The organism is Streptomyces sp. NPDC020742, assembly GCF_040641675.1.
In the GTDB taxonomy this organism is placed as follows: domain Bacteria; phylum Actinomycetota; class Actinomycetes; order Streptomycetales; family Streptomycetaceae; genus Streptomyces.
Genome location: NZ_JBFAEA010000019.1, coordinates 56,088 through 111,818, shown reverse-complemented (window position 1 = coordinate 111,818; position 55,731 = coordinate 56,088). Strand labels below are relative to the sequence as shown.

The following is a 55,731-nucleotide window of genomic DNA, read 5'->3' as shown; positions in this document are numbered from 1 at the left end:
AGTTCAGGAACCGGCACTGCGACCATGAGAACAATGGCGTGGTCGGCTACCTGCACCCGAAGGTTCCGCAAAAGCAGGACAGCGACTGGTACCTGGTGCGCAACTGAAAGCCAGCAGGATGGAAAACCAGCACACCGCCGAGGTCCGCAGGGGCAGTTCCCTGCGGACCTCGGGCGTTCCGGCGGAATTCCGCACGGACGTGGGCTGGATGTGTCAGGGACCTGTCAGGTGTACCGATAGAACTTGGTGTGGTCCAGTAGGTCCGCCGGCGTGACGTCGTTCCAGGGCTTCATCGTGTCGTGCAGGTCGACGACGTCGGGTGTGTCGCCGGTCGGCAGATAGCCCGATGTGGGGTGCAGCGCCTGCCAGTCAGCCCAGAGCTTGTCGATGAAACAGTGGTGCAGCCAGAAGACCGGGTCGTTGGGTGATGCCCCGGTGGTCATCTGCCCACCGACCCAGACGTGCACCCGGTTGTGCAGATTCGGACCGCGCCAGCCCTCGACGTGGTTGCGGAAGCCGTCGGAGGAGCTGTTCCAGGGGGCGGCGTCGTAGACGCTCATGGCGAGCACCCGGTCGACCTCGGCCCGGGTCGGCAGTTCGCGGACCCCGGTGCCGAGGGAGCGGCGGAGGAACGTCCTGCCGTCCACCCGTACGTTCATCGGCCACTTGCCGCCGCCGAAGGCGAACGGGCCCGATGTCACCCGGCCGTCGCCGCTCCGCCCGTCACCGCCGAGGAAGTCATCGGCCCACAGGGAGCTACGGGGGCTGCGGTCGACGGTCCAGTCCCAGTAGGGCAGCGTGACCGACGGCGTGATGCTCTGCAGGGCCTGTTCGAACTGCAGCAGGAACCTGCGGTGCCAGGGGAGGAACGACGGCGACCGGTGCCCGGTCCGCTCCCCGTCGTCGGTGTCGCCGATGATGAAGGCGTTGTGGGTGCTGATGAACTCGTCGTAGCGGCCGCTGCGCTTGAGTTCCAGCACCGCGTCGACGAAGTTCCGCTTCTCGGTGGCGGTGAGGTTCGCCTGGTTCTTTCGGACTGCCATGTCGAGGACTCCTCGGTGGGGGGACGGGCAGGGACGGGCCTCAGCCGGTGACGACGGGGACCAGGTCGGCGCCCTGGAGTTCGCGAACTGCGGCGCGCGCCAGGGCGCGTGGCGTATTGAACGTCTCGTAGTGGTTCACCAGGCTGATCCAGGTGCCGTCCGCGTTCCGCATCACATGGAGGTCGTCGTTGTCGATGCGGACGACGAAGTCCATGCCCTCGTGCGGGCCGGCCTGAGCGGCGCGGTGCATCGCCCGGCCGTCACGGCCCCGGTGGCCCCGGCTCCGTGCATCCCCTTCGTCCGCCGGCCAGCCCGCTATGTGGCGGCCCTGGTAGATCTCGTCGAACGGCTCCGGCATCGGGTGGCCACCGGTGTGCCCGTCTCCCGCCGGGTGTTCACGGCCGTCGACGGGGCGGGCGGCAGCGGTGCCGGCGAACAGAGCCGGTGCGGTGAGCGCCGCTCCGGCGAGGACAGCGGCGCTGCCGTGCAGCACCTGGCGTCGGGTGGGACGCGACATCTTCCACTCCTTGGGGTCGGTCTCGGCTCCTCCTCCGGAGCAGGGCCTGCGGCGGAGGGGGACGCCGGCGCGCCGACGGTCGGCCCGCGCCGCCACATGCTGGCAGGGACGAGCGGATCATCAAGGTGCCCCGCCACATCGGGCCATGAACGAGACAACGCCTGGGCGGAAGTGCGGATTTCAACGGCGGCGATCGTGTACATGACATGCCGCCAGGCTCCGCGGAAGCGGATATTCCGCGATGGTCGGCGCCGTCCGCCGTAGATCCTTCTGTCCCATGTCGCAAACCGTGACACGTCGCACGGCCGGAACTCGGCGCGAATGCACGGGCTTTGGGGGAGGGGGGTTGCGCTGCGCCGGCTGGCAGACTTGCGCCATGTCCGCCGGCCAAGCCGGCGCCGTTGCTGCCGGGCCGCAGACCACGGCGGCAAGACCAGCCACCCGTCCGTCGCGTGGGGTGGCCCCCACCATGGACCACCGCATCGAGGACCTACCGTTGACCAAGCTGCGGCGCCTGCTGGAGCGGCGCGCCGTTCCCCTGCTGGAGATCCCGGAAATCCCTGGGAACGCGCCGTACTACCGGACGTTCTGGCAGCCCGCTTCCCAGGTCGCCGTCTCCGTCGTCGGCACCTACGGCGAGTACAGCACCCCGGACAAGTTGCGGGTCGGCGATGTTCACGCCCTCCACGCCCGGATGACCGTCGACGAAGTGGAGCGACGGCGTTCGGTCTCGGAGCGGCAGGCGGGGAGCGTGCGAACCCCTTGAATTCCAGGGATAGTTCGGCGTTCACGGCAATGGAGCCGGACAGTCCCGGACCATTTCCGGCCATTGACGGGTGGAACCATCCCGAATGGTCGGGTATGCGGTAGGAAAGGGGCCGTCCGCGGACCTGCCCCCGCCGGCACCGGCGGGGCGGAGGGAGAGCGCCACGGGAATTCCCGGGGCGTCACAGACCGCATGTGGACCGTGTTCAGGCGGTGCGGGAAGGGGAAGCACTCCCGCGTCGCAGTGCTCCGCAGTGTTCCGCAAAGCTCCGCAGTGTTCTGCAGTGTTCCGCAAAGCTCCGCAGTGATCGAATGCCGCATTCCCCGTGGGTGCGTCGACCGAACCGGTCCGCTCCGGCGTTCCCGGGCCCCGTGCGGTGTGCACCGGATCGTTCCCGTGTGGACGGGGTGCCCTTGTTGACGGGCCCCCTTCCCGTGTTCCCGGAAACGGAGACCATGATGCGAAGACCCATCCGTGCCGCGGTGGCGGTGGTCGCGGCCGCGTTCCTCACCCCGCTGCTGGCGGCGGGCCCGGCGCCGGCCTCGTCGGCCCGGTCCACCGACGGCGGCCGCGGGACCACCGACTGCCGGCCCGCCCTCCAGGTCCTGGCGTCCCTGCCCGGCTCCGGAGGCAGCCAGGTCCAGGGGCTCGGGCCGAACGCCCTGGCGGTGGGGGCGTCGCGCGGCCTGCCCGCGTACTGGACCGGCGTACGAGTGCACCGCGTACCGCTGCCCGCCGGGTTCACCGGCGGTGAGGTCGCGGCCGTCAACGCCAAGGGCCTGATGGTGGGGACCCTGCACGGCGCGGGCAGCACGGCCGCCTTCAGCTACCGCGCCGGCGCCCGCACGGTGACCCTGCTGCCGGAAGGAGCCCATGCGGCGGACGTCAACGACCGGGGGCTGATCGTCGGCGACGCGGTCAAAGGCGGCTCGCTCCTCGGCCTCGAATGGGACGGCGCCCGGATCCACCGCTGGCTCGCGCCGCCGGCCGGGTACACGCTCACCTCGGTGACCGCCCTCAACAACGCCGGGCAGATCGCCGGTTCCGGGGAGGGCGCCAAGGACGACGAGTCCTGGTCGGCGGGTCTGGTCTGGTCCGCCCGGAGCGGCGAGGCGGCCGTGCCGCTCCAGCGGTACTGGCCGGCGGGAGTCCCCTACGACGTCTGGTACCCCCGGGACATCGACCGCGCCGGACGGATCGTGGGCACCCACGACTTCACCCGGCTGGACACCCGGACCCCCACCCAGTGGCTCCCGCCGTACACGACCGAGAGCGAACCGGGGCTGCTGGGGAAGCGCACCAGCGGCACCTTCGAGGCCATCAGCCCCACCACCCGGGTGAGTGTGGGCACCGCCCTGGACAGCCACGTGGTCGGGCCGTTCCCGCCGGAGACGGCGCCCCCGGAGCAGGCCCAGATCTGGCCGGGCACCGGCCCGCTACTGGCGCTGCCCCGGCTCGTCCCGAAGGGCGCCTCGCAGGCGTACGCCGTCAGCGACGACCAGCGCGTCGGCGGCTCGGCGGTCGACGCCGGCTCGACGCCCCGTGCGGTCGTGTGGACCTGTGCCCTGCGGCAGGCGTACCGGCCCTGACGCGCGGAGGGGCGGTCGGCGGTGCCGGTCCGGGGTGGGAGCCGGCGGCCGGCATCCGCGGCCGCCCGGAGGCGGGGCAAGGGCGAGGGGTGTGCCGGGCGGGGGTCGAGGGCAGCTAGCCTGGAGGCGGCCGGCCGGCGATCAGCTGCCGGCCGGTGCTGACAGTGGGCTCTCGGAGGGGGAAACGTGCAGGTCGGAGCGGCTGCGTGAGATTTCTGCACACCTCGGACTGGCATCTGGGCCGGTCCTTCCACCGCGTGAACCTGCTCACCGCCCAGCGGGCCTTCCTCGACCACCTGGTCGAGACGGTGCGGGCCCGGGAGGTCGACGCGGTACTGGTCGCCGGCGACGTCTATGACCGGGCGGTACCGCCGCTCGCCGCGGTCGAGCTCTTCGACCACGCACTGCACCGCCTGGCCGCGCTCGGCGTCCCCACCGTCATGATCTCCGGCAACCACGACTCCGCCCGCCGCCTGGGCGTCGGCTCCGGGCTGATGGAGCGGGCCGGCATCCACCTGCGGACCGACCCCGACGGCTGCGGCACGCCCGTACTGCTCACCGACGCGCACGGGCCGGTGGCGTGCTACGGGCTGCCGTATCTGGAGCCCGCCATGGTCCGTGAGGCCCTCGGCGCGCCCCGGGCCGACCACGCCGCGGTGCTCGGCGCGGCGATGGACCGGGTGCGGGCCGATCTGGCGGAGCGGCCCGCGGGGACGCGTTCGGTGGTGCTGGCACACGCCTTCGTCACCGGCGGTGCGATCAGCGACAGCGAGCGGGACATCACCGTCGGCGGGGTCGCCTCGGTTCCCGCGGCCGTCTTCGACGGGGTGGACTACGCCGCCCTCGGCCACCTGCACGGCTGTCAGACCCTCACCGACCGGGTCCGCTACTCCGGATCGCCGCTCGCCTACTCCTTCTCCGAGGCCGCTCACCGCAAGTCGTCCTGGCTCGTCGAACTCGACGCGGACGGCGCGGTGCACGCCGAGCGGGTGGACTGCCCGGTGCCGCGCCCCCTGGCCCGGGTCCGGGGCCCTCTGGAGCGGCTGCTGGACGATCCGGAGCTGGCCCGGCACGAGGACGCCTGGGTGGAGGCCACGCTCACCGACGCGGTCCGGCCGCAGGAGCCGATGGCCCGGCTCTCGGGGCGCTTTCCGCACCTCCTCAGCCTGGTCTTCGACCCCGACGAGGGCCCGGCCCGGGCGTCGGCTTCCTACGCCCAGCGGTTGCGCGGGCGCAGCGACCAGGAGATCGCCGAGGACTTCGTGGCACACGTACGGTCCGGGCGCGCCGCCGATGCGCACGAGCAGGCCGAACTGCGTTCGGCGATCGACGAGGTCCGTACCGACGACCTGGCCGCCGAGGGGGTCCGATGAGGCTGCACCGGCTCACCCTCAGCGCCTTCGGGCCGTTCGGCGGCACCCAGACCGTCGAGTTCGACCGGCTCACCCGGGACGGCCTGTTCCTGCTCCAGGGGCCCACCGGCGCGGGCAAGACCTCGGTCCTGGACGCGGTGTGCTTCGCGCTGTACGGGTCGGTGCCCGGGGCCCGGCAGAGCGGACAGGCGCTGCGCAGCGACCTGGCAGCGCCCGGGACCCGTACCGAGGTCGTCCTCGAACTGACCGTCGCCGGGCGGCGGTTGGAGGTCACCCGATTGCCCGAGCAGCCCCGCCCCAAGAAGCGGGGCAGCGGCACGACGAAGGAGAAGGCGCAGAGCGGCCTGCGCGAGTTCGTACCGGGCGAGGACGGCACGGAGGGCCGCTGGAAGGCGCTCAGCCGGTCGCACCAGGAGATCGGCGAGGAGATCGGGCAGCTCCTCGGCATGAGCAAGGAGCAGTTCTGCCAGGTGGTGCTGCTGCCGCAGGGCGACTTCGCGCGCTTCCTGCGGGCCGACGCCGAGGCCCGGGCACGGCTGCTGGGGCGGCTCTTCGACACCCGCCGGTTCGCCGCGCTGGAGGAGCAGTTGCAGGCGCGCCGCCGAGCCGCCGCCGACCAGGTCGCGGCGGGCGATGAGCGGCTGCTGGGGTGGGCCCACCGGATGGCGCAGGCGGCCGGGGAGAGCACGGACGCCGCCGGCCCGGCCGACCTCGTCGCTCAGCCGGCGGTGGGCCGGGCCGGCCGGGCGGGGCGCGGCGCGGCGGTGGCCGGTGGGCGCGGCCGTACGACGGCAGGGAAGGCGGGCACGGCGACGGTGACCCTCCCGGGCCAGACGGGCGCCACCGGCCAGCGGGGCGCCGCGGCCCTTGCCGGCCCGGCCCGCACCGCCGGCGCGGAGGAACCCGCGGTCCCCGGACCGGGTGAGCCGGGATTCGCCGAGGCAGTGCTGGTGCGCGCCGCCCTCGCCCGGGTGACCGCGCGCGAGCGGCTGGCGGTCGCCGACGCCGCGGTGCACACCGCCGAGGAGGCCGAACGGACCGCGGCCACCGCGCTGGCCGAGACCCGCGAACGGCACCGGCTCCAGCAGCGGTACGCCGATGCCCGTCGCCGGGCCGCCCGGCTGGAGGTCCACCGCGGGGAGCGGGAGCGCACCCGCGACCGGCTGGCCCGGGCCCGCGCCGCCGCCGAGGTGGCGCCCGCGCTCGCCCTGCGCGACGCCGCCCGGCGTGAGCTGGACGACGCACAGCACGCCGAGCGCCGGCACCGCGAGCCGCTGCCGCCCGCGCTCGCCGACGCCGAGGGCGACCAACTCGCCGTACAGGAAAGCCGGTTGCGGGAGGATCTGGGGGCGCTCGCCGCCGCCCGGCGGGCCGAGCAGCGGGCCACGGAGCTCGTCCGGGAGCGCGCCGGACTCGACCGTGAGGCGCGCGCCGACGAACAGACGCTGCTGGACGCCACCGAGTGGCTCGGCACCTGGGAGCGCACCCGCCGCGACCACCAGCAGCGCATCGAGACCGCGCAGGAGGCCGCCGTCCGCGCCGAGCAGCTCGGGGCGCGCACCGCCCCGGCCGAGGAGCGGCTGGCCGCGGCCCGCCGGCGGGACCGGCTCACCGGCGAGGCACAGGCCGCGGACGCCGCGCTGCTCACCGCCCGGCAGGACGCGGTGGACGCCCATGAGCACTGGCTCGACCTCAAGGAAAGGCGGCTGCGCGGGATCGCGGCCGAGCTCGCCGAGGGGCTGCGCGACGGCCGGGCGTGCGCGGTGTGCGGAGCCACCGAGCACCCCGCGCCGGCCCGGGCCGGCGCCGGTCACATCGACCGGGCGGCCGAAGAGGCCGCGCTGGCCGCGCACCGCCGCGCCGACGAGGCCCGTCAGCAGGCGGAGGGCCACTGCCGGTCCGTCCAGGAGTCGCTGGCCGCCGCGCGCGCCGCGGCCGGAGACGCCCCCACCGCCGAACTCGCCGCCCAGGTAGCGAAGTTGAACGCCGAACTCGCCCGCGACCAGGCGGTCGGCGCGGACCTGCACGCCGCGCGCGAGGCGCTGGCCCGCGCCGAGCGTGAGTACGAACGCCGCCGCGCCGAGCAGCAGCAGGCCGAGCGCCGGGCCGCCGCCCGCACCTCGCACCGCGAGGCGCTGGACCGCGAACGGGCCGCGCTGGAGGACGAGTTGACACGGGCCCGGGGCGGGAGCGCGAGCGTGGCCGAGCGGGCCGGGCGGCTGGAGCGGCAGATCGCGCTGCTCGCCGCGGCGGCCGAGGCGTCCCGTACGGCGCGGGTCTGCACCGAGCGGCTCAAGGAGGCCGACGCCCAGGCGTCCGACGCCGCCTACCGGGCCGGCTTCGACACCCCGTCGGCCGCGGCCGACGCGCTGCTGCGGGACGACGAGTGGCGGACGCTCCAGCAGCGCCTGGACGACTGGCAGCGCGAGGCGGCCGCGGTGGAGGCGGAACTGGCCGACCCCGAGGCGCGCGCCGCCGACGCGCTGTCGCCCGCCGCCCCGGACGCCGCCCACACCGCGCACCAGGCCGCGGCGGCGCGGCTGGTGACCGCCTCGACGGCGCAGGCCGCGGCCCGGGAACGCTGCGCCGAACTCGACCGGCTCTCCGCCCGCGCCGAGGCCGACGCCCGCCGGCTGGCGCCGCTGCGCGCCGACCACGACCGGATCGCCCGGCTCGCCGCGCTGGCCGCCGGCACCTCCACCGAGAACGAGCACCGGATGCGGCTGGAGTCGTATGTGCTCGCCGCCCGACTGGAGCAGGTCGCGGCCGCCGCCAGCGCCCGGCTGCAGCGGATGTCGGGCGGCCGCTACACCCTCGTCCACTCCGACCAACGGGCCGGCAACGCCCGCCGTTCCGGCCTCGGGCTGCACGTCATCGACGCCTGGACCGGCCAGGAACGGGACACCGCCAGCCTCTCCGGCGGTGAGACCTTCTTCGCCTCGCTCGCCCTGGCGCTCGGCCTCGCCGATGTCGTCACCGACGAGGCGGGCGGCACCCGGCTGGACACCCTCTTCATCGACGAGGGGTTCGGCAGCCTGGACGAACAGACCCTCGACGAGGTGCTGGACGTCCTGGACTCGCTGCGGGAGCGCGACCGCAGCGTGGGCATCGTCAGCCATGTCCCCGACCTCCGGGCGCGGATCCCCGCCCAGCTGGAGGTCGTCAAGGACCGCTCGGGCTCCACAGTCCGGCACCGCCTGCCGGGGTGAGCGCCGCTGCCCGCACCGGCGGCGGGCTCGGCGTCAACGACGCCCGACGACCCGGCCCGGCTGGTCGCCCGGCTCACCACCGACCAGGCACCGTGGATCACTGACGAGGTCGTCAACTCCCTGGGGAGCCGCCGGCATTGACCCCCACGGCCCGGGACGCGGCGGGGGACGGGACCCCGGCCGGGGCGTCGAACTCGTAGGCGCACAGCCCGTCGCGCTCCCCGGTGAACCGGAAGCCGGCCCGTTGCAGCACCCGCTGTGAGGGGACGTTCTCCGGCTCGGTGAGCGCGCAGACGGTCCGCACCGCCGGGTGGCCGGCCGTCCATCCGACCAGCAGGCGGGCCGCTTCGGTAGCCCAGCCGGCGCCGCGGGCGGACGGCGAGAGGTCGTAGCCGATCTCCACGAAGCCGGTGTCGTCCGGCGGCCCGTGGAAGCCGATGCTGCCCAGTGCCCGGCCGGTGGCCGCTTCGGCCAGGACGAAGACGCCCCAGCCGGGGCGGTAGCTGCCGGCCGCGGCGGCCCGTACGGCGATACCGGCGCCGTCCGAGGTGGTCTCCGACGGCGTGCCGTCGATCCAGTCGAAGCCGGCCGGCTCCCCGTCCGCGACCCGGGCCGCCACGGACGGCAGCAGCGCGCGCAGCGCCACCCGGCCGTCGGCGATCCGCAGCGGGTACCCGGCGCCCGCGGTGACCAGCCCCTCGAACAGCGGACGGGCGTCGAAGCCCGCCGGCAGCCCGCTGACCTGTCCGTCGCCGACCTCCACCACCCGCCAGACACCGTCGTCGCGGCGCGCCAGGTCGGTGGTGACGAAGCGCAGCCCGCACTCCCGTACGGCGGGCGCCACCTGGGTGAGGTCGGGCACCGGGCGCAGCTCCGGGGTGTCGGGGTGCGGGCCGGTCAGCACCGGCTCGCCGTCCACCCACCACACCCGCGCCTCGCCCACCGACCGGTCGAAGTCCTCGAACGCCCGCAGCACCACGCCGCCCGTCAGGAACTCCTCCTGGAGGGCGACGAACCGGCCGACCACCGCGGCCAGCCGCCCGGTGTCGGCGGCGTCCGGGACGAAGGCCGCCTCCGCCCACTCGTGCTTACGGGACTTCACCCAGTCCTTGACGAACAGCGGGCAGGGGCGGCCCGGTGCGGTGAACGGGGCGGCGAGCCGGGCCAGCTCCGCGGGCCCGGGCGGCCGGCCCGGCGCGCAGGGCAGCCAGGCGCTGCGCGGGGTGAGCGCGCGGAAGGCCCCGTACCAGCCGGGGAGTTCATGGGCGGTGCGGTAGGCGGCCGGCGAGGTCAGCAGCCGCCGACCGCGGGCGGCGAGCGCCTCGGCGAGGGCGGCGTAGCGGTCGGCGGGCAGCATCCAGCCGCGGTACCAGACCGGCCCGGAGCCGCGCGGGACCCGTAGCACCGCCCCGGCCGCGTCCCCGGCCAGCAGCGCCTCGTGGTCGAGCACCGCGGTGCCGGCCCCCGCCGACCGCGCCGCGGCGGCCTCGGGAGCGAACGGCGGATCGGTACGCCCGGGGCGCAGCGGGTCGCCGGACAGCAGCAGGAGCGGCCGGTCCGCCGCGAGGTCCCCGTTCATGTCAGCCATGTCAGCGGACCCTACGGACGGCCGCGGCCGGCCACAACACCGTGGTGTCGGGGACGGCCGCGCGCCTCGACGCGTCCAGGCCCAGGGCCCGGCGCTGCCGGGGTCAGAGCGCCGACAACTCGCTCAGTAGGTCGTCCAGGCCCAGCGACCCCTGCGAGAGCGCCGCCATGTGCCAGGCCTTGAGGTCGAAGTCCGCGCCGTGCCGGGCGCGGGCCGCCTCCCGGCCCTGGAGCCAGACGCGTTCACCGAGCTTGTAGCCGATCGCCTGCCCGGCCATGCCCTGGTAGCGGATGATCTCGCTCTCCACGAAGTCGGCCGGCCGGCTGCTGTGCCGGGCGAAGAACTCCTGCGCCAGCTGCGGCGTCCAGCGCTCGCCCGGGTGGAAGGGGGAGTCCGCGGGGATCTCCAGCTCCAGGTGCATGCCGATGTCGATGATGACCCGGATCGCCCGCATCATCTGCGCGTCCAGATAGCCCAGCCGCTGCTCGGCGTTGCTCAGGAAGCCCAGTTCGTCCATCAGACGCTCGGCGTACAGCGCCCAGCCCTCGGCGTTGGCGCTGACCATGCCCACCGTGGTCTGGTACCGCGAGAGCCGGTCGGCGACGTGCACCCACTGCGCCAGCTGGAGGTGGTGGCCCGGCACCCCCTCGTGGTACCAGGTCGAGACCAGGTCGTACGCCGGGAAACGGGTCTCGCCCATGGTCGGCAGCCAGGTGCGGCCGGGGCGGGAGAAGTCCAGCGAGGGCGGGGTGTAGTAGGGGGCGGCGGCGCTCCCGGGCGGGGCGATCCGCGACTCCACCTTCCGCACCGGCTCCGCCAGGTCGAAGTGGGTGCCGTCCAGCGACTCGATGGCCTGGTCCATCAGCGACTGCAGCCACTGCCGGGTCTCCTCGGCCCCCTCGACCGCCTCGCCGTGCTCATCGCACCAGGCCAGCGCCTCCCAGGGGGTCTTCGCACCGGGCAGGACCTCCTCCGCCGCGGCCGCCATCTCGGCCAGCAGCCGGTGGAACTCGGACCAGCCGTACGCATACGCCTCGTCCGGGTCGAGGTCGGCGCCGGTGTAGGAGCGGGCGAGCCGGGCGTAGCGCTCCCGGCCCACCACGTCCGGGGCGCCCTCGACGGCCGGGGCGTAGACGTCCCGGAACCAGTCGCGCAGCTCGACCAGGGCGCCGGTGGCCACCTCCGCCGCCTCGGTCAGCTCGGCGCGCAGCGCCTCCGGGCCCGGGGCGGTGAACTCCCCGAACCAGCTGCGGTCGGTGCCGATCCACTCGTCCAACTGGCCGATGACGGTGGCGACCTGACGCGGGCCGGCGGGCAGAGCGCGCCGCCGGCCGGCGTCCAGCGCGGCGCGGTAGCCCTCCAGAGCGGCCGGTACCGCCCGCAGCCGCTGGGCGATGGCCGCCCAGTCCGCCTCGGTCTCGGTGGGGGTGACGGTGAAGACCTGACGGGTCTGGTGCAGCGGCGAGCTGAGGTTGCTGACCGCGCGCAGGCCCTCGCCCGCCTCGTGCACGGCCAGCTCGGAGGTGAGCCGCTCCCGCAACAGCCGGGCACAGACCTGCTCGGCGGGGCTGTCCGCGCCCGGCCGGGACTCGGCCTCGGCAAGCTTCTCCAGCGTCGTGCGGGCGAGCTGAGCCACCGCCTCCTGGCCCGTCGGCGAGAAGTCCGGGAGCCTGCCGGAGCTTTCGGGGACTCCGAGGAAGGTGCCGGTGATCGGGTCCAGGTCGACGAGGGCGTCGACATAGGCGTCGGCGACCTGGCGGGGCAGCGGACCGCCCCCGGGAGTAGTGGTGTTGGACATGACGGCCATCCTCGTACGGATCACCCCGCCGCGTCACCACCAACAGCCGCTACCTTGCTGTCTTTACGACGTCATTGCCCGGTACCGCGGCCGGCCGGACGCCGGAGCGCCCGGCCGGGGCGGGTCGGTGCGGGCCCTCGCGGTGGGTACCGCGGGCACCGGGGTCAGTTCAGGCCGGCGTCCCAGACGCGTACGCTCTCACGCAGCTCCGGGACCTCCCGGCGGGCCGGAACCCCGGTCGGGCGGGCCGTGATCACCAGCGTGCCCTCCTCGATCTGGTAGTCGAGCGGCAGCCCGAGGCCGCGCATCGCCGCCACCATGCCCGGATTGGAGGCCTGGGTGATCGCATAGACGCTCTCGCAGCGGGTCTCGGCCGCCATCGCCACCAGCCGGCGCAGCAGTTCGGCGCCGATGCCGCGCTGCTGCCAGGCGTCCTCGACCAGCAGCGCCACCTCGGTCTCGTCGCCGTCCCACAGCAGGTGGCCGAGCGCCACCAGCCGGCCGGAGGCGGTCTCCACCGCCAGGGTGCGGCCGAAGCGCGGGCTGAGCAGGTGCGCGAGGTAGCGGTCCGCGTCCCCGACCGGGCCGTGGTAGCGCAGCGCCAGGGTCTTCGGCGAGCAGCGGTCGTGCATCTCGCGGGCCGCGGCCAGGTCGGAGGGGTCGGCCCGGCGCACGGTGATCTCGTTGCCTTCCGGCAGCGTCAGCACATCGCGTCGCGGCGGCACCCGCTGGCCGAGCCGGGAGTCCAGCTCGACCAGGGCACGCACCCGTGCGAACTCGGTGGGGGTGAAGGGCAACTGCGGCCTTTCGATGGTCAGGGAACCCCCGGAGGGGTCGCGGAACTTCATGAGGTGATCCTCCAGTACGCCCTCGGCAGGCACCTTCTCGGCCAGTGGCTGCCCGGTCAGCGAGCGGGCGGGCACCGAGCGGATCGTGCAGCGGCCCAGCAACTGACGTAGGGCCAGCGGGAGTTCGGCCGAATCCAGCGCCGTACGGGTGGCCAGGCCGAGCATCCGGGTCGGCGCGTCGACCAGGTCGTGCGCGTCGGCCCGCTCCAGCCAGCTGTGCCGGCCGCCCGCAGCGGCCACCGTGCGGGTGAGCTCCGCGGATGCCAGCGGGGCCGGCGCGCGCAGCAGGAACTCATCGACGGTGCCGTCCGACAGCGGATGGGTCTGCAGGCTGAGGATGTCCACCCGACGGGCGGCCAGCGCCGTGCACAGCTCGGCCAGGCTGCCCGGCTCGTCACGGACCGTGGTCCGCATCCGCCACAGCGTCGTCTCCTGGCCGCCGGCCGCGGGGGACCGGTCGGCGAGGGACGGCGCCGTGGCGCCGGTATCGGTCGGCGGTGGGGGGCTCCCGTGGCGTCGTGACCACCAGACGTGGAACACCGCCGTGGCCAGCAGGGCGGCCGCCGCGGCGCACAGCAGCGCCGGGCCGGACGGACCGTGGGCGACGGTGTTGGCGACCGCGTCGGCCACCGCCACGGCGGTGAACAGCGCGGCCAGCTCGACGACGTCCCGGCGCCAGTGGTGGCGGCGGGCGGAGCGCGCGGAGGAGGCTTCAGTCATGCACCCAGCCTTGCCGACAGGTATTGCCTGATCGCCAACACATTGTGTCCGACGGGTAAAAGACGCAATCGGCGCATTGGCCTCTACTGTCCTACCCGTCCCGGTTGGAGCACCTTGCTGAACAGCACCCGTCCTCCTTCCTGGCGCAGCCGCACCGTCAGCTCCCCGCTCCCCCCGTCGATGTCGATCTCGCCGAAGTTCTGCGGCGTCTGCGCGGGAGAGGTGTTGGCGCGGTCCGGTGCCTGGACGAACGCCTGCTCGGGCCCGAAGGTTCCGTCGAGTGGTACGGCCTGGAAGCCGCCGGCGTTCAGCGGCCCCGACACGAACTCCCAGAACGGCTCGAAGTCGGTGAAGGCGGCCCGCTCCGGTGCGTAGTGCTGCGCCGAGGTGTAGTGGACGTCCGCGGTCAGCCATACGGTGCCGGTGATCCGCGCGTGCTTGATGTGCCGCAGCAGCTCCGCGATCTGCAGTTCGCGGCCCAGCGGTGCCCCGGGATCGCCCTGCGCCACCGCCTCGAAGTTGGTCTTGCCGTCCGGGACGACCAGCCCCAGCGGCATGTCGGAGGCGATCACCTTCCACACCGCGCGCGAGCGGGACAGCTCCCGCTTGAGCCAGCGCAGCTGCTCGGCGCCGAGGATGCCCTGCCGGTCGTCGGTCTGCCGGCCGGGGGAGTTGGCGTTGCGGTAGCGCCGCATGTCCAGGACGAACACATCGAGCAGCGGGCCGTGCCGCACCACGCGGTAGACCCGCCGGTCCGCGTCCGGCCGCAGCGTCCGGATCGGGAAGTACTCGCTGAAGGCGCGCAGCGAGCGGGCGGAGAGCACGTTCGCGTCCTTCTCGGTGTAGCGGGCGTCGTCGAGCAGCTGGCCCGGGTACCAGTTGTTGTGCACCTCGTGGTCGTCCCACTGGGTGATCGTGGGCACCTGGGCGTTGAACCGCCGCAGGTTCGCATCCAGCAGGTTGTAGCGGAATGCGCCGCGGAACTCCGCCAGCGTCTCGGCGACCTTCGCCTTCTCCTCGGTGGTGACGTTCCGCCAGATTCGGCCGTCCGGCAGCGTCACCCGGTCGGTGATCGGGCCGTCCGCGTAGATGTTGTCGCCGCTGCACAGGAAGAAGTCGGGGTTCCGGCTCCGCATGTCCTGGTAGATGCGGTAGCCGCCGCGCTCGGGGTTGATGCCCCAGCCCTGGCCGGCGAGGTCACCGGACCAGTGGAAGCGCACGTCCGCGCCCCGCCCCTCGGGCGCGGTGCGGAAGGTCCCGGTGACCGGCTCGCCGGCGCGCCGAGGGTCGTCGGGGTCGGCCAGCAGCACCCGGTAGTGGATCTGCTCGCCGGCCGGCAGGCCGTGCAGCGCGGTGACGCCGGTGAAGTCGGTGCCCGCCCCGAGCACCGGGCCGCGCCAGGTCTGCGTGGTCTTCGCCTCGCGGAACGACTCGGTCGCCGAGGTCTGCACCACCATCCGGGCCGGCCGGTCGGACCGCACCCACACCAGGCCCGAGGACGTGGTCACATCGCCGACCTGGACACCCCAGCCGGCGCCCGGCCGGCCGCTGCGGGCCTGCGCCGGCGCGGCGCCGGAGAACAGGGGCAAGGTCAGCGCCGCGGAACCCGCCGCCGCGCCTTGCAGCAACGACCGCCGTCCGAAGCCGCCGCCGGTTTCCTGCGCCATCTCAAACCTCCATGCCTCGACCGCGTCAGGTGATGACCTGTTCGTACCGGTGTCCGGTGCCGCGGGGTGGAACGGACGGTGAACACCGGCCTGTTGGGCCACCCAGACCCGGACCCGGGCCCGGGATCGACGGCCGTGCGGCCCCGCTGCCGGGCCCGGGCCATGGTCGCAAGACCGCCGGCCGATCGCCAGGACGCCACCGGGACGTTGACGGTCCCGCTACGCGCCGTCCTTAGGGCGGGCCGGTGGCTGTCGCCGTGACGCGCCTCGCACCGCACCGTTTCCGCTGGACAACGCGGGAGCGGCCGGGTGGGATGACCGGATGCCGGAGGAAACCGTGACCGACGTCTTCGAGGACCACCGCCCCGTCCTGTTCGGGGTGGCCTACCGCATGCTCGGCCGGGTGGCCGACGCCGAGGACGTGGTGCAGGACGCCTGGCTGCGCTGGTCGGGCGCGGACCGCACACAGGTCCGCGAGCCGCGCGCCTTCCTGGTCCGGATCACCTCCCGCCTGGCCCTCGACCGGCTGCGGCAGGTCCAGGCGCGGCGCGAGTCCTATGTGGGGCCCTGGCTGCCCGAGCCCCTACCGACCGACCTGGCCGGCCCGGTGCCGGATGGCGCGGAGCGGACGGTGTTCACCGAGTCCGTCACGCTCGCCGTCCTCGTCGTCATGGAGTCGCTCTCCCCACTGGAGCGCGCGGTGTTCGTGCTGCGCGAGGCCTTCGGCTATCCGTACGCGGAGATCGCCGGGACCCTGGAGCGCAGCGAGGCCGCGGTGCGCCAGTTGGCGGGCCGGGCGCGCCGGCACGTCGCCGAGCGCACCCCGCGCTACGAGGTCGACCCGGAGCGGCAGCGCGCGCTGACCGCGCGGTTCCTGGCCGCGGCGGCCGGCGACGACCTGCCGGGGCTGCTCGACCTGCTGGCGGCGGACGCCCGGCTGGTGGGCGACAGCGGGGGCAAGGCCAAGGCACCGCTGCGGGTCATCGAGTCCGCCGACAAGGTCGCCCGCTTCCTCGCCGGCGTCGCCAGGTCCGCACCGGCCGGCCTGGAGTTCACCGTGCGGGAGATCAACGGCGGGGTCGCGGCACTGGTGCACCTGGCCGGCGTCCCGGACTCCGTCATCCAGCTCGGCGTCCGGGACGGCCGGATCCAGACCGTCTACATCGTGCGCAACCCCGACAAGCTCGGGGCGCTGGCGACCAGGTGAGCGGCGGCCCGCAGGCCGGGCCGAGGACTGGACAGCACCGGCGGGCCACCCCGCAGACGCTGGGCGGCGCCGGCCATCGAGGCCTGCGCCAGGACCAGCACATCGGCGTCCCGCACGTCCCGCGCGGCGGCGGCGACCGCCGTCAGGTAGCCGTCGTGGTCGCCGGCCTCGAACCGCTCCCACGCGCCGGGCACCAGCACCGTCCGCACCTCGACCGTGCGGCCGGCCCGTGCGGCCTCCTCCGCGAGCAGTGCCTCGGTGGGCGCCAGGGTGCTCTCCAGTGCGGCGAGCACCGCGATGCGCGGCCCGGTGGCGACCGCTGCCGCGGCCATCGGCCGGTCGACCCGCAGCACCGGCAGCCCGAGCGCGGCACCGGCCGACTCCGCGGGCGGGCCGATCGTGGAGCAGGTGCACAGCGCCGCCCGGGCTCCGGCACGGGCGGCGGCGGCCAGTTCCGCCGTGATGTCCGGTAGCGCCGCATCGGGGCCCTGCGTGCGTGCCCGGTCCAGGAGTTCGGAGCGCACGAGGTGATGGAGCGTCAGATCCGGCGCCTCCTCGTCGCGCAGGGCGTCGAAGACCGGCACATGAACGGGTGAGGTGTGCAGCAGGGCGAGCATGGCGGCGAGGGTAGCTGATCGTTCCCGGGATTGGTCTTGACCAAGGGTGGGGGCGGCCATATCGTCGGGATACTGCAACAACCTTTCATAAAGAAGCGCTCAAAAACGGGCGCGCGTACGGGGTCCACCGACGGGCCCGGTGCGCGGTCCCGGGTCCAGGGGGCCTGTCCCGCAAGGGGGAGGGCCAGTGCGGAGGACAGGGTGGGGACCACGCAACTCGACACGGTGCCGGAGCCGAAGTACTGGCACCTCAAGACCGTGCTCAGCGATGCGCTGGACTCGGAGTTCGCGGTCGGCGAGATTCTGCCCAACGAGCGTGAGCTGGCGGCCCGCTTCGGCGTCGCCCGCGCCACGCTGCGGCAGGCCCTCGAACAGCTGGAGCTGGAGGGCAGACTCCAGCGCCGCCGCGGCGTGGGCACCACCGTCGCACCGCCGCGCGTCGGTGTCGCCGTCGACCCCGCCCGGCGCACGTGGCCCGGCGGCTCCGCCGACGACTGGCAGCCGGACGACGCCGACGAGAGCGACACCGTGCCCGCCCCGGTGGGCCGCCTGCTGGAGACCGCCCCCGGAGAGCGGATGCACATCGTGCGCCGCAGCCGGGTCACGCACGGTCAGCCCGTCGCCGCCGAGCTGCTGTACGTACCGGCGGCCGTGGTCCCCCGCTGCGCCGCCGCGGCCCCGCTCGGTGCGGCCGGCCGTGCCCGCGCCGTCCTGAGCGCGCTGCAGGAGCTGCCGCTGGACGGGCAGGACCACACGGTCGAGCTGGGCTCGGCCCGCGCGCAGGACGCCAAGCAGCTGGACCGGTTGCCCGGCGCCCCGGTGCTGGTGGTGACCACCCGCTACCTCTCCGGAGGACGCCCGGCCGCGGTGGCGGTCTCGACGTACCGTGCGGACACCTGCCGGCTGACCTTCGGGGAGGGCGAAGCGGTCTCGGTGGCCGCGGGCTGACCCGGCGTCAAGGACGGGCGCCGACCTGAAGGGGTGGCGAGCCGGCCGAAGCACAGGGCGGGCGCCGGCAGAAGGAACAGGGCACCGGCAGAAGGAATAAGGAACAGGGCACCGGCTTCGGCAGCCGGACGGCGCCCGTCGTCCCCGGTCACCTCCGGGATGTCACCGTGCCCTCCACGGCGAAGAGTTCGCCCTCCACGTGGTCCAGGGCCAACCGCAGCGCGCCGGTGGCCACCGCCGCCTCGCCCAGCTGGGAGAGCACCACCTGCGGCGGACGCAGGCAGTAGCGCGCCAACTCCTCGCGCAGCGGCGTGAGGACGCCGGCCAGCCCCGCCGCCCAGCCGCCGATCACCACCAGCTCCGGGTCGAGCGCCAGCACTAGGGCCGCCACATCGTGCACCAGCCGCTCCAGGAAGCGCTGCACCGCCTCCTGGGCCCGCGCATCGCCGTCCCGCGCCGCATCGAAGACCGCGACGACCTGCTCCTCGTCCAGCGGTTGCAGCGGCCGGCCGGTCGTCGACAGCAGCTTCTCGGGCCGCGCCTCACGGCCCAGCAGGTGCAGGGCGCCGATCTCCCCGGCGGCCCCGCCGAAGCCGCGGTGCAGCCGTCCGCCGATCAGCGACCCCGCCCCCGGGCTCAGTCCGGCGAGCACGAACACGATGTCGTCGGAGCCGGCCGCCGCGCCCTGCCAGTGCTCGGCCACCGCCGCGGCGTTGGCGTCGTTCTCCACCAGCACCGGGCAGCGAAACGACCGCCGCAGCCGCGCCCCGAGCGGCAGCCCCGTCCACCCGGGCAGCGCGGTGCCCAGCCGCACCGTGCCGTCCGCCTCCACGATGCCGGGGGTGGCCACCCCGACGGCCCGCAGTGAACCGCGCGGCACGCCCGTACGGCGCAACAGCTCGGCCACCGCGGCGCGGACCCGGTCCAGCCGCTCATCGGCGGACGCGCCCTCGTCCACCGGGCGCTGCACGCCGTCCCGCACCCGCCCGCTCAGGTCCGACAGCACCACCGCGACCCGGTGCGGGCCGATCTCGACGCCCAGCAGATGGCCCGCCTCGGCGCGGAACCGGAAGCGGCGGGCGGGCCGGCCCTGGCGGCGGCCGCCACCGTCCCCGGCGGGCGCCTCGACCACCAGACCGGTCCCGATGAGCCCCTCGACCACGCCCTCGACGGTCGGCCGGGACAGGCCCGTCACCTGGACGAGGTGGGTGAGCGTGGGGGAGTCCGCGGCGCGCAGCGCCTGCAGCACCACCGCGGAGTTGATCCGCCGCAGCAGGGAGGGGTCCCCTCCGGTCAGCCGCCCCAACGTCCTTCTCCCTAGCACTCCGTGTGCCGCGGATCGTAGCCGGTCACGGGGTGTGCGGCGAGCCCCCGCCGGGTTCCGCCGCGGTCTGGCCGGGCGCCACGAACCCGGCCTCGTACGCCGTGATCACCGCCTGGGTGCGGTCCCTGGCGCCCAGCTTCGCTAGCACCGCGCTGACGTGCGTCTTCACGGTCTCGGCGCCCAGGACCAGCTCCCGGGCGATCTCCGCGTTGGACAGCCCCCGCGCCATCAGCCGCAGCACCTGCCGCTCCCGCCCGGTGAGCGCGGCCCGCTCGAAGTCCGCACGGGCGCGGTCGTTGCGGCGGCCGGCCGCCATGGTGCGCAGCGCCGCCGGCAGCAGCAGCGAACCGCCCTCGGCCACCAGCCGTACCGCATGCACGATCTCGGCCGGGCGGGCGCGTTTGAGCAGGAAGCCGTCCGCGCCGGCGCGCAGCGCCTCGTAGACGTAGTCGTCGTCCTCGAAGGTGGTGACGACCAGGATCCGCGGCGGTGCGGGCACCGAACGCAGCACCGCGCGGGTCGCCTCGATGCCGTCCAGCAGCGGCATCCGGACATCCATGGCGATCACATCCGGCCGCAGCTGCCGCACCAGCGGCACCACGGACGCGCCGTCCGCCGCCTCGCCGGTCACCTCGATGTCGGGCTGGGCCTCCAGGATGGCCCGTAACCCGGCGCGGACCAGCGGTTCGTCGTCGACGAGCAGTACGGATATCGGCACGGGATCACCCTAAGCGGCGCAGCGGGAGTCGGACGCGCACCCGCCACTCGCCGTCGTCGCCGGGGCCGGTCTCGGCCTCGCCGCCCAGCAGCGCGGCCCGTTCGCGGATCCCGCGCAGCCCACGCCCCTGGTCGCCGCCCGCGGGCACCGCGGAGCCGCCGGGCAGGGGGTTGCGCACCTCCAGCTCCAACGTGTCCGCGCCGGCGGCGATCCGCACCGACACCGGCACCGGGCCGGCGTGCCGCAGCACATTGGTCAGCGCCTCCTGCACCATCCGGTACCCCTCCCGGGACACCGGCCCCGGCAGCGTCTCCAACGGACCGCCGAATTCTGCGTGGACCGCCGAACCGGCGGCCCGCGCCGACTCCAGCAGGCGCTCCGCCTCGGTCAGCGCCGGGCGGTCGGCGGGGCGCGGCGCGTCCTGGCGCAGCAGCCGCAGCGCCCGCTCCAGGTCCTCCAGCGCCTGCCGCCCGGTCTCCTCGATCGCGGCCAGTGCCCGGTCGGTGAACTCGGCCGACCCGGCGGCGCGCGCCGCCCCAGCCTGCACCACCGAGACGGTCAGCGCATGGCCGATCGAGTCGTGCAGCTCCTGCGCGAGCCGGTTGTGCTCCAGCAGGCGCTCGGTGCGGGCCTCCAGTGACGCCAGCCGTTCCGCCGCCGAGGGCCCCAGCAGCAGCGGCGCCGCGGCGGCCATCAGGGAGCCCGCCCCCACCACGACGGCGAACAGCACCACCAGGGGCAGCGGCACCAGCAGGCCGTACCACCAGTGGGGCGCCTCGATCGCCGGCAGGCCCGTGAAAGCGGAGCGCTGGCCGGCCGCCGCCCGTGCGAACGCCACTGCCAGGGTCGGGAGTTGCACGGTCAGCGCGCTCACCGCGACCCCGGCCTCCAGTCGCAGCAGCAGCCAGCCCGCCGTACGCCCCCGGTCGCGCCAGGAACGCGACGGGGCCGTGGAGATGCCGGCCGTCGCCCGCCCCTCGGGATCCTGCGGGCCCGGGACCAGCAGCAGCCGCGCCTGGACGCCCTCCACCCGCCGCATCGCCGGAACCAGCGCGGCCAGCATCAGCACCGGCACCGGCAGGGTCGCGTACCACAGCCAGACCCCGGCACCCGCGTGGCGCGCCTCGTACCGCAGGTATCCGGTCAGCACTCCGGCCACTGTGGCGATCAGCAGATGCACCCAGCGGGTGTAGGTGACGGCCCGGGTGAGCGGCCGGAGCATGGCCGGCAGTGAGGAGGACACCCGGTCATCGTGCCAGCGGCCACCGAGTCCTCACCTCCCCCTGCCGGGGGAGGAGTTACCCGGTGGCGGGGGAAGTCGGCACCCGGCCCTGCCCCCCAGCCTGGAGGCATGACCGCCATCGAAGTGCAGCAGCTGACGAAGGTCTACGGAACGACGCGGGCCGTGGACGACCTCACCTTCCGCGTCGCACCCGGCCGGGTCACCGGCTTCCTCGGCCCCAACGGCGCGGGCAAGTCCACCACCCTGCGGATGGTCCTCGGCCTGGACCGCCCCACCGCGGGGACCGCCACCGTCGGCGGCCGCCCCTTCCACAGCCTGGACGAGCCGCTGCGGCACGTCGGGGCGCTGCTGGACGCCGGCGCCGCCCACGGGGCCCGCCGCGCCCGCGACCACCTGCTCGCCCTCGCCCACAGCAACCGGATCCCGCCGCGGCGGGTGGCGGAGGTCCTGGAGGAGACCGGGCTGACCTCCGTGGCGGGCAAGCGGGCCCGGACCTTCTCGCTGGGGATGCGGCAGCGGCTGGGCATCGCGGCGGCGCTGCTCGGCGACCCGGCCGTGCTGATGCTGGACGAGCCCACCAACGGACTCGACCCGGAGGGCATCGTCTGGATCCGTACGCTCCTCAAGCGCCTGGCCGACGAGGGCCGTACCGTCCTGGTCTCCAGCCACCTGATGGCCGAGACCGCGCTCACCGCCGACCACCTGATCGTGCTGGGGCGCGGCCGGCTGCTCGCCGACACCTCCACGGCCGGCTTCCTCCGCGCGCACACCCAGCGCAGGGTGCGGGTGCGCACCACCGAGGGGCCGCGGCTCTGCGCGGCGCTCCAACGGGCCGGATGGCAGGCCGCCCCGGACGGCACCGGGGGCTGGCACGTGGCGGGCGCCGAGCCGTCCGCCATCGGCGAGCTCGCCGCCGGTCTGGGCATCCCGATCCTCGAACTCGTCGACGAAGAGGCCTCGTTGGAGGACGCCTACCTGCGGCTGACCGCCGAGGCCGCCCAGTTCACCACCACCGCACAGCCCCAGGAGGTCTGACCCATGCCGTTCACCGCCGTACTGCGCTCCGAGTGGACCAAGCTCCGCACGCTGCGCTCGCTGACCGGGAGCCTGGTCGCCGTCCTGGTGCTGACCATCGGGGTCGGCTGCGCGGTCTCCGCCGGTTACGACGGCTCGGACCCGCACTTCGACCCGGTGTTCAACGCCTACTACGGGCTCAACCTCGGCCAGTTCGGCGCCCTGGTCTGCGGGGCCCTGACGGTCGCCGGCGAGTGGTCCAGCGGCTCCATCCGGGTCTCACTGGCCGCGGTGCCGCGCCGGGGGCTGCTGTACGCGGGCAAGCTCCTCACCGTGGGCGGACTGACCCTGGTCATCGGGCTCCTCGCCGGCGGCGCCACCGTCGCCGCGGGGCAGGCGCTCCTCGGTGACGCGGGGGTGCCCCTGGACGCACCGGGCGTGCTGCGCTCCGCGGTCGGCTGCGGGGTGTACTGCGGGCTGCTCGGGGTGTTCTCCGCCGGTGTCGCCGCGCTGCTGCGCAGCCCCGTCGGCACCCTGAGCCTGCTGGTCCCGCTCTTCCTCACGCTCGGCCCGCTGTTCGGGTCGCTGGAGGCCACCAAGTCGGTGGGCCAGTTCCTGCCCGACCGGGCTGGGCAACAGATCCTGCACCTGGTGCCCGTGGGGGCGCTGGGGCCCTGGATCGGCCTCGCGGTGCTGGCGGGGTGGGCGGCGCTGGCGGCGGCGGCCGGCCTGGCGGCGCTGCTCCGCAGGGACGCCTGAGCCCTGGGAACCGGACGGCGGCCGCCTCCGGCACCCGCCTCCGGCACCCGCCTCCGGCACCCGCCTCCGGCACCCGCCTCCGGCACCCGCCTCCGGCACCCGAGGGAGCCTCAGATGTCAGACCCGGCCGCTTTACTGAAGGCATGACGCTTGACGAGCAGCTGACCACTGTGGACGCGCTGCGCCGGCGGGACTTCCCGGCGCAGCGGACCCGCTCCGCCCGTACGGAGAGCGGCCCGGGCTTCCACATAGCCGCGCTGCGCGTCAGCGGGGAGCTATGGGACGCGGACCCCGCCGAGGTGGCGGAGGCCGAGGAGGAGCTCGGTGCCGCACTGACGGCGCTGGTGGGGGCGCTGTCCTTACGATGGGGCGAACCCGAAGTCCTCGACCTCAGCGGCGTCTTGGAACGCAGCGCCAGGGGACTGCCGGTCCGGCCACCACTGGACGCGCTCTGCGGCTACGTCCCGCGGATGTACGCCTGGCGGTCGGCGGACCGCTGGATCGCGGTGGGCGTGGGCCAGGGGGACCCCGTGCTGCCGCTCCAACTGCTGGTGGCGGTGGGGGAGGGGGAGGCAACCGGGGCGTCGGGGGCACCGGGCCGGGGCCGGTAGGCCCTGTCGGCAATGTCCCGCAGTGTGCCTTGAGGAGGCTGGCCGGGCAAGCGAAGTTCTCGGCCGTCCCACGGCGGGCCGACGTCGATGCTGCGCCTGAGCGCGGATGCGTCTCCCCCCGGCACCGTCCATCGCGCGTCCGTCAGATCTCCACGTACCACGAATCAAGATCATCTCATGCTCAAGATCCACTTTCGATACGCGCCCTAGAGTCCTCCTCGCCGGCTGCGGGTGGCTCCTCGGCGGGGAACAGGATTGGGCTGATCAGGTAGCGGGTGCGCTCCGGCGAGGGCTCATTGGTGATCCGGCGCACCAGGGCGTCGCGCATCTCGCCGATCAGTGCGGTGAGTTCGTCCCGGCTGAGCCACATCGCGTGCTGGCGGTAGCCCACCAGGTCGGCGGCGGGTGCGGCTCCGGGGCGGTCGAGGTAGGCGTTGAACTCGGCCAGCAGGGTTGCCATGGCCACCGCGAACACCTGCCGGTGGTCCTCAACGGGAACCGAAGCAGCGGCGTCGGAGTCGATCACGGCCCGCTCGCGCCGCAGCCGGTAGCGGCGCTCGACGGCTCCCCGTACCCGCTGCTCACCTTCGATCTCCAGCAGGCCGCCGTCGGCCAGCAGGCTCACATGCCGGTACACGGTGGCCTTCGATACGTCGGGCAGCAGCGCGCACAGCTGCGAGGTGGTCAGTGTCCGGTCACCGGACAGGGCGTGCACGATGCGCAGCCGTACGGGGTGGAGGAGCAAGTCGACCGTGTCCATGGGCGTACGATCTCATGAGTGATACCGTTCTCAAACTTGAGAATATTCCTGGGGCGCAGGCCCACGGCAGCGGCATCGCATAGGAGCAGCCCATGACCCGCACACCACCACCTCTGGGACGTCTGCACGACATCGGCGGCGGTCGTCACCTGATGCTGCACCGCTCCGGCACCGGCGGTCCGCCCGCCGTGTTCCTGGCGGGGGCAGGAATGATGAGCCTGGACTACCTGAACATCCACAGCCGGGTCGCCGAGCTGACCACGAGCGTCCTCTACGACCGCGGAGGTAACGGTTGGAGCCACCCTGCCGAGCTGCCCCGCACCGCGGACGAAGTCACCGATGAACTGCGCGGACTGCTTGCCGCCGCCGACGTTCCCGGCCCCCGCCTGCTGATCGGCCATTCGCTGGGCGGGGCCTACGCGCGCCACTACGCCAGGCGCTTTCCTGACGAGGTGGCCGGCCTGCTCCTGCTCGACCCCTTCCATGAGGACCTGGTGATACGCGGTCCCCGGCAGGCACGGGAAAGGCTCGCCGAGATGCTGGACCAGATGCGGAGCCAAGAGTCGGCCGAGCCCACGCCGGAACAGCTTGAGCGATCCCGAGCCCAGCTGGTCCAACACTTCGCCGCCTGGCCGGAGCCGGTGCGCGAGCCCTTGGCCGCACGCCACCTCGCCACGTGGCGAGCCGCCTCGCGCGAGAACCAGAACCTCTACGACGAGGTCGCCGCCGAATTCCGGCACGCCCCGGCCACCCCCGACGTGCCGCTGATCGTGCTCACGGCCCTGGGGCACGACGCCACCCAAGCGCACCTGTGGCCGGCGGAGCTGCTGCGCGAGATCAGCGAGGTCAAGCGCGCCCTGCACGCCGAGGTGGCCGCCGAGTCCTCGCGCGGCGAGCAGCGGGTTCTCGATGACGCGGGGCACGGGTGGCTGCACGAGGAGCGGGCGGACGCGGTGATCGAGGCCGTCAACGATCTGATGTCAAGGGTGAGTTGACGACTGCACCGGCTGCCTGCCGGGCACCCGGCGGTCGACCGTGTACACCGCCGCCGGCCAGATCGAAGGGACCAGGCCCCAATCGAACAGGCCAGGCCTCAGGGGGTGAAGGCGGGCGCGAGGGCGGCCTCGGTGAGGCGGTGCGGGGTGCCGGTGCCGTCGGCGGGCACGGTCCACAGGTCGGCGCCGTAGTCGCCCGGCAGGGCGTAGACCAGCGTGTGCCGGTCGCGCCAGACGGCCTGGTCGTCGATGTTGCGGTGCTCACCGGTCGCGGTCTCGTGCAGGGTGCGCAGATCGAGGACGTACAGCCGCCAGGGGGCGTCCGGATCGGCGCCGGCGACCCGCTTCTTGTACGCGATCCGGGTGCCGTCGGGGGAGAGCGAGGGGCATTCGACGTTGCGGTGCAGCGCCCGCAGGGTCCGGGCGGTGCGGTCACCGCGCACGAGGTAGGTCCGGCCGCCGGTCGCGGCGGTGGCGTAGAAGTGCCGGTCGTCGGCGAAGGTCACGCCCCAGATGTTGAGGTCCGCGGCGTGCACGCGGCGGCCGTCGACGGTCAGCGCCCAGGTCTCCAGGTTGGCGTCCAGGCGCCAGGAGCGGGTGTCCAGGACGGAGGTGCGGGTGGAGAAGGCGGTGCCGGCGTAGGAGTCACCGCTGACGAACACGGTCCAGGCGACGGTGCGCCCGCTGGGCGAGACCCGGGCGCGGGTGGGGGTGCCGGCCAGGTCGTAGCGGCGCACCGGGTGCAGCCGGCGGTCCAGGATGACGGCCCGGTAGGTGTCGCGGAGTTCGCCGTGCACGGATTGGAGGCAGACGCCGGTGCCGGCGGCGGCGAAGAAGCGCAGACAGCGGACGCCGGAGGCGGTGCGCGGTCCGGAGAGCCGCCCGGCCGGGACGGCGGTGATCTCGTCGCGGTGCGGGCCCCAGGCCATATTGCGGAAGAACGCGCGTTTCGGGGCGTCCAGTCGTACGGTCCCGGGCGTCACCGCCGGGCCGCCGGCCTGGGCCTGGTCCTTGCGGGCGGCACGCCCGGCGGCGTGCAGGGTGGCGCCGACCGCGACCCCGCCCAGGAGGAGCACGGCGACGAGCAGCAGCACGAGACGGGAGGTGCGGTTCACCGTGCGGTCTCCGGAGAGGTGGCGCCGCCCGCCGGGACGCGGCCCAGCAGCCGGGCGCTCAGGGCGGCGGCGAGGGCGAGTCCGGCGCCCGCCAGGCCCAGTGCCCAGCGGTCGCCCCACGCGGTCCAGGCCGCGCCGAAGGCGAGCGAGCATCCGAAGCGGGCCGCCGCCTGGCCGGTCTGGACGACTGCCAACCCGCTGCCGCGCAACTCCGCGGGCACGGCATCGGCGGTCGCCGCGGCCAGCACCCCGTCCGTCGAGGCGTAGAAGCCGCCGTGCAGGGCGAGCACCAGGCAGGCCAGCGCGGGGGAGGCGCCCAGCGGGGCGAGCAGCAGCCCGTACGCGCAGAGCAGGGCGAGGTGGCCGAGCAGGAACAGCCGGCGGCGGCCGACCCGGTCGGCGAGCACGCCCAGCGGCACGGCCAGCAGCAGGAAGGCCGCGGCGGTGCCCAGCGGCAGCAGCGGGAACCACGCCTCGGACAGGTCGAGCCGGCGCTGGAGGGTGAGGTAGAGGAAGGAGTCGCTGACGGTGGTCAGGCCCAGCAGCACGGCGCAGCAGGTCAGGCGGCGCACCGCGGGCCGGCGCAGCAGGGTCCGTAGCGCGGTGTGCGACCCGGCGTCGGGCGGGGCAGCGTCCTGGGACCGGCGGCCGGGGACGAACAGCAGCAGCACGACCACGCCGAGCACGGCCACACAGCCGCTGACGGTGAACACCGCGTCGTAGCCGTCGGCCGCGACCCGCAGCACGAGGAAGGCGACCAGCGGGCCGAGCAGCGCACCGGCGGTGTCCATGGCCCGGTGCACCCCGAACGCCCGCCCCTGGGTGGCCGGTTCACTGGAGAGCGAGATCAGCGCGTCGCGCGGTGCGGTGCGCAGCCCCTTACCGGTGCGGTCGACGGCGAGCACCGCTCCGATCAGCGGGAGGGTGTGCACCACCAGCAGCAGCGGCTTGCACAGCGCGGACAGTCCGTAGCCGATCGCCGCCACCGTCTTGTGGCCACCGCCCCGGCCGCGGTCCGACGCGCGCCCGCCGATCAGCCGTACCAGTGCGCTCACCCCGTTGTACACGCCGTCCAGCAGCCCGAACCCGAGCGGTGACAGGCCGAGTTCGGCGACGAGGTAGAGCGGCAGCACCGCGGTGACCATCTCCGAGGAGACGTCCGTGATCAGGCTGACGGTGCCCAGGGCGAGGACGGTGGCCGGTACGCCGGCCCGGACCGGCCGGCCCGGGCGGGTGCCCGGACCGGCGGCCGCGGGGGCGCCGCGGCTCTCTGCGAGATACACGTCAGCTCGCCCAGACGCCGCTGATGTCCTTCGCGTCGGCTGCCTTGCCCGCGTGCGAGGTGCCGTACATGTCCTCCAGGGTGCGCAGCACGTCGTAGTGGTTGTAGGTGGTGGCCGAGGTGGAGCCGGGCTGTACCGGCTGGCCGTAGAGCACGGTGGGGATGCGGTTGCCGCTGAGCCGGTTGTCCTCGTCGAAGGTGACCAGCAGCAGGCTGTTGTGGGTCTTGGCCCAGTCGGCGTAGCTCTTGAGGTTGTTCTTCAGCCAGGTGTCGCCGGTCGAGACCGAGCAGTCGTGCATGTCGCTGCACAGGTTCGGCACGACGAAGGAGACGGTGGGCAGCTTGGTGAAGTCCGTGGGGAACGCGCTGAAGGTGTGCGCCGTGTTGGTGGGCACGTTGCTGAAGCCGAACCACGGGTTGTGCTTCTGCGCGTAGTTCCCGCTCTTGCAGGTGGTGGAGCCCTCGGCCGGCAGCGACTCGTTGTAGCTCGCCCAGGTCTTGCCGGCCGCGGTCACCTCGGAGGCGAGGTTGGCGGCGCTGCTGAAGCCCGGGGTGACGCAGCTGTCGTCGGTGATGCCCTGGGTGTCGCCGGAGAACATCGCGTAGTAGTTGGGCTGGCTGGGGTGGGTCTCGGCGTACGAGGCGGTGAGGCTGGCGCCGCCGGACGCCAGGGAGTTGAGGTACGGGGCGCTGGAGCTGCCCATCACCTGGCTGTAGCCGTGGTTCTCGAAGACCACCACGACCACATGGTCGGGCGTGGGCACGGCGCCCGCGACGGTCTCGGCGCCGAAGCCGTTGCCGGCCCAGACGCCCAGGCCGGTCACGGCGAGGCCGAACGCCCCGGCGAGTGCGCTCAGTTGGTGGCGGCGCGAGCGACGCTCGCGGTGGGAGGAGGGGGCGGCGTCGGCCGGCCGCGACGCGGCGGGCTCGGAAGCGGAGGAGGACGGAGTAGGCACGGGGGCCTCCGTACGTGAGGGGGTGGGGGGTGCGCGGGCGGCGACAGCGTAGAGCCGCTGCGGTGACATGTACACGCCTTCAAAGTGACGCGTCGCCGAACGGCTGCTGAGCGTACGGCGCCGATCGCCGACCGCTGACCGGTGATCGCTGACCGCTGGCCGGCGTCCGCCGACCGTCGGCTGGCGATCACCGACCGCCGACCGCCGGCTGGCGATTAGTGACTGCCGACTCCCGACTCTCGACTGCCGACCGCTGGTCGCTGCCCGACGCCTGTCGATCGCCGATGACTGGTCGCCGACCGTCGCCCCGTAGCCCGCTGCCTGACCCGTGCACGGAACCCGGCTCACCTCCATCCCACCTCACCGGCCGCCCACCCGCATACGGAGCGCGGAGGGGCGTGCCGCGGCTCCCAGGGATCCAGCGCCCCGGACTGGTGCACTACCGGGTAGTGCACCCCGCCGCCTTCGCCCCCGCCGCCGCTCCGGACCCTGCCGACCACACCGACCCTCAATGCGCCGATGCTCCGTCGGCGGGCCAGGGCGGGCGTGCCCCTTCGCCCGCCCTGGCCCACCGGCTGGGCAGCGTCACCGGGACGCCTACCGCTTTCGCCGGCTGAACGGGCTCGCCGATCCCGGCGTCCCGGGCCTCCTGCACCAGTCGCCCGCCGAGCGTGTCGACCCGGGTCATGGTCCCGTCGATCCGCCGCTCCGTGGAGCCCAGACGGCTCAGCTGCGCACGCCACTCCCGTGGTCAGGGCAGCAGGACGGCCTTGCCGTGGTTGCGGTGGGCCTCGAGGTCGGCGTGGGCCTTCGCGGCGTCGCCGAGCGGGTAGGCCCGCCAGACGGGGACGTCGAGCTTGCCGGCGGCGATCAGGTCGGCCAGCTGCGGCAGGGCCTCGGGGAAGCGGTCGGCGGGGTCCATGCCGGTGAACCGCACACCGTGCTCGGCGAGGGACGGAGCGGCGATGGTGATGACCTTGCCCGGATCGCCGACCAGGGCGACCGAGTCGGCGAGCACGCCCGCGCCGGAGGCGTCGAAGATGAAGTCCACACCGCCCGGGGCGGCCCTCCCGACGCGCTCCACCCAGCCCTCGCCGTACCGGACGGCAGCGGCGCCCAGGCCGCTGACACGTGCGGTGTCGGACTCGGCGACCGTGCCGACCACGGTGAGGCCGCGGGCGACTGCCAGCTGCACCGCGACGGCGCCGACACGGCCGCCCGCACCACGGATCAGCAGAGTCTGCCCCGGCTGCACCCCGAGGTGCTCGATCGCCCGGTAGGCGGCCTCGCCGACCGTCACCATCGCGGCGGCGGTCTCGAACGACAGCTCCTGCTGCTTGGTGAACGGCCGGTCCAACAGCGCGTACTCGCTGTAGCCGCCGACCGACGCGACGCCGAAGACCTCATCGCTCTCCAGCTGGCCGTAGCGTTTCTGCCAGGAGTCGTACGACTCGCCACCGACCTGCTGCCACGTCACCGGACTTCCTCCAGCACCGCCGCCCGGTCTCACCGGCCGGCGGCGTCAGGCGCGTTCCCGTTCGTTCGTCTCCTCGATGGCTGCGGCCCGGGTGCGACGGCGGCCGAGCAAGGCGCATCCCACAGTCACCAGGCCGATGGCTATGACCTTGGAGGCCCCGTAGTAGCCGGACGCCGGCTCCTCCGGGGTGCCGGGCAGCCGGAGGAAGACCCATGCCGCCGCGAGGCCCCCGAAGACGATCAGCGCGACAGCCCCCCACGTCCCGAGGTCCGCCCACCAGGGCGCCGAGACGTAACCCCGCTCGTCGGTCCCCTCAACGTCCTTGTCGGCCATGGTCTGTTCTCCTAGGCATGTGGTGGCAGGCGCGGAGGAAGACGCAGGTCTGGCGCGGAAGGTTCACTGGGCCAAACGTTTCCTGCTGGAGCTGACATCCTGTCAGCCAGCGAAATTCCCCCAGCCAGTGAAATTCCCCTCGCCTTCCCCCTCACAGAGCCACGGCCACCCGCGGGTTCGTCACACACCAGCGTTTCGTCACACCAGCGTTCAGATTCCGCGGACCACGCTGGTTTCCGGATCGCCCCCGCCCGCAGCTGCGCCGGGGCGTTTCCGAGGGCACACCGCGGTACCCGTTCGGCCCGTCAGGTTGCCCTGACGTCTCTGGTGCGCGCACCGCCCGCCCTGTATCCAGGCGGGAGTCACTTTCCGCCGTCAGATGAGGAACTCGTGCACGATCACAGGACGAGGACGTCCGGCGCCGATACGGGCCGAGCGCCTGGCCGGCAGGCCGCCGCCGGACCACGGGCGGTTCCGCGGAGCCTCGCGGACCTGCAGGCGGTTGCCGGGAACGACGCCGTGGTGCAGATGCTGCGCCAGGCCGGACACCTGTCCGCAGAGCAGCACCAGCACGGTGCCGGCTGTGGGCACGAGCAGCCCGAGGTGCAGCGTTCCGCCGTCCATGACGTGCTGCGTTCTCCTGGACGTCCCCTTGATGAGGCCACCCGTGTCGACATGGAAACCCGGCTCGGCGCCGACTTCTCCGACGTGCGGATCCACAGCGACGCGGCAGCCCGGTCCTCCGCAGCCGAGGTGGGAGCACGGGCGTACACCTCGGGCAGCCATGTCGTTGTCGGAGAGGCCGGCGCGGACCGGCACACCCTGGCCCATGAGCTCGTCCACGTGATCCAGCAGCGCCGAGGCCCTGTCGCCGGGACCGACAACGGGGCCGGTCTGAAGGTCTCGGACCCCGCCGACCGGTTCGAGCGGGAGGCCGAGGCCACCGCGCAGCGCGCCATGGCGGGGCACGCGGCCGAGACGCATGACGCCGGTCCCGGTTCCGCTGCGCGTGCGGGGGCCGAGGGACCGGCTGCGGTGCAGCGGATCGTCAAGGTCACTCCGCGCATGTACATGAGGGGAGTGGACGCCACCGAACAGACACTCACCGGACCCCTGCTCATGCGGTATCTGGCGATCGCGGTGCAGGACGAGGTGAACCGCGCCCAGAAGCTCAACCCCAAGGGCACGTTCGAGGAGGACCTCAAAAAAATCAGGCGGGAGCTCAAGTCCGCCACCCTCGATGTGCCGGGGGCCCTCCGGCGGATCACCGCGCTGGTCGGCGCGGTGAACACCTTCCTGGAGGAGCAGCAGACCTACGTCTCCGACTACAACCCGCCGGGTCACGCGGACGGGCCGGGCGCCATGGTTCCGGTGCCGAACGCGGACACCCGGTACGCGACGGAGCCGAACACCGAGGAGACCGGCTATTACCACACGTCCCTCTCCGGGAAGACGGAGCCGTACTGGGGAGACGACGACACAATGCGCGAGAAGACCGGCCGGGCGCTCGGCCCGGTCGTCGCCGAGGGAGCCCCGCAGGAGCAGCCGAGGCTCCAGAGCCATGCACGGGGTGGGGCGAATCTACCGCTGACGCGGCTCACGCTGAAGCAGGCCGTCGAGATGCTGCCGCGCCCGCTGCTCAACCTCATCTTCGATGTGCGCTACCAGTTGGAGGCACCGGACGGGGGACAGCAGCAACCCGTGATCGACGAGCGGACCGAAGCGCAGCAGGCGGTCCGCGACAAGAGCCCCAACCAGCCCGGGACGCTTCGCAGTTGGCACCAGGACGACTACGGCAGACTGCCGGACAACCAGTTCGACCCCGCCGCCGTCCCCGCGCACGCCCAGGGGCTGCACGACCACTACACCGCTCACTCGCAGTCCGGCGCGGGCTCCTCGGTCCAGAACGCGGCCACCGCACCCCGCGGCTTCGCCGAGTACACCGGCACGGGAAGCGACTGGGAGCACAACGTCAAGGTGGTGCTGGACTACATCAACAAGCGCGTCTACCTCACCCTGACGCACTACCAGTACTGGGCGCTGATCCCTCCCGAGCACAGCGGCAAGCCGTACACGTTCTGGCAGGGGCCGGGCCAGGACCTGCGAGCGGCCCAGGCGGATCTGGACCAGCAGCCGCGCGGCACGTCCGGAATCATGATGAGCCCCTGGCTGGAGATCACCTTGTCCTGATCCCGCTCCTCGACGCCGATCTCGAGGCCAACCTAGACGCCGGCCTCGATGCCGTCCGCATCGCCGACGCCCTGCTGCCACAGCCCGCACGTCATCGCCGCCCGTACCGGACGTGCCAAGGGGCGGATCGGCGCATGCCGCGGCAGCACTTCGGGTCGATGACGGTTCCCCAGGGCCGGCCTGCCACGTTGCAGGAGAGTCAACGGGCTCCGCACTTATAGGTCAGCGTCTGCTTGGCGAGCCCTCGCCCAGTGGTCCTCGAACTCTGTCCGGCTGATCTCTTGGCCCACGAGCGCCGGGTCAAAGAGGTCCACGATCGGGGGGTTGAACGGCCAGTCGCCGGGGCCACTGCGCAGGGCGGTTCCGTCTTCGGCCAGCTCCACCTGGCGAATCCGGCGTCCGTCGGGACCCACTTCCATCAGATAGGCGACTGGTTCGTCGTCCTCCTCGTCCCAGCGGCGCCGCAGGTGCACGATGTCCCTGTCCGCAAGCGCGCCGAAACCCTCGCGCCCACGCTGCGCGTCACGCTGTGCGCGCAGGCCGTCCAGTCCGGGAGGCATCTGAGGATCGTCGATGTCGACTTCCTCCAGCTCCTCATCCTCGAACCGGGCCATCGTCTCCGGGTCGGTGACCACCTCAACCCAGGCGAACGTTTCGAGGACCTCCCGCTCGGAACGCGCCCGGACCCACCACCACGAGCCGCCCATGCCGTAGTCATGCAGAGCGAGGAAGGAGCGTTTGCGCGCTGCACCGGTACCAGTCATGGAGGCTGAGCCTATCGAGGCACGCCACAAGCCTGTCAGCCGGCCAGTTGGTCCGAGTAGGGGTGCACGGGCGCCACATCGGCGGCGATTGCCACCCATGGGCCCAACACCACCCCGCTACCCGCGGGGTTTTTGGGTCCGGGACGGTGAACGCTTCCCAGACGCGCCGTCGAGTGGCACTGCGGCGGCCGTGCTGAAGCCCGGGGCTGTGACCAGTTCGGGATACGCCCTAGACCAGCCACTTCCCGTCGCGCATCAGGGTCCGCCCGGCCATCTCGGGAACCGTTCCCCACGCCTGCAGCACCTTCGGGGTGACCTGGAAGAAGACGTACGAGGGGTGGTCCTTGCGAGGGTCCCAGCCGTCCTTGGCGGCGAAGGCATCGCCCACCTCGGCCGGAAGCTCCTCGCGGGTCAGCATGCGCGCGGAGCCGTGGACCAGGACCACGTCCCGGGTATGGCCGAAGCAGAGCCGAACCCGGCCCGAGGCACACAGGTTTCGCCCGGTCGGGTTGGTGTCGCGGGTGGACAGCCACACCACCTCGCCATCCCACCAGAAGGCAAGCGGAACGAGGCACGGCTCGCCAGTGCCGTCGGCCGTGGCGACCCATACGTCGTTGTCCCGCGCGAGCCGTTCCAGCGCCTCGCGCTTGCGCTGCTCCGGGCTGCGGGGTCCGCCGGGGCCAGAGTCATCTGATGTCATGTGGCGAGGTTATGACGTGAAGCGCTCGGTCACATCCGGCGGCGGAACTAGGGCGCAAGGCGGAGGGGCGTCCTCGGGCTGGGCCTATTCAGACCAGCCCGACAACGCAGCAGCGAGCGAACGCACCAGGCGTTGCGAGGGTCCTGGCTCTTGTTCATTGGCTGTCGCCCGCCCCGCCTGCCCCGCTGGTCCAACGCGGATCGACGCGGCCCAGCCATGCGTCTTGATCGTCGGCCAGTGGCCGCTTCAAGGGGAGCGGGGGAGCCGGCAGGCGAAGGTGAGGCCGGCGTCATTTCCTTCGGATCCTCGTGGGCTCCCGGCTCCCGAGGGTGTGCCGTTGCGGTCCGGTCGCGGCGTGCGTGTCGTCGAAGGCGACGCGGTACGCGGTGACCCCGGCGACGGCCAGCCAGTGCGGCCGGAGCCGGGTCACCTTCTCGGCCAGCAGTCGGCCGCCTTCGCGGTACTCCGCCGCGGTCGGCTCGTCGGCCCGTGCGGTCGCCCGGGCCACCACGTTGGTGATGCCCAGGCCGTGCGCCAGCAGCTCCTCCTGCTCGGCGGGCCGGAAGCGCCGGGGAGTGAAACCGGCGGCGTGCAGGACCGGCCAGTGGGGGGCACCTCCCAGCGGGGAGGTTGCCGGCGCGGGCCAAGTGGTGGCCGGTGGCCGCCGTCATCAGCCCGGGGTTGATCCCGCGCAGAACAGCACGCGCAGACCGCTCGCGGCCACGTCAGGGACGAGGCGGTCGCGAGCGGCCTCCCGCTCTTCGGGGGGTGAAGCGCACGGCGGACCGGGTCAGAGGATCGCGCCCGGCGTGTACGCGGCGGCCTCCGGGTGCTGCTTGGTGATCTCCTCGATCCGGGCGACGACGGAGGTCACCTGGTCGGCCGCGGCACCGGTGAAGGAGAGCTTGTCCGCCATCAGCGCGTCCAGCTCCGCCCGGTCCAGCGGGATCCGTGCGTCCGCGGCCAGCTTGTCCAGCAGCTCGTTGCGCTCCGCGCCCTGCTCGCGCATGGCCAGCGCCGAGGCGACCGCGTTCTCCTTGATCGCCTCGTGCGCCTCCTCGCGGCCCACTCCGGCGCGTACGGCACCCATCAGCACCTTCGTCGTGGCGAGGAAGGGCAGGTAGCGGTCCAGCTCCCGGGCGACCACGGCAGGGAAGGCGCCGAACTCGTCGAGCACGGTCAGGAAGGTCTCCAGCAGACCGTCCAGCGCGAAGAAGGAGTCGGGCAGGGCGACCCGGCGCACCACGGAGCAGGACACATCGCCCTCGTTCCACTGGTCGCCGGAGAGCTCGCCGGCCATCGAGGCGTACCCGCGCAGGATCACCATCAGGCCGTTGACGCGCTCGCAGGAACGGGTGTTCATCTTGTGCGGCATCGCCGAGGAGCCGACCTGGCCGGGCTTGAAGCCCTCGGTCACCAGCTCGTGGCCGGCCATCAGGCGGACCGTCTTGGCCAGCGACGACGGGGCGGCGGCCAGCTGCACCAGCGTGGTCACCACGTCGTAGTCCAGCGAGCGCGGGTAGACCTGGCCGACGGAGGTGAAGGCCTGGCCGAAGCCCAGGTGACCGGCGATCCGCTGCTCCAGGTCGGCGAGCTTGGCCGCATCGCCGCCCAGCAGGTCGAGCATGTCCTGGGCGGTGCCCACGGGGCCCTTGATGCCGCGCAGCGGGTAGCGGGAGAGCAGCTCCGTGAGGCGCGCGTACGCCACCAGCAGCTCGTCCGCCGCGGTCGCGAAGCGCTTGCCCAGCGTCGTGGCCTGCGCGGCGACGTTGTGCGAGCGGCCCGCCATCACCAGCTCGGCGTGCTGGGCGGCCAGTGAGCCCAGCCGCGCCAGGACGGCGACCGTGCGGTCCCGCATCAGCTCCAGCGACAGCCGGACCTGCAGCTGCTCGACGTTCTCGGTCAGGTCGCGGGAGGTCATGCCCTTATGGACCTGCTCATGGCCGGCCAGGGCGTTGAACTCCTCGATGCGGGCCTTGACGTCGTGCCGGGTGACCTTCTCGCGCTCGGCGATCGAGGCCAGGTCGACGTCCTCCAGGACCCGCTCGTAGTCGGCCAGCGCCTGCTCAGGGACCTCCACCCCCAGGTCCTTCTGGGCGCGCAGCACGGCCAGCCACAGCTTCCGCTCCAGCTTGACCTTGTACTCGGGGGACCACAGCACGGCCAGCTCCGTGGAGGCGTAGCGGCCGGCCAGGACATTGGGGATGCGAGGCTTCGCAGACACAGCAGTCACGTGGTCAGAGTCTACTGGCGGTTTGCGCAGGCCAGCGCCCCGCCCCGGTCTGTACGTTTCTACAGGGGGCGGGATCGGTCCGGCCGGCGCGGTGCCCCGGTTGGTCGTCGGCGTGGTGCCCCGGCCGGTTGGTCGTCGGTGTGGCGCTCCGGCTGGTTGCTCGTCGGGGTGGCGTCCACGTCGGTTGGTCGTCCGCGCGGCACCCCGGCCGGTTGGCCGTCGGTGCGGGCCTCGGTCGGCTGGTCTCCGGCGCGGCGCCCCACCCGGCTGAGCGCCCCACCCGGCTGAGCGCCCCGCCCGGCTGAGCGCCCCGCCCGGCTGAGCACCCCGCCCGGCTGGCCTTCGTTCCGGCGCCGACACCGGACCGCGGGAGGGGCCCGGCACGCGACGGGGCGGGCGCCGGAGCTGCCGCCCGGGTGAGCCGTGTCTCACCCGGACCACCCCCCTTGTTTATGCAACAAGTTGCATAGAAGGTTCGGGGCATGGCGCTCGAACACGCGATCCTTGTCTCCCTGCTGGAGAAGCCGGGCTCCGGCTATGAGCTGTCCCGGCGCTTCGAGCGGTCCATCGGCTACTTCTGGACCGCCACCCACCAGCAGATCTACCGCGTGCTCAAGCGCATGGAGAGCGACGGCTGGGTCGACGTCCGCGAGGTGCCGCAGCAGGCCCGGCCGGACAAGAAGGAGTACTCCGTCGCCGCCCCCGGCCGGGCCGCACTTTCCGAGTGGCTGCACGAGCCGATCGAGCCCGAGAGCGTCCGGCACGACCTCGCGGTGAAGATCCGCGGCGCGGCCTTCGACGATCCGGCCGCGCTGATCCGTGAGGTCGAACGGCACCATCAGGCGCACACCGAGCGGCTCGCGCACTATCTCGCGGGGGAGCGGCGCGACTTCACCGGGCCCGCGGCCCCCGCGGCACCCGACGCCGGTCAGCAGCTCCAGCACGTGGTGCTGCGCGGCGGCATCGCCTACGAGCGGATGACGCTCGCCTGGCTCGACGACGTGCTCGACACCCTCCGCCGGCTCGGCGCCACGCGCTGAAAGGCGGTACGGCGGGCCGTCCTCGCGTCCGACCGGCACCGGTCACCACCGCACCCCGGAAGCTCTCCGTCCACAGTTCCCCACCTCCCGATCCGGAAAGGCGAACATCCATGGCCGACCAGCTGCTGTTCAACCCGCGCACCTACGACCCGGCGCACTTCGACCCCGAGACCCGCAGGCTGCTGCGCGCCACCGTCGACTGGTTCGAGAGCCGCGGCAAGCGCAAGCTGATCGAGGACTACCGCTCCCGCGCCTGGCTGGCGGACTTCCTCAAGTTCTCCGCCGAGGAAGGGCTGTTCGCCACCTTCCTCACCGCGGCGGCCGCCGCCGACGGGAACCCGGACAAGCGCTGGGACACCGCCCGGATCGCCGCGCTCAACGAGATCTTCGGCTTCTACGGGCTCGACTACTGGTACGCCTGGCAGGTCACCATCCTCGGACTCGGCCCGGTCTGGCAGAGCGACAACGCCGCCGCCCGCGCCCGCGCGGCCGAACTCCTCACCCAGGGCGAGGTGTTCGCCTTCGGTCTGTCGGAGAAGGCGCACGGCGCCGACATCTACTCCACCGACATGCTGCTGGAGCCCGACGGCGACGGCGGCTTCCGGGCGAGCGGCGCCAAGTACTACATCGGCAATGGCAACGCCGCCGGGCTCGTCTCGGTCTTCGGTCGCCGCACCGACATCGAGGGCCCGGACGGCTATGTCTTCTTCGCGGCCGACAGCCGCCACCCGGCCTACCACCTCGTACAGAACGTCGTCGACTCCTCCAAGTACGTCAGCGAGTTCCGGCTCGCGGACTACCCGGTCGCGCCGGAGGACGTGCTGCACACCGGCCGCGCCGCCTTCGACGCCGCGCTGAACACCGTCAACGTGGGCAAGTTCAACCTCTGCACCGCCTCCATCGGCATCTGCGAGCACGCGATGTACGAGGCCGTCACCCACGCGCAGAACCGCATCCTCTACGGCCGCCCGGTCACCGCCTTCCCGCATGTGCGCCGCGAGCTGACCGACGCCTACGTCCGGCTCGTCGGGATGAAGCTGTTCAGTGACCGCGCCGTCGACTACTTCCGCTCCGCCGGCCCCGACGACCGCCGCTACCTGCTGTTCAACCCGATGACGAAGATGAAGGTGACCACCGAGGGCGAGAAGGTGATCGACCTGATGTGGGACGTCATCGCCGCCAAGGGCTTCGAGAAGGACACCTACTTCGCCCAGGCCGCCACCGAGATCCGCGGGCTGCCGAAGCTCGAGGGCACGGTCCACGTCAACCTCGCGCTGATCCTCAAGTTCATGGGCAACCACCTGCTGAACCCGGCCGCGTACGAGGAGGTGCCGACCCGTCTCGACGCGGCCGACGACGCGTTCCTCTTCCAGCAGGGGCCGGCCCGGGGCCTGGGCGCCATCCGCTTCCACGACTGGCGCGCCGCCTATGACGCGTTCGGCCAGGTGCCCAACGTCGGCCGCTTCCGGGAACAGGCCGACGCCCTCTGCGAGTTCGTCACCACGGCCGCCCCGGGGGAGGAGCAGAGCCGCGACCTCGACCTGCTGCTCGCCGTCGGCCAGCTGTTCGCGCTGGTCGTGCACGGTCAGCTGATCCTGGAGCAGGCGCGCCTGACCGGCCTGGCCGAGGACGTGCTCGACGAACTCTTCGCCGTCCTCGTCCGGGACTTCTCGGCACACGCCGTGGAGCTACACGGCAAGGACTCCGCCACCGCGGAGCAGCAGCGCTGGGCGCTCGGCGCGGTCCGGCGCCCGGTGATCGACGACGCCCGCTCCGCGCGGGTCTGGGAGCGCGTCGAGGCACTGGCCGGGGCGTACGAGATGGCGCCGTAGCGGCAGCGCCCCTCCGCCGGTCCGCGGGACGGGGTGGGGCAGTGGGTCCGGCCGGTGTCAGGGACGCCGGCCGGACCCGGTGGTCCGCCCCCGCCGCGGTCGGCTACGCATACCTCCCGGCATCCGTCTCCTCTGGATTGGACCGTCCGATGGCTCCCACCACCCGCATCGGCCTGCACGTCACGACTTCACCCTGCCCGGCGGGGTCCTGACCGGCGACCGCTTCGAGCGCCGTGACTACACCCTCTCCCTGCAGCGCGGCCGACCGCTCGTCCTGGCCTTCTACCCGGGCGACGACACCAGCGTGTGCACCAAGCAGCTGTGCTCCTACTCCAGCGGTCTGGAACAGTTCCAGGACCAGGACGCGGAGGTCTGGGGCGTCAGCCCGCAGGACGTGGACAGCCACGAGCGGTTCGCGCGCAAGTACGACCTGCGGATGCCGCTGCTCGCCGACGCCGACCGGAGTGTCGCGCGTGCCTTCGGCGTTGCCGCGCCGGGCATCGGAGTGCGCAGGGCGGTGTTCCTCATCGGGCCCGACGGCACCCTGCACTGGAAGCACATCGCGCTGCTCGGCGCCACCTTCCAGTCCCTCGACACCCTCACCCGGCACCTCGCCGGGATGACCCCCTCCTGACCCGGGACGGGGCGCGGCCGTGGGCCCGGTTCGTACGGGCCGAGCCCACAGCCTCAGGGCCGCCCGGCCCGTGCGCCGGGCGGCCCCGCGGGGTCCCGGTCAGGTCCCCACCGGCGCCCAGTCCGTCACGGGGCCGGGGGCCGGGTGGTCCGCAGGGGTGACCCAGAAGGCGGTGCCCGACCCGGGGTGGACATGGGCGCCCGTGCGGCCGTCACCCGAGGACCGGCCGGCCAACCGCCGGGCTATCCAGGGCGCGAGATGCTCACGGGCGAACCGCACGTCCGCGGTGCGCCGGGCGCTCCAGCCCGGGGGAGCGGCCGGCGGCAGCGGGGTGTCCCAGTCCGACTCCGCGGGCAGGCCGAGCGCCTGCCAGACGGCCTCCGCCACCCGGCGGTGCCCCTCGGCGTTCAGGTGCAGCCGGTCGTCCGCCCACAGCCTGGGATCGGCCAGCGCCCGGGACGCGTAGAGGTCCACCACCACCGCGCCGTGCCGCGCGGCGAGCGCGTCGATCCGCGCGAACAGCTGCTCCATGCGCGGTCGGAAGCGCTCCAGCACCGGCCCCCGCCGCCCCGGACTGCGCATCAGCACCAGCTGTCCGCCGCCCTTCGCCAGCAGGTCGGCCGCCGCCTCGAAGGTGGCGCACACCTGGTCCACGTCGCAGCGGGGCCGCAGGACGTCGTTGAGCCCGCCGACCAGCGTCACCAGGTCCGCGCCCATCGAGGCCGCAGGGCCGCACTGTTCGTCGGCGATCTGCCGGATGAGCTTGCCGCGCACCGCGAGGTTGGCGTAACGGAATCCTGGGGTCAGCGCCGCGAGTCGGGTGGCGAGCAGATCGGCCCAGCCGCGGTACGAGCCGTCCGGCAAGCCGTCCGACATGCCTTCGGTGAAGCTGTCGCCGACCGCGACGAAACTGGTGTAGGGGGCATTCGTCTCCATGCCCGGGAGATCCTACCGCGCTCCATACCGGCCGGTAGGTTCAGCTCCCGTTCACGGGGCGACGGGTGCGCGCGGTGTACGGTCGGTAGTCGTCCGCAGGGCGACGACAGGTGAGCGAAGAGACGGGTGGACGCACGATGACTCCCCGCCGGGGCGATGCCCCCGACGTACCGACCTTCACCGAACGGGCCCGCCGGCAGCAGCTCATCGAGGCCACCATCGACCTGGTCTCCACCCGTGGGTACCCCGCCACCTCGCTCTCCGCCATCGCCGAGCGGGCCGGGCTGTCCAAGGCCGCGGTGCTCTACCACTTCTCCTCCAAGGACAACCTGACCCGGGCGGCGCTGGAACAGGTGCTGGAGCAGTTCGGCGCCCATGTCACCGAGCGGCTGGCGCAGGCGTCCGGCCCCCGGGAGGCGGTCATCGCCTACGTACGGGCGATGATCGGCTACCAGCAGGCCCACCGCCGCCATGTCCGCGTGATCACCGAGATGCTGCTCGACGATGCGGGAGGCACCCGCCTGAAGACGCCGGGCTCGCACGACACCAAGGGCCGCTGGCAGATGCTCGCCGGTCTGCTGACGGACGGTCAGCAGGCCGGCGTCTTCCGGGAGTTCCCGGTCCAAACCGTCGCCCTGGCGATCGGCGGCGCCATCGATGGGGTGATCGCGCACTGGCTGGTCCACCCGGACCTCGACCTGGACGCCGCGGCGGACGAACTGGAGCGGTTCACCCTGCACGCCATCGAGCGCCCGGCTGCCGCTTCCTAGCCCCTGTCACCGACCTCCGCAGGTCTCAACCCGCCGGGCGAACGCCGGTGCGCGTTCCGGGCGGATGCCCATGCCGCCCAGGTAGCCGGCGACGGTACGCAGGGGCGGCACATGGCGCATCAGGCGCACGGGAACCGGTAGCCGTGCGGGGTCGAGGGTGCCGTCCAGGGCGGAGCGGATCATCCGGTGCTCGGCCTCCTGCGCCTTCTGGAGGACGACCGTCGGCAGCTCCCGGCGCTGCTGGATCCGGGCCAGGTCGGCGGGTGTGACCCGACCGCGGCGCAGTGGGCTGGCGAGGATGCGGGCGGCGGCGACCGCGTCCTGCAGGGCCAGATTGACGCCGACGCCGCCGACCGGGGACATGGTGTGCGCCGAGTCCCCGATGCACAGCAGCCCGGGCCGGTACCAGCGCGGCAGCCGGCCGAAGGTCACCTCCAGCAGCTTGACGTCCTCCCACGAGCCGATGGTGCCGGTCACCGCGGCGTCCCAGCCGAACAGGGCGCCCAGCCGGTCCCGCAGCCACTGGACGTCCCGGGCGCGCAGCTCCTTGTCCCGCCCCTTGCCGATCAGGTAGGCGGTCTGGAGGTAGCTGCCGCGGTCCATGGTGACCGCCACCTGGCCGTCGCCGAAGCGTGCGAAGACCCGGCCGTCCGTGCGGGCGTCGGCACGGGGGTCCCCCCTGTGCATGGGGGTCCCCCCGCTTGAGCGAAGCCGAGAGTGGGGGAGCAGTGGAGAGCTTGGGGGCGCGTCGACCCGTACCTGCCAGACGTCCATGGGCACTTCGAACTGCCGCTGCCGCAGCCCGGCCGCCTCCCGTACGGCCGAGTCCCGGCCGTCGCAGGCCACCGTCAGCGCGGCGGCGAGCTCCCCGGGCCTGCCGTGCGCGTCGCGGAACCGTACGCCCGTCACCCGGCCGCCCTCGGTCCGCAGCCCGGTGACCTCGGTGTGCATCCGCAGGGTGAAGCCCGGCTCCGTGGCGGCGGCCTCGGCGAGCAGGGTGAGGAAGTCCCACTGCGGGACCATGGCGAAGTACTTGTGTCGGCCCGGGATGCGCCGCATGTCGCTCAGCACGACCGTGGTGTCCCCGATCTGCGCCCGCATCTCCGCCAGCTTGCGGATCGGCAGTCGCCCGAACTCCTCGCCCAGGCCCAGCTCGTCCAGCAGCCGGAGGGTCGACGGATGGACGGTGTCCCCCCGGAAGTCGCGCAGGAAGTCACCGTGCTTCTCCAGGACGGTCACCTCGACACCGGCCCTGGCCAGTAGCAGCCCCAGCATCATCCCCGCGGGTCCGCCCCCGGCGATGCAACACGTCGTGCGGTCCATGCCCTTGCCCCCTCGGCATTGTCTAACCGATCGGTCAGCAATCTAACCGATCGGTCAGACGGGCGGGGTGGCGCCCCTGCGTCAGGCCGCGGGCTGCTGTAGCACCAGCTCCCTCAGGACGTCCTCCATCGTCACCAGCCCGGCCAGCCGCCCGTCGTCGCCGATGGCCGCGGCCAGATGGGTGCGGGACCCGCGCATCGCCGTCAGGACGTCGTCGAGCGGGGTGGCCGCCTTGACGCGGGCGATCGGGCGCAGTGCGGAGACCGGGAACGGCACCTGCCGCGGGGTGGCGTCCAGGGCATCCTTGACGTGCAGATACCCGAGGATGCGGCGGGTGTCGTCGACGACCGGGAAGCGGGAGAAGCCCGACTCGGCGGCCAGCTGCTCCAGCTCCTCGGGGGTGATGCCCATCTGTGCGGAGACGACCTTCTCGACCGGCAGCACCACGTCCCGCACCGGGCGCCGGCCCAGCTCCAGGGCGTCCCGCAGCCGCTCCTGGGCCCGCTCGTCGAGCAGCCCGGCCTCCCGCGAGTCCTCGACCATCTTCGCCAGCTGGGCGTCCGAGAAGGTGGCGGCCACCTCGTCCCTGGTCTCCACCCGCAGCAGCTTGAGCAGCCCGTTGGCCAGCGCGTTCACCGCGAAGATCGCCGGCCGCAGCGCCCGGGTCAGCGCGACCAGCGGCGGCCCCAGGAGCAGCGCGCTGCGCACCGGCTCGGCCAGGGCGACGTTCTTCGGCACCATCTCGCCGACGAGCATGTGCAGGTACGTGGCCACGGTCAGCGCGATCACGAACGCGATGGGGTGGATCAGGGCGTCCGAGATGCCCACCGCGTGGAACACCGGCTCCAGCAGGTGCGCGATGGCCGGCTCGGCGACCGCGCCCAGCACCAGGGTGCACAGCGTGATGCCCAGCTGGGCGGCCGCCAGCAGCGCGGAGACATGCTGCAGACCCCAGAGCACCCGCTCCGCCCGGCGGTCCCCGCGCTCGGCGAACGGCTCGATCTGGCTGCGGCGTACCGAGATCAGCGCGAACTCGGCACCCACGAAGAAGGCGTTGACGACCAGCGTCAGCAGGCCCACGAACAGCTGGAACGCGGTCATCGGACGACCTCCGTACGCTGCTCGTCGGCGCTGCCCGGCTGCGGGGCGTGCAGCAGCACCCGCGCCGCGCGGTGGCCGGCGGCGTCCAAGACGTCCATCGACCAGCCCGCCACCTCCAGGTGGTCACCGGCCACCGGTATCCGGCCCAGCACGCTGGCGATCAGGCCGGCCAGCGTCTCGTACGGGCCATCCGGCAGCCGCAGGCCGATCCGCTCCAGCTGGTCGGTGCGCGCCGCGCCGTCGGCCTGGTAGAGGGGACGGCCCTCGGCATCCGCGCCGGCCGGCGCCAGGTCGGGGGTCTCCTGCGGATCGTGCTCGTCGCACACCTCGCCGACCACCTCCTCGACGATGTCCTCCAGCGTCACCACTCCCGCCGTGCCGCCGTACTCGTCGATGACCACGGCCATGGTGCGCTTGCCGGACAGCCGGTCCAGCAGCCGGTCGACGGTCAGCGTCGTGGGGACCAGCAAGGGTTCGCGCAGCAGGTCGGAGACCGGGTGGCGGGGACGGCGCTCGGCCGGGACGGCCAGTACGTCCTTGATGTGTGCCACGCCGACGACGCTGTCCAGGCTGCCGCGGTAGACGGGGAAGCGGGACAGCCCGGAGGCCCGGGTCGCGTTGGCGACGTCCTCGGCGGTGGACTGCACCTCCAGCGCCATCACCTGCACCCGCGGCGTCATCACGTTCTCCGCGGTCAGATCGGCGAGGTTGAGGGTACGGACGAACAGCTCGGCGGTGTCGGCCTCCAGCGCGCCCTCCTTGGCGGAGTGCCGGGCCAGCGCCACCAGCTCCTGGGGCCCGCGGGCGGAGGCCAGCTCCTCGGCCGGCTCCAGCCCCATCCGGCGGACCATGTGGTTGGCGGTGTTGTTTAGATGCCGGATGAACGGCTTGAAGGCGGCGCTGAAGCCGCGCTGTGCGGTGGCCACCCTCCGGGCGACCGCCAGCGGGTGGGAGATCGCCCAGTTCTTCGGGACCAGCTCACCGACGACCATCAGGACGACCGTCGAGAGCACCGTACCGAGGACCACGGCCAGCGACTCCGCCGCCGAGCGCGGCAGGCCCAGGGCGTCCAGCGGCCCGGCCAGCATGGTGGCGATGGCCGGCTTGGAGAGCATGCCGATGACCAGGCCGGTGACGGTGATGCCGAGCTGGGCGCCGGAGAGCTGGAAGGTCAGTCCGCGGACCGCCTTCAGGGCGCTGTCCGCGCCCCGGTCGCCGCGCTCCGCGGCGCGTTCGAGGTCGCTGCGCTCGACGGTGGTCAGGGAGAACTCCGCCGCCACGAAGACACCGCAGGCCAGGGTCAGCAGGAGTGCCACGCCCAGGAGGAGCAGGTCGGTCATCGAGTCACCTCCGTCCCATGATCGAACAGGATCGGGAGGTTCGCGCTCTGTCGCGGCAGTGCTCGACAACGACAACTAGGAGGTTCGCCCATGGCTGGACGCTCACACACCTTTCACCGGAGGAGGGAAGACCATGGTAAAGGATCAGCAAAGTTGTGGGTAAGGGGGGAGCTCGCCCGGTAGGTCCGGGCGGGCTCTCGGGGGTGTTCCGGCGGCGTCCGCCTCAGAGCAGATGCTTGACCCAGCGGCTCCACTGCGGCTCGGGCGCATAGCCCGCCGCGCGCCAGGCGTGCTGCGCCGTCTCGTTGCGGTCCAGCACCATCGCATCGCCGCGCCGGCCGCCCAGTGCACGGAACCGCTCCTCGGCGGCGGCCAGCAGCGCCCGGCCGGCGCCCTGACGGCGGTGGTCGGGGTGCACCGCCAGCCGGTAGAGGTGGCAGCGCCAGCCGTCGAAGCCGGCGATGACCGTGCCCACCAGCACCCCGTCCCGCTCCGCCAGCAGCAGCGACTCGGGGTCGCGGGCCACCAGCCGCTCCACTCCGTCGCCGTCGTCGCTGATGCTGGTGCCCTCGGCGGCGACCTTCCAGAAGGCGAGCACGGCATCGAGATCGGCCGGTGTCCCGGCCCGGACCTGAAGATCACTCATACGGCGATCCCACCACTGGTTCGCGCGCGGTGTCGAGCGGATTCCACGACCCGGAAGCCCCGCCCCGTCAGGTGCCGCTCAGCTCCTCCAGCACCGGCGCGAAGGCCTCCAGGAACGGGTCCAGCACGGTGACGTACGAGAATCCGTACCGCTCCCGGCGCTCCCGCAGCTGCTCGGCCATCTGCCGCGGCGTCCCGATCAGCAGCGTCGGCATGTCCAGCGCCTGCTCCTCGTCCACCCCCATGTCCAGCGCGGCGATGTCCCGGGCGGCCGCCCGCCGGTCGTCGGTGACCACCACGCGCTGGACGAGGATGTTCCGCTCGGCGGGCTCCGGGCGCCCGGCCGCGTACTCCTGATACCGGTTCACCGAGGCCGCCACCTCCTCGGCGGGCAGCAGCTCCAGCGTGCCCTCGGGCTTGCCGGGCGCCTGCCGGCCGCCGCTGAACGCCGCGATCTCGGCGTGCCGCGCCGCCAGCCGCAGCATCCGCGGGCCGTTACCGCCGATCAGCAGCGGCGGCCGCGGCCGCTGGGCGGGCCGCGGCAGGTGCTCGGCGTCGCCCAGCAGCCGGTCCAACTCCCCGATGGTGCGGGCGAGATGGTCCACCCGTTCACGGGGCGATCCCCAGGGCAGTCCGGCCTGCTCGTGCTCGGCGCGGACGTACCCCGTCCCCAGCCCGAGCTCCAGCCGCCCGCCGGTGAGCGCGTCGGTGGTGGCGACCTCGCGGGCCAGCAGCGCGGGGTTCCAGAAGCCCGCATTGAGGACGAAGGTGCCCACCCGAGGGCGCTCGGTCGCCTCCGCCGCGGCAACCAGCGCGGGGAACGGCGACGGCCACCCGAGGTGGTCCGGAACCAGCAGGACGTCGTAGCCCAGCGCCTCCGCGCGCCGGCACTTCTCGCGCCACGCGGTGCCCGTGTCGAGGGTGAGCAGATTGATGCCGAAGCGGAACGGACGTGTCATGAGGCCCCCTTGGAGAATGCTCGGCCGACGTCGAGCATGATCGGTCCCCGCCCATGCAACCATGATCCGTTCGAAAACGGAGGCGGTTTCCTCTTCGCTCCCGGCCGGTCCGCCCCGGGCCGGGTGCCCGTCCCTCGACGAGGACCTCGACGCCCTCCGCCGCTGACGCGGCCCCGCCCACTCCTTGCGGTCCGGTCGCGGTCGCGTGCGCCCGCCTGCTCAGCCCGGGCGAGGAGGGTTTCGGTCGGCCACGGCCGCCCTCTTCCTCGCCCGGGCCCGGTCGAGGGACCATGCGCCCAGAGCCGTCAGGACGGCCGCCCCCGCCCCGTACACCGGCAGCCACAGGGTCGTCGTGGCCGCCAGGCAGTCGGCCACGGCGGTATGGCTCTGGACCGCCTGCGCATGGGCCAGGGCGCCGCTGTCGCGGCCGGCGAGGTTCGCGAGTGCGGCCTCGGCCCGGATCCCCTCGTACGTGCCCAGCTCGGGACACACACCACGGGTGCCCGGCATCGGGAAGAGCCGCGCCCAGCGCTGCAGCATGGGGGCCAGGGTGATCGCCACGCACAGGCCGACGACCAGTGCATACGCCACCAGGTTCCGTGCGTACACGGATCCCTGGCCGGGCCGGCGTACCGGCAGTCGGTAGAAGGAGAAGATCACCGCAAGCAGTGTCACCCCGATGTAGGTGGAGAACCACTGCCAGGAACCCTGCGCGAGTGCGGCCGTGAGCACGGCGGCGAGCGCAATGCCGATGACCCCCGGCTGACCGGGAGTGTCATGGTCCGGGCCGATGGAGGTCGATGGCCGGGCTTCTCGAAGGCTGGGGTGGTCGCGCATGGTCTCTCCCGCAGGGTGCGAAGGCCCTCACAGCATCCGGGCACCTCGCGCCTGGCCATGGCGCCATGCCGGGCCGGCGCACCAGCCCCGCCCGGTTGGCGGGGCGTGGCGCGGACGCAGCCGCAGGGGCCGGAGCCGCACCGTCTCCCGCCCCGTGGGAATGCCGGCCCGTCAAGCGCCCTACCGGGACGGTCTCCCCGTGCTGAGCGCACCCGCGAGATTCGTGCCGCTCCCTCCGGTCAGTCCCCGCACCGGGACCGGGCCGCCACTCCGGCGAGCGTGATGATCTCCGGGCTGCGGTCGGTGAGCGGGGAGCGGTCCCAATCGCCGTACTGCTCCTCGACCGTCAGCCCGGCGGCGCGCAGCCACCCGGTCAGCGACGCCGCGTCCCAGAACCGCAGACTGCTCCACCGCACCCGGTCCCCGTCGGGCAGGGAGCAGGTCTCGGAGAAGCGCACGAGGTCACCGCGGACCGGCAGTTCGACGCGGTGCGCGATGCGCGCCGTGATACCGGCATCGGTCACCTCGGTCGCCCGGTCCGGCGTCCACCGCTCCCAGGGCCGCACCAGCGGGTTACGGGTCTCGAAGGCGAAGCGTCCGCCGTCGGCCAGCGCCGTGCGGACCGCCGTCAGCGTGCCGCGCAGCGCCGCATCGGTGGTGAGGCACTGGAAGGCATGGCCGGTCATCACGACCAGGTCGAACGCCGCGCCATGGCCGGCGTCGGTGTCCAGACACGAGGCGTCGCCGGGGATCCACTCGATGTCCGTGCGGCGCCGGGCCCGGCCGAGCATCGCCGCCGACGGGTCGAGTCCGCACAGCCGGCCGGTGTGGCCGCGCTCCCGGGCGCGGTGCAGCAGCGTGCCCGTACCGCACCCAATGTCCAGGACGGCGCGGGCCGACCGCACCAGGCCGAGGTAGAAATCGTCGCTCGGCCCCCAGGGGTTGAGGAGGTCGTACCGCCGCGCGTCGTCGTCGCCGAAGGCGTCATCCGTCATCGGCGCAGTGTGCCCCGGGTGGCCGTCGGTCACACGGGAAGGTCCAGCGGGCCCGATCCGCCGAGCGCCGGCGCCAGCCAGCCGGGGGCCGCGGCCCGGAAAGCGGCCGGCGGCAGCGTGCCGGAACTCTCCGGGACCACCCCCAGGAGCGGGGCACCCGCCGCGTCCGGGAGATCCGACAGATTGCAGCGGGACGCGAGGTCGGGTGCCGCCGGCCAGCTGCCGATGACGACCCCCGCGCAGCGCAGCCCGTGGGTGCGCAGCGCCAGCGCGGTCAGCGCGGTGACATTGAGCGTGCCCAGCCCGGCCTGGGCGACCACCAGGACCGGGGCGTCCGCCAGCCGTGCGGCATCGGCGAGGGTGTGCCCGTCCGCGTCGAAGCGTACGAGCAGCCCGCCGGCGCCCTCGACCAGCACCAGGTCGTGCGAGGCGGCCAGCTTCGCCGCGGCCCCGGCGATCTCCTGCGGGCCCACCGTCGCCAGGCCGGCGCGCAGCGCGGCCGTCGCGGGCGCCAACGGCTCGGGGAACCGCGCCAGTTCGAGCGTGGTGACCGCGCCGGCCAGCCGCTCGACCTCCGCCGCATCGCCCGCCTCGTCCGGCCCGACGCCGGTCTGCGCCGGTTTGAGCACCGCCACCGAACGGCCCTGCGCGCAGGCCGCCGCGGCGATCGCGGCGGTGGTCACGGTCTTCCCGATCTCCGTGCCCGTGCCCGTCACGAACAGTACCGACATCTCGTCCCTCTCCCTCTGTCCGTCTCCGGGGCCGTCAGCCCTCGCGGGCCGCTGCGCACACCGCGGCGCAGATCCGGGCCACGTCCTCGTCACCGGTGATGTACGGCGGCATGGTGTAGATCAGGTCGCGGAAGGGGCGCAGCCAGACGCCCTCCCGGACCGCCGCCCGGGTCGCCGCGGCCATGTCCACCGCCCGGTCGAGCTGCACCACGCCGATCGCGCCCAGCACCCGTACGTCCCGCACCCCGGGAATCCCGCGGGCCGCCGCCAGCCGCTCCCGCAGCCCGGTCTCGATCCGGCGGACCTCGCCCGCCCAGTCCTGCGACAGCAGCAGCCCGATCGAGGCGTCCGCGACCGCGGCGGCGAGCGGATTGCCCATGAACGTGGGCCCGTGGGCCAGCACCGGCAGCTCGCCGCGGGCGATGCCGTCGGCGACCTCGCTGGTGCACAACGTCGCCGCCATCGTGAGGTACCCGCCGGTCAGCGCCTTGCCGATGCACATCACATCGGGCGCGATGCCGGCGTGATCGGCGGCGAAGAGCGCACCGGTACGGCCGAAGCCGGTGGCTATCTCGTCCAGGACCAGCAGCACGCCGTGCGCATCGCACGCCTCCCGCAGCACCCGCAGGTACCCGGGGGAGTGGAACCGCATCCCGCCGGCGCCCTGCACCACCGGCTCCACGATCACCGCCGCCAGCTCCTCGGCGTGCCGGCCGATCAGCTCGCGCAGGTGCGCGGCGTACGCCTCGTCCGGCGCGGCGTCGAAGCCGGCCGGCGGCGCGTCCGCGAAGACCTGCCGCGGCAGCGCCCCCTGCCACAGCTCGTGCATCCCGCCGTCCGGGTCACACACCGACATCGGCTGCCAGGTGTCGCCGTGGTAGCCGCCCCGCCAGGTCAGCAGCCGCTGCTTGCGCGGCTTGCCGACCGAGCGCCAGTACTGCAGGCACATCTTGACCGCGACCTCGACCGACACCGAACCGGAGTCGGCGAGGAAGACGTGCTGCAGCGGCTCCGGAGTGATGTCGACCAGCCGCTTGGCCAGCCGGACGCCGGGCTCGTGGGTGAGCCCGCCGAACATCACATGGCTCATCCGCTCCAGCTGGCCACGCGCCGCCTCGTTGAGCACCGGGTGGTTGTAGCCGTGCACCGCCGACCACCACGACGACATGCCGTCCACCAACTCGTGCTGGCCCTCGGCGGGTTCGACCAGCCGCAGCCGGACACCGGACGCCGAGGCCACCGCGAGCGGTTCGGCCGTGCCGGGCATCGGTGCGTACGGGTGCCAGACGTGCTGCCGGTCGAGAGCGAGCAGTTCGCGCGGGGCGAGCGGCTCAGGCATTGGGCGGGAGGTCGGTGCCGGCGCCGCGGCGGCGCACCGAGACCAGGTCCCGGCGGGTCTCGTCGGACGGCGCGGGGACGGCGGTGGGCTCCTCGGCGGTGCCGCCGTCCGCGGACGGTGCCGGGTGGCCGCCGCAGCCCGGCCGGCGGTGCTCGGGCAGCGTGGTGGTCTCGGCGCCCTCCACCTCGAAGCCGGCGTCCGCGATCATCGCCAGGTCGTCCTTGCCGGCCTGGCCCTCACTGGTCAGGTAGTCGCCCAGGAAGATCGAGTTGACCAGGTGCAGCGCGAGCGGCTGCATGCTGCGCAGGTGCACCTCCCGGCCGCCGGCCAGCCGCACCTCGATGTCCGGGCAGACGAACCGGACCATCGCCAGGATGCGCAGGGCGCGCTGCGGGGTGAGGTTCCACTCCTTGGCCAGCGGGGTGCCCTCGAACGGGATCAGGAAGTTGACCGGCACCGAGTCCGGGTCCAACTCGCGCAGCGCGAAGACCACATCGACCAGGTCGGCGTCGCTCTCTCCCATGCCCGCGATCAGGCCGGAGCAGGCGGACATGCCCGCCTCCTGGGCCTGCTGGACCGTCGAGACCCGGTCGGAGAAGTCATGGGTGGTGCAGATGTCGCCGTAGGTGGCTTCCGAGGTGTTGAGGTTGTGGTTGTAGGCATCCGCGCCCGCAGACCGCAGCCGCTCGGCCTGGCCGTCGGAGAGCAGCCCCAGACAGGCGCACACCTCCACGCCCTCGTTCTGCTCCTTGATGGCGGAGATGGTCTCCGAAACCCGGTCCACGTCCTTGTCCGTGGGGCCGCGTCCGCTGGCCACCAGGCAGACCCGCTTGGCGCCACCGGCCACCCCCGCGGCGGCCGACTCGGCGGCCTGATCGGGCTTGAGCCAGGTGTACTTGAGGATCTCGGCCTTCGATCCCAGCCGCTGCGAGCAGTACGAGCAGTCCTCGGGGCACAGGCCCGACTTCAGATTGACCAGGTAGTTGAGCTTGACCCGCCGCCCGAACCACTGGCGGCGTACCTTTCCGGCCGCGGCCACGACGTCAAGCAGAGCGTCATCGGACGTTGCCAGGACGGCCAACGCCTCTTCACGGGTCGGCAACTCGCGCCGCAGTCCCTTGTCCACCAGTGTGTTCAGCAGGTCCATGGCGATGATCCTGTCTTACGTCCCCCCTCCCGGGAAAGGAGGATCCCCACAACGACTCCCGATCGGGGTGTGTGTATCACCACACTGTGACCCTGCGGAACGACCGCTAACGTCTATCGACAGCCCACAATCGAGGCCGACAGACTAAGGACGCCGATGCCGCAGGACTCCGCCCCTCCGCTGCTGTACGACGCCCCGCCCGCGCCCCCCGCGGAGGCCTCCGGGGAGCCCTCCGCCGCGACCGGCGCCCCGGCGCACCAGGCGGCCTTCGACTGGCTGGAAACGGCGCGTGCCGAACGTCAACGGGCGGGCCTGGTGCGCACCCTGCGGCCCCGGCCGGCGGACTCCCCGCTGCTGGATCTGGCGAGCAATGACTACCTGGGGCTCGCCCGGCACCCTGAGGTCACCCATGGCGCGGCCGAGGCCGCACATCGCTGGGGCGCCGGGGCCACCGGTTCCCGCCTGGTCACCGGCAGCACCGAGCTGCATGCCCGCCTGGAGGAGGAACTCGCCGCGTTCTGCGGCTTCGAGGCCGCCCTGGTGCTGTCGTCCGGCTACGCCGCCAACCTCGCCGCCGTCACCGCGCTCACCGGCCCCGGCACCCTGGTCGTCTCCGACGCCGGTAACCACGCCTCCCTCATCGACGGCTGCCGGCTCTCCCGCGCCCGTACCGAGATCGCCGCGCACGCCGACCCGGACGCCGTACGCACCGCGCTGACCGGCCACGACGGCCGGGCGCTGGTCGTCACCGACGCGGTGTTCTCGGTCGACGGCGACGCCGCGCCGCTGCCGGCGCTGGCCGCGGCCTGCCGGAGTCGGGGTGCCGCGCTGCTGGTCGACGACGCGCACGGCCTCGGGGTGCTGGGCGAGGGGGGCCGGGGCGCCCTGTCGGCCGCCGGGCTGGCCGGCGACGGCGATGTGGTGGCCACCATGACGCTCTCCAAGTCGCTGGGCTCCCAGGGCGGTGCGGTGCTCGGCCCGGCCCGGGTCATCGAGCACTTGGTCAACACCGCCCGGACGTTCATCTTCGACACCGGTCTCGCCCCGGCGGCGGCCGGCGGCGCGCTCGCCGCGCTGCGGCTGCTGGCCCGTGAGCCGCACCGCGCCGCCCGGGCCGGCGAGGTCGCCCGTACTCTGCACGCCCGGCTGACCGCGGCGGGCCTGGCGGCGGTACGGCCGGACGCCGCGGTGGTCTCGGTCCGCGCCCCGTCACCGGACGCCGCGGTCCGCTGGGCCGCGGACTGCCGCGCGGCCGGTCTCGCGGTCGGCTGCTTCCGGCCGCCGTCCGTGCCCGACGGGATATCCCGGCTGCGGCTGACCGCCCGGGGAGACCTGACCGACGGCCAGATCGACCGGGCGGTCGGCATCATCGTCGCCACCGCCCCGGCCGACTGACGGCCGGCACGGCAGCCCCGACCCGCGAGCCCGGGGCCCGCACACCGCGAGGACAGGCTGCCCGGACCCGCGACGAGTGCCGGCACACCGGCAAGGACGGGCCGATGACACCGGCGAGGACGGGCCGATCACGCCGCGCACGGCGGGTCGGGCGCCGGGGCGGAGAGGGGCCTGGAGGGCCCACCGGTGTCCGGTACATCCCAAATCCAGTCTCGCGTCGCAGAGTTCACCGCATCGGGCGACAGATCTCCCTAGATGGTGGTGGATCGGGCACCGCACCGGCAGCATGAGGGGTCACTCTGGCGCACAGCAGAAGTCCGAGGCCGTACCGGTGCCCCGAGCGGCACCCCGGCTCCAGGTCAGTGGACCGGAGCCGGCCTCGGTGGGAAAGGGACAGCGTCGCGATGGCAGACCACCAGGAATCCGCACTCACCCTGCCGAGCGCCCCGGCCTCGGTCGTCCACGCCCGTAGACACACGCTGGCCGTGCTCGCCTCATGGGGGCTGCCGGCCGACTCCGAGCTCGCCGACTCCGTTCGCCTGATCGTCTCCGAACTCGCCACCAACGCCGTCCAGCACACGCTCGGCCAGTCCCCGACGTTCACCGTCGAACTGCGGCTCGACCGCGACGAGGTGCTGGCCGTCGGCGTCACCGACAGCCATCCGCGCCGCCCGCGGCGGCTGCCCGCCGCGGTCCAGCAGGACAACGGCCGGGGCCTGGTCATCATCCGTTTCCTCGCTGCCGAGGCCGGCGGCCGGATGTCGGTCGTGCCCACCCGGTGCGGCGGCAAGACCGTGCGGATCACCCTGCCGTGGAGAGTCGCGGTCGGCTGACCGGCGGCTGCAGGAACCTTTCGCTACGGCCCCGCGCACCGGGCCCGGCCGCTCAGGGCTCGCCGGCCCGGCATCCGGGCTCGCCGGTCCGGCGGCTCGGGACCCGCCCGCCCAGCCGCCCCAGTGGCGCGTCCGCGGCTCAGCGCACCCGCCCGTACCAGACCGCGCGGCTCCAGATCTTCTCCAGCCGGACCACCTGGCCGGTCTTGGGCGCATGCCACATCAGGCCCCGGCCCGCGTAGATCCCGACGTGGTAGACGCCGCGGGTCGAGTGGAAGAAGACCAGGTCGCCGCGCTTGCGGCTCCAGGCGGGGATATGCCGGGTCTGGCCGTACTGCGCGGCGGCGCTGCGGGGCAGGGCCCGTCCGGCGCGCCTGAAGGAGTACAGCGTCAGCCCCGAGCAGTCGAAGCGGTGCGGCCCCTGTGCCCCGTACTGGTAGGGCGATCCCCGCTTGGAGGCCGCGATCCGCAGCGCATAGGCGGCGACGGAGGCGGCTTCGGCGTCCGGGGCCGCCCCCGGAGCGAGGGCGGCCCCGCCGAGCGTGGCCAGTGTCAGGACCGACACGGTGCTGGCGCGTGCCAGCAGATTCGGCGTATGCGTGCGCACGGTCATGCGCAGACCCTTCGTCAGCCGCCTGCGAAGGGATACCTGTCGGGTTCGGGCTGGCGAAGATGCCCGGCCGTGCACACGGCTTCACCCCAAGGAGTCCGTCGGCCGCAAAGCCCCGGACCCCGTCCTGCTTGGGTCCTCCGCTCCCGCCGATCCACCTTGTCGACCGGACGTCCGGTACGGCGGCGGGATTGGGCGCCCGTCCGGACCGCCCCGCCGCTGTGGCGGGGTCTTGTCGTCGAAGGGATCGTCACGCACAAAGCGCCCGAATTCCGAGCTGAAATTGGCGTATGTGACATGCGCCACATTTGGTCCAAATGGTGAAAAATGTTCCGTCAGGTGGCGGGGCACGGGGTGTCGCAACGTCGGGACCAGGAGCGAAACATCGCAGGCCGATGGAATTGCGTTCGACCTCCGCAATTTGTCGCCCCCTTATGGCGGGCGTGGACGCTACGCCGTCCGGGCAGGCGCGCGTGTCGCGTCACCGCCCGTCCTGCGGCGGCACCGTCACCAGTCCGGCCCGCCGCTCACCGTCCAGCACCCGCATCGCCTGGGCCAGCGTCCCGCGGTGGAACTCGCTCTCCCCGCGCTGGTGCATCAGGGTCAGGGCGTCGCGCAGCGCGGTGGCCTTGCCCACCAGGGCCTGTGCGGCGCGCAGCCCGCTGTAGGTGTGGCCGGCGCGGGCCGGATTGATCCGCCCCAGTAGGTCGAGCACCTCCAGGTAGCGGTCGATCAGCTCGCCCTCGGCGCGGGTCAGCGCGGGCAGCGGCGGCGGTTCCGGCGGCAGCATCCGGCTCACCGGTCGACCGGCGCGGGGGTCTGCTTGCGGCTGCGGGTGAGCCCGTCGATCAGGCCGTACTCCTGGGCGGCCTGGGCGTCGAAGAACCGGTCGCGCTCGAT

Annotated in this window: 52 protein-coding genes, 2 pseudogenes and 1 riboswitch (2 of these 55 running past the window's edge); of the genes and pseudogenes, 18 read left to right on the top strand and 36 right to left on the bottom strand. The window is 73.4% G+C overall.

Going from position 1 to position 55,731, the window contains the following annotated elements:
- Nucleotides 1–107, top strand: partial view of a hypothetical protein gene (locus AB0G84_RS27300; RefSeq protein ID WP_361326070.1) — the final stretch only. It extends 262 nt beyond the left edge of the window; only the last 107 of its 369 coding nucleotides appear in the window; its start codon lies beyond the left edge, outside the window; it ends in the stop codon at nt 105–107.
- 117 nt (nt 108–224) lie between these two features.
- On the opposite strand, the gene AB0G84_RS27295 is transcribed toward AB0G84_RS27300, so the two are convergent.
- Together AB0G84_RS27295 and AB0G84_RS27290 are read right to left on the bottom strand one after the other, a co-directional pair.
- Entirely contained in the window at nt 225–1,043 is an 819-nt protein-coding gene (locus AB0G84_RS27295; protein ID WP_361326068.1) for a tyrosinase family protein, read from the bottom strand.
- Between the two features lie 40 nt (nt 1,044–1,083).
- Nucleotides 1,084–1,560 (bottom strand): tyrosinase family oxidase copper chaperone, encoded by a 477-nt coding sequence (locus tag AB0G84_RS27290; RefSeq protein WP_361326065.1) that lies wholly within the window; start codon nt 1,558–1,560, stop codon nt 1,084–1,086.
- 376 nt (nt 1,561–1,936) lie between these two features.
- Here AB0G84_RS27290 and AB0G84_RS27285 point away from each other — a divergent pair, with 376 nt between their 5' ends.
- The 4 genes from AB0G84_RS27285 to AB0G84_RS27270 all read left to right on the top strand — a co-directional run bounded on the left by AB0G84_RS27285 (nt 1,937) and on the right by AB0G84_RS27270 (nt 8,497).
- Entirely contained in the window at nt 1,937–2,326 is a 390-nt protein-coding gene (locus AB0G84_RS27285) for a hypothetical protein (protein ID WP_361326063.1), read from the top strand.
- A 458-nt stretch (nt 2,327–2,784) separates the two neighbouring features.
- The gene (locus AB0G84_RS27280) at nt 2,785–3,915 is read left to right on the top strand and encodes a hypothetical protein (protein WP_361326060.1); all 1,131 of its coding nucleotides are present in this window, start codon (nt 2,785–2,787) and stop codon (nt 3,913–3,915) included.
- Between the two features lie 206 nt (nt 3,916–4,121).
- Nucleotides 4,122–5,288, top strand: a complete 1,167-nt coding sequence (locus AB0G84_RS27275) for an exonuclease SbcCD subunit D (protein ID WP_361326058.1) — start codon at nt 4,122–4,124, stop codon at nt 5,286–5,288.
- Entirely contained in the window at nt 5,285–8,497 is a 3,213-nt protein-coding gene (locus AB0G84_RS27270; RefSeq protein WP_361326056.1) for an SMC family ATPase, read from the top strand. Before AB0G84_RS27275 ends, AB0G84_RS27270 begins: the two co-directional genes overlap by 4 nt.
- Before the next feature lie 112 nt (nt 8,498–8,609).
- Here the strand turns inward: AB0G84_RS27270 and AB0G84_RS27265 are convergent, their stop codons facing one another.
- The 4 genes from AB0G84_RS27265 to AB0G84_RS27250 form a co-directional block, all read right to left on the bottom strand.
- On the bottom strand, nt 8,610–10,085 hold the full coding sequence (locus AB0G84_RS27265; RefSeq protein ID WP_361326053.1) for a GNAT family N-acetyltransferase: 1,476 nt from the start codon (nt 10,083–10,085) through the stop codon (nt 8,610–8,612).
- Nucleotides 10,086–10,188: 103 nt separating this feature from the next.
- Entirely contained in the window at nt 10,189–11,883 is a 1,695-nt protein-coding gene (locus AB0G84_RS27260; protein ID WP_361326050.1) for a DUF885 domain-containing protein, read from the bottom strand.
- A 164-nt stretch (nt 11,884–12,047) separates the two neighbouring features.
- The gene (locus tag AB0G84_RS27255; RefSeq protein WP_361326047.1) at nt 12,048–13,451 is read right to left on the bottom strand and encodes a GNAT family N-acetyltransferase; all 1,404 of its coding nucleotides are present in this window, start codon (nt 13,449–13,451) and stop codon (nt 12,048–12,050) included.
- Between the two features lie 83 nt (nt 13,452–13,534).
- Nucleotides 13,535–15,118 (bottom strand): alkaline phosphatase D family protein, encoded by a 1,584-nt coding sequence (locus AB0G84_RS27250; protein ID WP_361326044.1) that lies wholly within the window; start codon nt 15,116–15,118, stop codon nt 13,535–13,537.
- Between the two features lie 322 nt (nt 15,119–15,440).
- Between AB0G84_RS27250 and sigJ the strand changes: the two genes are divergently transcribed.
- On the top strand, nt 15,441–16,325 hold the full coding sequence (gene sigJ / locus AB0G84_RS27245; protein ID WP_361326042.1) for an RNA polymerase sigma factor SigJ: 885 nt from the start codon (nt 15,441–15,443) through the stop codon (nt 16,323–16,325).
- On the opposite strand, the gene AB0G84_RS27240 is transcribed toward sigJ, so the two are convergent.
- Entirely contained in the window at nt 16,277–16,942 is a 666-nt protein-coding gene (locus AB0G84_RS27240; protein WP_361326039.1) for an aspartate/glutamate racemase family protein, read from the bottom strand. The genes sigJ and AB0G84_RS27240 overlap by 49 nt on opposite strands.
- A gap of 201 nt (nt 16,943–17,143) precedes the next feature.
- On the opposite strand from AB0G84_RS27240, the gene AB0G84_RS27235 reads away from it, so the two are divergent.
- Nucleotides 17,144–17,890 carry a GntR family transcriptional regulator gene (locus tag AB0G84_RS27235; protein ID WP_361326036.1) on the top strand — a complete coding sequence of 249 codons (747 nt, stop codon included), beginning with the start codon at nt 17,144–17,146 and terminating at the stop codon, nt 17,888–17,890.
- Nucleotides 17,891–18,038: 148 nt separating this feature from the next.
- On the opposite strand, the gene AB0G84_RS27230 is transcribed toward AB0G84_RS27235, so the two are convergent.
- The 3 genes from AB0G84_RS27230 to AB0G84_RS27220 are packed head-to-tail and all read right to left on the bottom strand — an operon-like array spanning nt 18,039 to nt 21,163.
- A complete protein-coding gene (locus tag AB0G84_RS27230) occupies nt 18,039–19,196 on the bottom strand; it encodes an ROK family protein (protein ID WP_361326033.1) in 1,158 nt (385 codons plus the stop codon).
- 43 nt (nt 19,197–19,239) lie between these two features.
- Nucleotides 19,240–19,932: a response regulator transcription factor gene (locus AB0G84_RS27225; RefSeq protein WP_361326030.1), complete on the bottom strand. Its 693-nt coding sequence runs from the start codon at nt 19,930–19,932 to the stop codon at nt 19,240–19,242.
- 4 nt (nt 19,933–19,936) lie between these two features.
- Complete coding sequence (locus AB0G84_RS27220; RefSeq protein WP_361326160.1) at nt 19,937–21,163, bottom strand: histidine kinase; 1,227 nt, start codon at nt 21,161–21,163, stop codon at nt 19,937–19,939.
- Between the two features lie 120 nt (nt 21,164–21,283).
- Here AB0G84_RS27220 and AB0G84_RS27215 point away from each other — a divergent pair, with 120 nt between their 5' ends.
- The 3 genes from AB0G84_RS27215 to AB0G84_RS27205 all read left to right on the top strand — a co-directional run bounded on the left by AB0G84_RS27215 (nt 21,284) and on the right by AB0G84_RS27205 (nt 23,559).
- Nucleotides 21,284–22,210: an ATP-binding cassette domain-containing protein gene (locus tag AB0G84_RS27215; RefSeq protein WP_361326027.1), complete on the top strand. Its 927-nt coding sequence runs from the start codon at nt 21,284–21,286 to the stop codon at nt 22,208–22,210.
- Nucleotides 22,211–22,213: 3 nt separating this feature from the next.
- The gene (locus tag AB0G84_RS27210) at nt 22,214–22,948 is read left to right on the top strand and encodes an ABC transporter permease (RefSeq protein WP_361326025.1); all 735 of its coding nucleotides are present in this window, start codon (nt 22,214–22,216) and stop codon (nt 22,946–22,948) included.
- A 143-nt stretch (nt 22,949–23,091) separates the two neighbouring features.
- The gene (locus AB0G84_RS27205; protein ID WP_361326023.1) at nt 23,092–23,559 is read left to right on the top strand and encodes a hypothetical protein; all 468 of its coding nucleotides are present in this window, start codon (nt 23,092–23,094) and stop codon (nt 23,557–23,559) included.
- A 181-nt stretch (nt 23,560–23,740) separates the two neighbouring features.
- Here AB0G84_RS27205 and AB0G84_RS27200 read toward each other — a convergent pair whose 3' ends face one another.
- Nucleotides 23,741–24,319, bottom strand: coding sequence for a helix-turn-helix domain-containing protein (locus AB0G84_RS27200; protein WP_361326022.1), 579 nt, complete (start codon nt 24,317–24,319; stop codon nt 23,741–23,743).
- Between the two features lie 92 nt (nt 24,320–24,411).
- Between AB0G84_RS27200 and AB0G84_RS27195 the strand changes: the two genes are divergently transcribed.
- Complete coding sequence (locus tag AB0G84_RS27195) at nt 24,412–25,314, top strand: alpha/beta hydrolase (RefSeq protein WP_361326020.1); 903 nt, start codon at nt 24,412–24,414, stop codon at nt 25,312–25,314.
- 98 nt (nt 25,315–25,412) lie between these two features.
- Here the strand turns inward: AB0G84_RS27195 and AB0G84_RS27190 are convergent, their stop codons facing one another.
- The 6 genes from AB0G84_RS27190 to AB0G84_RS27165 form a co-directional block, all read right to left on the bottom strand.
- Complete coding sequence (locus AB0G84_RS27190) at nt 25,413–26,429, bottom strand: TolB-like translocation protein (RefSeq protein WP_361326017.1); 1,017 nt, start codon at nt 26,427–26,429, stop codon at nt 25,413–25,415.
- Entirely contained in the window at nt 26,426–27,712 is a 1,287-nt protein-coding gene (locus AB0G84_RS27185; RefSeq protein WP_361326014.1) for an MFS transporter, read from the bottom strand. Before AB0G84_RS27185 ends, AB0G84_RS27190 begins: the two co-directional genes overlap by 4 nt.
- A 1-nt stretch (nt 27,713) precedes the next feature.
- The gene (locus tag AB0G84_RS27180; protein WP_361326157.1) at nt 27,714–28,535 is read right to left on the bottom strand and encodes an alkaline phosphatase family protein; all 822 of its coding nucleotides are present in this window, start codon (nt 28,533–28,535) and stop codon (nt 27,714–27,716) included.
- 883 nt (nt 28,536–29,418) lie between these two features.
- Entirely contained in the window at nt 29,419–30,144 is a 726-nt protein-coding gene (locus tag AB0G84_RS27175; RefSeq protein WP_361326012.1) for a zinc-binding dehydrogenase, read from the bottom strand.
- Between the two features lie 45 nt (nt 30,145–30,189).
- Nucleotides 30,190–30,477: a hypothetical protein gene (locus tag AB0G84_RS27170; RefSeq protein ID WP_361326009.1), complete on the bottom strand. Its 288-nt coding sequence runs from the start codon at nt 30,475–30,477 to the stop codon at nt 30,190–30,192.
- A 375-nt stretch (nt 30,478–30,852) separates the two neighbouring features.
- Nucleotides 30,853–31,101, bottom strand: coding sequence for a hypothetical protein (locus AB0G84_RS27165; RefSeq protein ID WP_361326166.1), 249 nt, complete (start codon nt 31,099–31,101; stop codon nt 30,853–30,855).
- Here AB0G84_RS27165 and AB0G84_RS27160 point away from each other — a divergent pair.
- Nucleotides 31,006–32,667 carry a DUF4157 domain-containing protein gene (locus AB0G84_RS27160; protein ID WP_361326154.1) on the top strand — a complete coding sequence of 554 codons (1,662 nt, stop codon included), beginning with the start codon at nt 31,006–31,008 and terminating at the stop codon, nt 32,665–32,667. The genes AB0G84_RS27165 and AB0G84_RS27160 overlap by 96 nt on opposite strands.
- A 215-nt stretch (nt 32,668–32,882) precedes the next feature.
- On the opposite strand, the gene AB0G84_RS27155 is transcribed toward AB0G84_RS27160, so the two are convergent.
- The 5 genes and pseudogenes from AB0G84_RS27155 to purB form a co-directional block, all read right to left on the bottom strand.
- Nucleotides 32,883–33,431: a hypothetical protein gene (locus AB0G84_RS27155; protein WP_361326007.1), complete on the bottom strand. Its 549-nt coding sequence runs from the start codon at nt 33,429–33,431 to the stop codon at nt 32,883–32,885.
- 229 nt (nt 33,432–33,660) lie between these two features.
- The gene (locus AB0G84_RS27150) at nt 33,661–34,131 is read right to left on the bottom strand and encodes a pyridoxamine 5'-phosphate oxidase family protein (protein WP_361326004.1); all 471 of its coding nucleotides are present in this window, start codon (nt 34,129–34,131) and stop codon (nt 33,661–33,663) included.
- Nucleotides 34,132–34,285: 154 nt separating this feature from the next.
- A pseudogene (locus AB0G84_RS27145) lies at nt 34,286–34,422 on the bottom strand (DNA mismatch repair protein MutT); the annotation flags it as partial.
- A gap of 31 nt (nt 34,423–34,453) precedes the next feature.
- Nucleotides 34,454–34,855 (bottom strand): annotated as a pseudogene (locus tag AB0G84_RS27140) (mismatch-specific DNA-glycosylase); the annotation flags it as partial.
- 66 nt (nt 34,856–34,921) lie between these two features.
- Nucleotides 34,922–36,355, bottom strand: coding sequence for an adenylosuccinate lyase (gene purB / locus AB0G84_RS27135; RefSeq protein WP_361326151.1), 1,434 nt, complete (start codon nt 36,353–36,355; stop codon nt 34,922–34,924).
- Nucleotides 36,356–36,846: 491 nt separating this feature from the next.
- On the opposite strand from purB, the gene AB0G84_RS27130 reads away from it, so the two are divergent.
- From AB0G84_RS27130 to AB0G84_RS27120, 3 genes are all read left to right on the top strand, one after another.
- On the top strand, nt 36,847–37,404 hold the full coding sequence (locus tag AB0G84_RS27130; RefSeq protein WP_361326001.1) for a PadR family transcriptional regulator: 558 nt from the start codon (nt 36,847–36,849) through the stop codon (nt 37,402–37,404).
- Nucleotides 37,405–37,514: 110 nt separating this feature from the next.
- Complete coding sequence (locus AB0G84_RS27125; RefSeq protein ID WP_361325999.1) at nt 37,515–39,236, top strand: acyl-CoA dehydrogenase family protein; 1,722 nt, start codon at nt 37,515–37,517, stop codon at nt 39,234–39,236.
- A 136-nt stretch (nt 39,237–39,372) separates the two neighbouring features.
- Nucleotides 39,373–39,870, top strand: a complete 498-nt coding sequence (locus AB0G84_RS27120) for a peroxiredoxin (RefSeq protein ID WP_361326148.1) — start codon at nt 39,373–39,375, stop codon at nt 39,868–39,870.
- 99 nt (nt 39,871–39,969) lie between these two features.
- Here AB0G84_RS27120 and AB0G84_RS27115 read toward each other — a convergent pair whose 3' ends face one another.
- Entirely contained in the window at nt 39,970–40,806 is an 837-nt protein-coding gene (locus AB0G84_RS27115) for an SGNH/GDSL hydrolase family protein (protein WP_361325996.1), read from the bottom strand.
- A gap of 137 nt (nt 40,807–40,943) precedes the next feature.
- Here AB0G84_RS27115 and AB0G84_RS27110 point away from each other — a divergent pair, with 137 nt between their 5' ends.
- On the top strand, nt 40,944–41,576 hold the full coding sequence (locus AB0G84_RS27110; RefSeq protein WP_361325993.1) for a TetR/AcrR family transcriptional regulator: 633 nt from the start codon (nt 40,944–40,946) through the stop codon (nt 41,574–41,576).
- A 6-nt stretch (nt 41,577–41,582) separates the two neighbouring features.
- Here the strand turns inward: AB0G84_RS27110 and AB0G84_RS27105 are convergent, their stop codons facing one another.
- The 10 genes from AB0G84_RS27105 to bioB all read right to left on the bottom strand — a co-directional run bounded on the left by AB0G84_RS27105 (nt 41,583) and on the right by bioB (nt 51,993).
- A complete protein-coding gene (locus AB0G84_RS27105; protein WP_361325990.1) occupies nt 41,583–42,899 on the bottom strand; it encodes an FAD-dependent oxidoreductase in 1,317 nt (438 codons plus the stop codon).
- Between the two features lie 81 nt (nt 42,900–42,980).
- Complete coding sequence (locus AB0G84_RS27100) at nt 42,981–44,000, bottom strand: hemolysin family protein (RefSeq protein WP_361325987.1); 1,020 nt, start codon at nt 43,998–44,000, stop codon at nt 42,981–42,983.
- Nucleotides 43,997–45,340: a hemolysin family protein gene (locus AB0G84_RS27095; protein WP_361325984.1), complete on the bottom strand. Its 1,344-nt coding sequence runs from the start codon at nt 45,338–45,340 to the stop codon at nt 43,997–43,999. Before AB0G84_RS27095 ends, AB0G84_RS27100 begins: the two co-directional genes overlap by 4 nt.
- 223 nt (nt 45,341–45,563) lie before the next feature.
- On the bottom strand, nt 45,564–45,986 hold the full coding sequence (locus tag AB0G84_RS27090; RefSeq protein ID WP_361325981.1) for a GNAT family N-acetyltransferase: 423 nt from the start codon (nt 45,984–45,986) through the stop codon (nt 45,564–45,566).
- Between the two features lie 67 nt (nt 45,987–46,053).
- The gene (locus tag AB0G84_RS27085) at nt 46,054–46,944 is read right to left on the bottom strand and encodes a TIGR03621 family F420-dependent LLM class oxidoreductase (protein WP_361325979.1); all 891 of its coding nucleotides are present in this window, start codon (nt 46,942–46,944) and stop codon (nt 46,054–46,056) included.
- A gap of 219 nt (nt 46,945–47,163) precedes the next feature.
- Nucleotides 47,164–47,781 carry a hypothetical protein gene (locus AB0G84_RS27080; protein ID WP_361325976.1) on the bottom strand — a complete coding sequence of 206 codons (618 nt, stop codon included), beginning with the start codon at nt 47,779–47,781 and terminating at the stop codon, nt 47,164–47,166.
- Nucleotides 47,782–48,020: 239 nt separating this feature from the next.
- Entirely contained in the window at nt 48,021–48,776 is a 756-nt protein-coding gene (locus tag AB0G84_RS27075) for a class I SAM-dependent methyltransferase (RefSeq protein WP_361325974.1), read from the bottom strand.
- A 29-nt stretch (nt 48,777–48,805) separates the two neighbouring features.
- The gene (gene bioD / locus AB0G84_RS27070; RefSeq protein WP_361325971.1) at nt 48,806–49,507 is read right to left on the bottom strand and encodes a dethiobiotin synthase; all 702 of its coding nucleotides are present in this window, start codon (nt 49,505–49,507) and stop codon (nt 48,806–48,808) included.
- A 34-nt stretch (nt 49,508–49,541) separates the two neighbouring features.
- Entirely contained in the window at nt 49,542–50,846 is a 1,305-nt protein-coding gene (locus AB0G84_RS27065; RefSeq protein ID WP_361325968.1) for an adenosylmethionine--8-amino-7-oxononanoate transaminase, read from the bottom strand.
- Nucleotides 50,839–51,993, bottom strand: coding sequence for a biotin synthase BioB (gene bioB / locus AB0G84_RS27060; protein ID WP_361325965.1), 1,155 nt, complete (start codon nt 51,991–51,993; stop codon nt 50,839–50,841). The genes AB0G84_RS27065 and bioB overlap by 8 nt, the downstream gene beginning before the upstream one ends.
- A 156-nt stretch (nt 51,994–52,149) precedes the next feature.
- Between bioB and AB0G84_RS27055 the strand changes: the two genes are divergently transcribed.
- Both AB0G84_RS27055 and AB0G84_RS27050 read left to right on the top strand, forming a co-directional pair.
- A complete protein-coding gene (locus AB0G84_RS27055; protein WP_361325963.1) occupies nt 52,150–53,388 on the top strand; it encodes an 8-amino-7-oxononanoate synthase in 1,239 nt (412 codons plus the stop codon).
- 404 nt (nt 53,389–53,792) lie between these two features.
- Nucleotides 53,793–54,221, top strand: coding sequence for an ATP-binding protein (locus AB0G84_RS27050; RefSeq protein ID WP_361325960.1), 429 nt, complete (start codon nt 53,793–53,795; stop codon nt 54,219–54,221).
- A 139-nt stretch (nt 54,222–54,360) separates the two neighbouring features.
- Here the strand turns inward: AB0G84_RS27050 and AB0G84_RS27045 are convergent, their stop codons facing one another.
- The 3 genes from AB0G84_RS27045 to AB0G84_RS27035 all read right to left on the bottom strand — a co-directional run.
- On the bottom strand, nt 54,361–54,834 hold the full coding sequence (locus AB0G84_RS27045) for a C40 family peptidase (RefSeq protein WP_361325957.1): 474 nt from the start codon (nt 54,832–54,834) through the stop codon (nt 54,361–54,363).
- A gap of 4 nt (nt 54,835–54,838) precedes the next feature.
- Nucleotides 54,839–55,039: riboswitch (cyclic di-AMP (ydaO/yuaA leader) on the bottom strand.
- Nucleotides 55,040–55,312: 273 nt separating this feature from the next.
- Nucleotides 55,313–55,621: a hypothetical protein gene (locus AB0G84_RS27040; RefSeq protein ID WP_361325954.1), complete on the bottom strand. Its 309-nt coding sequence runs from the start codon at nt 55,619–55,621 to the stop codon at nt 55,313–55,315.
- 5 nt (nt 55,622–55,626) lie between these two features.
- Nucleotides 55,627–55,731 carry the 3' portion of an ATP-dependent Clp protease proteolytic subunit gene (locus AB0G84_RS27035; RefSeq protein WP_361325952.1) on the bottom strand. 528 nt of this gene lie beyond the right edge of the window, so the window shows 105 of its 633 coding nt (coding positions 529–633); the start codon falls outside the window, past its right edge — the gene reads right to left on this strand; the stop codon is at nt 55,627–55,629.

Coding starts and splice junctions, on each gene's coding strand:
- AB0G84_RS27295 (WP_361326068.1), bottom strand. CDS start 1,043: ATGGCAGTCCGAAAGAACCAGGCGAACCTCACCGCCACCGAGAAGCGG.
- AB0G84_RS27290 (WP_361326065.1), bottom strand. CDS start 1,560: ATGTCGCGTCCCACCCGACGCCAGGTGCTGCACGGCAGCGCCGCTGTC.
- AB0G84_RS27285 (WP_361326063.1), top strand. CDS start 1,937: ATGTCCGCCGGCCAAGCCGGCGCCGTTGCTGCCGGGCCGCAGACCACG.
- AB0G84_RS27280 (WP_361326060.1), top strand. CDS start 2,785: ATGCGAAGACCCATCCGTGCCGCGGTGGCGGTGGTCGCGGCCGCGTTC.
- AB0G84_RS27270 (WP_361326056.1), top strand. CDS start 5,285: ATGAGGCTGCACCGGCTCACCCTCAGCGCCTTCGGGCCGTTCGGCGGC.
- AB0G84_RS27265 (WP_361326053.1), bottom strand. CDS start 10,085: ATGGCTGACATGAACGGGGACCTCGCGGCGGACCGGCCGCTCCTGCTG.
- AB0G84_RS27260 (WP_361326050.1), bottom strand. CDS start 11,883: ATGTCCAACACCACTACTCCCGGGGGCGGTCCGCTGCCCCGCCAGGTC.
- AB0G84_RS27255 (WP_361326047.1), bottom strand. CDS start 13,451: ATGACTGAAGCCTCCTCCGCGCGCTCCGCCCGCCGCCACCACTGGCGC.
- AB0G84_RS27250 (WP_361326044.1), bottom strand. CDS start 15,118: ATGGCGCAGGAAACCGGCGGCGGCTTCGGACGGCGGTCGTTGCTGCAA.
- sigJ (WP_361326042.1), top strand. CDS start 15,441: ATGCCGGAGGAAACCGTGACCGACGTCTTCGAGGACCACCGCCCCGTC.
- AB0G84_RS27240 (WP_361326039.1), bottom strand. CDS start 16,942: ATGCTCGCCCTGCTGCACACCTCACCCGTTCATGTGCCGGTCTTCGAC.
- AB0G84_RS27215 (WP_361326027.1), top strand. CDS start 21,284: ATGACCGCCATCGAAGTGCAGCAGCTGACGAAGGTCTACGGAACGACG.
- AB0G84_RS27210 (WP_361326025.1), top strand. CDS start 22,214: ATGCCGTTCACCGCCGTACTGCGCTCCGAGTGGACCAAGCTCCGCACG.
- AB0G84_RS27205 (WP_361326023.1), top strand. CDS start 23,092: ATGACGCTTGACGAGCAGCTGACCACTGTGGACGCGCTGCGCCGGCGG.
- AB0G84_RS27200 (WP_361326022.1), bottom strand. CDS start 24,319: ATGGACACGGTCGACTTGCTCCTCCACCCCGTACGGCTGCGCATCGTG.
- AB0G84_RS27195 (WP_361326020.1), top strand. CDS start 24,412: ATGACCCGCACACCACCACCTCTGGGACGTCTGCACGACATCGGCGGC.
- AB0G84_RS27170 (WP_361326009.1), bottom strand. CDS start 30,477: ATGGCCGACAAGGACGTTGAGGGGACCGACGAGCGGGGTTACGTCTCG.
- AB0G84_RS27160 (WP_361326154.1), top strand. CDS start 31,006: ATGCTGCGCCAGGCCGGACACCTGTCCGCAGAGCAGCACCAGCACGGT.
- AB0G84_RS27165 (WP_361326166.1), bottom strand. CDS start 31,101: ATGGACGGCGGAACGCTGCACCTCGGGCTGCTCGTGCCCACAGCCGGC.
- AB0G84_RS27155 (WP_361326007.1), bottom strand. CDS start 33,431: ATGACTGGTACCGGTGCAGCGCGCAAACGCTCCTTCCTCGCTCTGCAT.
- AB0G84_RS27150 (WP_361326004.1), bottom strand. CDS start 34,131: ATGACATCAGATGACTCTGGCCCCGGCGGACCCCGCAGCCCGGAGCAG.
- AB0G84_RS27130 (WP_361326001.1), top strand. CDS start 36,847: ATGGCGCTCGAACACGCGATCCTTGTCTCCCTGCTGGAGAAGCCGGGC.
- AB0G84_RS27125 (WP_361325999.1), top strand. CDS start 37,515: ATGGCCGACCAGCTGCTGTTCAACCCGCGCACCTACGACCCGGCGCAC.
- AB0G84_RS27115 (WP_361325996.1), bottom strand. CDS start 40,806: ATGGAGACGAATGCCCCCTACACCAGTTTCGTCGCGGTCGGCGACAGC.
- AB0G84_RS27110 (WP_361325993.1), top strand. CDS start 40,944: ATGACTCCCCGCCGGGGCGATGCCCCCGACGTACCGACCTTCACCGAA.
- AB0G84_RS27105 (WP_361325990.1), bottom strand. CDS start 42,899: ATGGACCGCACGACGTGTTGCATCGCCGGGGGCGGACCCGCGGGGATG.
- AB0G84_RS27100 (WP_361325987.1), bottom strand. CDS start 44,000: ATGACCGCGTTCCAGCTGTTCGTGGGCCTGCTGACGCTGGTCGTCAAC.
- AB0G84_RS27095 (WP_361325984.1), bottom strand. CDS start 45,340: ATGACCGACCTGCTCCTCCTGGGCGTGGCACTCCTGCTGACCCTGGCC.
- AB0G84_RS27090 (WP_361325981.1), bottom strand. CDS start 45,986: ATGAGTGATCTTCAGGTCCGGGCCGGGACACCGGCCGATCTCGATGCC.
- AB0G84_RS27085 (WP_361325979.1), bottom strand. CDS start 46,944: ATGACACGTCCGTTCCGCTTCGGCATCAATCTGCTCACCCTCGACACG.
- AB0G84_RS27080 (WP_361325976.1), bottom strand. CDS start 47,781: ATGCGCGACCACCCCAGCCTTCGAGAAGCCCGGCCATCGACCTCCATC.
- AB0G84_RS27075 (WP_361325974.1), bottom strand. CDS start 48,776: ATGACGGATGACGCCTTCGGCGACGACGACGCGCGGCGGTACGACCTC.
- bioD (WP_361325971.1), bottom strand. CDS start 49,507: ATGTCGGTACTGTTCGTGACGGGCACGGGCACGGAGATCGGGAAGACC.
- AB0G84_RS27065 (WP_361325968.1), bottom strand. CDS start 50,846: ATGCCTGAGCCGCTCGCCCCGCGCGAACTGCTCGCTCTCGACCGGCAG.
- bioB (WP_361325965.1), bottom strand. CDS start 51,993: ATGGACCTGCTGAACACACTGGTGGACAAGGGACTGCGGCGCGAGTTG.
- AB0G84_RS27055 (WP_361325963.1), top strand. CDS start 52,150: ATGCCGCAGGACTCCGCCCCTCCGCTGCTGTACGACGCCCCGCCCGCG.
- AB0G84_RS27050 (WP_361325960.1), top strand. CDS start 53,793: ATGGCAGACCACCAGGAATCCGCACTCACCCTGCCGAGCGCCCCGGCC.
- AB0G84_RS27045 (WP_361325957.1), bottom strand. CDS start 54,834: ATGACCGTGCGCACGCATACGCCGAATCTGCTGGCACGCGCCAGCACC.
- AB0G84_RS27040 (WP_361325954.1), bottom strand. CDS start 55,621: ATGCTGCCGCCGGAACCGCCGCCGCTGCCCGCGCTGACCCGCGCCGAG.